The following is a 57,671-nucleotide window of genomic DNA, read 5'->3' on the forward strand; positions in this document are numbered from 1 at the left end:
TCGCTACAGCGAACGTCTGGCCGAAGCGGGCATCGAGCCTTCGGTCGGCAGCCGTGGCGATAGCTATGACAACGCGCTGGCTGAAACGATTAACGGCCTGTACAAGACGGAACTGATTCATCGGCGCGCCCCGTGGAAAACGAAGGAATCCGTCGAACTGGCAACGCTGCAATGGGTGGCCTGGTTCAATCATCATCGACTGATGGAACCGCTCGGCTATATCCCGCCCGCTGAAGCTGAGGCAAACTACTACAGGCAACTCAGAAATACTGCGGATGCGCCTGCTTTAACTTAAACCCAATAGCCTCCACGATTCCCGGCTCGGTTCAGTCGAGCGGCAACGCGCAGAACGTCGCGCTGCGCCTCGCGCGCGTGCTCATGCGCGGACAGGTCGATGTAACCGGAGCCTACGTGCAGCTCGGCAAGCGCTTTGGCGACAGCTTCATCGAGGACATGACGATTCCGGTACAGCACCGCAATAACACGTTTCTTGAGCTGGGCGTGACAAACCGCCATTACTTCGGCGTCTCGCAGTTCGACGGCACGCTTGCCTACCGGCAGGGCATCGGTGGGCTGGGCGCGACGATGGACCCGTGGCCGAACGGTCCGACCTACCGTTTCCATATGGCGGTGCTCGATGCCAATCTGTCGGTGCCGTTCGCGGCAGGCGGCCAGGCGTTCCGGTACGTGACGACTGTTCACGGCCAGTTCACCAACGACGCGTTGTTCTATATCGATGACCTGACCATTGGCAGCCGTTACACCGTGCGCGGGTTTGACGGAGAGACGATGCTGGCGGCGGAGAGGGGCTTTTACTGGCGCAACGAGTTGCAGTGGCCTATCGGCAGCACGGGCCAGGCGCTCTATGCGGGGATCGACTACGGCCACGTCTACGGTCCGGGTACGGCGGTGCTGGCCGGAACCCAGCTCGCGGGAGCGGTGATAGGGCTTCGGGGTGGCATCCCGGCCAGGTACGCCGGGTTCTCGTATGACCTGTTCGTGGGGACGCCGGTCTACAAACCGAAGGCATTCCCCACCGCGAGGTTCACGGTCGGGGTGCAGGCGAGTGCGCAGTTCTAGCAGTGGCCGGGGAACGGCGCGCCGTTCCCTGAGGATGTGTGCGGTGCAACATGGACGGGTACTCTGTCCGGTAACTGACCCAACATCTGATTTTGAAAATTGATTAGTGCACCGGCGTCGTAGTGAATAACGAAATGTACAGCGTATTTTCGAAGGTCATTGGCTTGGAAATTTGGCAGGCGAGGAGTTACCTGACGAAGTTACCTATACAGGCTGTGATCACGTGCCTGCTTGCGGCAGGCGTTTCACAGCGCAACACGCCCGAGTACGAGATCATCAACAAGCACGATAGTCAATAGATCAGGGCGGCACCGCGCCGCGCGCCGAATCCGGGCTCAGCGCCAGCGCCTCCCCGGAGGCGCTGGCGACAGCTTATCGCGCTGCGCAGTCTCCGCTTCATCGAGCCACAGGCGATTATGCAGGCGAGCCGTTAAGCGCTGCCTTGATGTTCAGTACCGACGCTCCCTGCGCCGCGAGTCCGGCACGCGTACCCTTCAACGGCGTGCCGGTACGGACCAAGAGTTTGACCAGCGCATCGACAGACGGCCCCTTGCCAAACTTCTGGCGAAGGACAGCGAATGCTCCGGCCACCTGAGGAGCCGCGAACGATGTGCCCCAAACGTAGAAGGAGCCGGAGTCCGCCCAGGGGGCAAGTACCAGATCACCACTCTTAAAATTACCCGTTCCTACGGGAGCAAACAGGCTGACTCGTTGAGATATGTTCGTATAGTTGGTTGGCGTCGCAGGCGTCACGATACTTGTCGCTCCCACAGGAATGACGTTGCTGCCGCAGTTCCATGTGCCGGTTCCGTTCACGGCATCATTGCCAGCCGCCATCACCACTGCAACGCCCTTTTTCTTGAGCACGGCTGCCGCTGCGTCGATTCTGTCGCCGCCGCCGCCCGTCGCGCACGGCGACGTGCCTGCTATCGAGCTGCCGTTGGCGGAAATACTGACGGCGACAATTTTCGACCCGACATCCGCACGGGGCAGCAGCGCCCTGTTGACATACTCGAGCGCGTCCACGACTGAATTGATCGGCCACCCCTGCGAAACATTGGTACCCCTCCCGCCACCGACCTTGAGCGTGATGACATTCGCCCCCGGTGCCACGCCCGTATAGGTCATCTTGTAACCCCCATCCCATCGCAGGGTAGGTTGGCCGACGACGATTCCCGCCGTGGCGGAGCCGTGGAAGTAATGACAATACTGAGGTTTTGATGGATTGTTCGTGTCGCGGCAGGTGTTGTCGGGCGCGTCCATAGGCTTCGAGGAGCCACTCAGCGAACTGAAGAAATAGCCCGCCGACGGGTTGCCAGGCAAGGGGCGGGGTATCCAGGTCGTGGTCTTGCAAAGGCTCGGAAACGTCGCGTTCAGCGCCTCACCAAAGCAGGCTTCGACAGGAATCTTGCTCTTGCCCTTCGCATCCTTGAATACCGGATTGCGCGTGTCGAATGCTCCGTCGATGACGACGACGATATACCCCGTTCCGTCGTATGTCTTGCCGCTGCTGGCCTTGTACTTGCCATCCAGCGAACCACCGAGGTTATAGGGGATGGTCGCCGTCGAGGGCCATCCAGACGGATAGGCGAGCGCTCCGGTACTCGACATCATGATCGCGACCAGCAGACAGGCGGATTTCGCTGCACTTAATCTGTCGTCGTGCGGAGAATTCACGGGAATTTGCATGACTTTCCTGATTTATTTTTCGATGTTTGAGAGAGGGCGGCACGGGACGTACCGGCGTCAAGCGTAGGGGGGCAGGGGACGCCTTAACCATGAGAAATATCTGAAATCGCGGTAGAGATAACCGTATGCGCAATGATTCAGTGATCAGGCATCCTATGTATCTACACTGTCGGACAGAGCGCTCCTATACTCAGTTTTCCAACTGAAAAATTCCCGTTACCGATGAAACCGCATTTTCAAACCCTGCGCTGTGGCGCATTTACCATTCTCGTGGCCGTGTTCCTCAGTGGCTGCGGCGATGGTGGCGGCGCTCCAACCTCCGTCACCACCAGCGCTTCCACGCAGGCTGCTTCACCAGTTGAGCATGCTGAACCCGACATCAGCGCAAAGAGCGAGGACCGAACTGCCGAGACAGTCGGCGCGAAAGACACCGACGACGAATCGGCGAACACCACGGAACCATCCAGCTCACCCATCGAGCACAACTATGGCCGGGTTACTGCAGACGACGGCGTGCATGCGGAACCGTGACGGTCAGCCCAACCGCCGCTTGCTCACCGGCACCCGCGAGCGGTCGATCACCTCTTCTTCCGGCACCACGTGGGCGACGTGCAGGCACAGTTACTGGAACGCCTCGCACACGTGGTTCGTCGGCCCCTTCATCGGCTCGTTCGCGTAGTTCAGTCCCGTGATCGTCGTCGCGCGCAGCTTGCGGTAGACGTAGCTATGCCCCAGCCCGTCGATGAGCATCGCGCATTTCGGATCGATCACGCTTGAGCATGGTGGTTTTCAGCTTCGCGTAGGTCGCGCGCGATACAGAGCCTGAAGCGCCGCCCCTTCGACGCTCAGGCGGCTGGCGCTTTACGCGCAGCAAGCCGTCCATGTATGCGCTGACCGACTTGCCGTCGCCCGGTGAGCCTGCAATCGCCTTGATGAAGGTAGTGCTGCAAGGGAAGCGCAAAACCGTGGGCGAGGGTATGTCGTCGATGGCAGGGGTATCATTCGCGACTCAATCCAAACAAAACAGGTGATGCACCTTGAGCTATGACCTGATGGTTTTTGAAGCGACGCGCGCGCCAGTAGAGCCGGAAGCATTCATGGCGTGGTATCGCGAACAGACCCAATGGACCGAGGACCATGGCTACAACGATCCTGCCATCAGTTCCGACGCACTGCGAAACTGGATGATGGACATGATCCAGATGTTCCCTGCCATGAATGGACCGCTCGCGCCAGAAGTCGATCCTGAAGACGAAGCACTGCTGACGGACTATTGCGTGGGTCGCGATGTGATCTATGTGGCCTTCGCCTGGAGCAAGGCAGAACTAGCCTACGCGACCATGTTTGATCTTGCGGCGCGCCACGGCGTAGGCTTTTTTAATGTCAGCTCTGGCGTGGACGAAACCTGGCTTCCCGAAGGCGAAGGCAAACTTAAACAGCTCTAAGTGGGGCGGCAATTCAATCACGTTATCCCTACGCCGTGAGGTGGAAGGCAGAATTTTACCCGTCACATGCTGCATGCCTCGTATGCCCTGGGGGATGTTGAAGATCACACGCCCGCCACCCTCGGCGTTGCCTTTCTCCGTGGCGGGATCGAGCAGGGCATAGTGCGCCAGAGACTCGAAGATGCGATGGCGCAACGCTGCATCGGTATTTGTGTCCTTGGCCAGCCCGTACACATTGGGCAGCAAATACTCGGCTAGCTGAGAAACCGGCACAACGCCACACGCACGATCTGCTGCATGGGCCCGTGCGTCGTGCGAGATCGCGCGCAGCTCATCCAGCAGCTCCTGCGGCAGGTACTGGCGGTAGGTGGCATTGCGGTACCGGCCGGCCATCGGGTCTCCCTGTCGTTCTGGCTCGCGCTGCAAGCCACTTGTTCCGCACGCTCAGAGGTCGAGCGCACCGGCGCTCAACAGCCGCGCAAGGCAGATTGCGCCTCAAAACACGCTGTCGTATCGCAGACCGAAGGTTTGGCTATGCGTTGTACGCGAGAACATCAACCCCCAGTGCGTGAGCCACGCGCCTGTGAGCGCGCCGAGCGCGTCCGCGAACAGGTCCTTGTACGAGAATCCGTCGCTGCGGCAGGTGCCGTCGAACGCCTCTTTCAGCAAGCCCGGCACCGTGCCGATCAATGTGCCGTAGATCACCGGATGTCCGGTATCGCGCGCGAGCCAGCCACCGATTGCACCGAATGGCGCGGACAAGCCGAAGTGTTCGAGCTTGTCCGTGCCGGTCCAGCTATCGTGGTTCTGGAAGCGAAAGCCGCCACGCGAGCCGGCGCAATCGATGCCTGCGTACGCCGCGTGACTGACGGCGATGAGCAGCGCGAGCGAGATCGTGTATCGGAAGAAGGCAGTCATGGTCGTCATGCTCGAGGTTGTGGTCCGCGGACGCGACCATGCACGCGATGCGACGATGCACAGCCCACGCCCTTAAACGCTCCGATCAGTCATTATTTTTATCAGCATCACTAATGAATTATTTTGCGATGAGCTGATGTGACGGGGAGTGTAGCAGCCACATCCCAAAAAGAGTCCTGCGATTTTTCTGACAGAAAAACGTGAAAAGCGCCTGTTTCAGGCGCTTTTCAACGAATCATGCGAAACGCGGGGTGCGTATCAGTTGCTCACCGCGGAGGCCGATGCAGCGGCATCGGCGGCCGCTTTCGGAGAAGAAACGGGATTGTCCGACGGCGGGGTGCCCATCGCCTGAAACAGCGCCGCCGTGTCGGACAGACGCGCGCCGCGATAACGAATCTCGTCGAGACGCGCATTGCGCCATTGCTGCTCGCTTTGGCGCACGGCGTAGTAGGGCAGCGCGCCGAGCTTGTAGCGCGCGTTGGTGTCGTCGTAGACGCCTTGGGCGGCCTGCGCCGAGGTGCTCGCCGCATCGAGCGCCTGCGCGTCGTGCTCCAGCGAGGCGAGCCGGTCGGCCACGTCCTGGAACGCCGCCAGCACGGTCTGCCGGTACGACGCGTTGGCCGCATCATAGGTCTGCAGCGCCGCGCGCCGCTGCGCGACCAGCGCGCCGCCGTGAAAGATCGGTTGCGTGAGCGAGGCGCCGATCGCCCACAGCGCGCCTACGCCCGACGTGACCACCGGCCAGCTGAAGCCCGCCTGCCCGAGGCCCGCCGAGAGCGTGATGCTCGGGAACATCTGCGCCGTCGCCGCGCCCACGTCGGCGGAAGCGGCGATCAGCGCCGCGCTCGCGGCCTCGATGTCGGGACGCGTTTTCAGCAGTTCCGACGGCACCACCACCGGCACCTGCTGCGGCAGATGCAGGCTCGCGAGATCGAGATCGGGCGGCGCATTGTCGGGCGTGCGGCCGAGCAGCACGGCGAGCGCGTGGCGCATCGCCGTCCATTGCTGACGCAGTCCCGGCAGGTTGGCCGCCAGCGACGCCGCGCTCTGCTGCGCATTCAGCAAATCGGTGTGCGACACGGCGCCGAGCGCGTAGCGTTTCTGCATTTCGTCGGCTTGCGCGTTGGCGAGCGCGATCAACTGCACGGTCGTGTCGATCTGCGCATGCAGCGTGGCCGCGCCCAGCGCACTCGCGACGATGTTGGCGGCCAGCGCGCGTCGCGCCGACTCGAACTGAAACACCTGCATGTTCACGCGCGAGGCGAGCGCCGCGTTGTTCAGGCGCGTCGCGCCGAACAGGTCGAACGAGTACCGCACTTCGACGAGCCCCGCGAACACGTCGTACTGGAGCTTGTCGATGCCGAGTTGCGGTATGCCGGGCGCGCGCTGGCGCTGCGCGGTGCCGAGTGCATCGACGGTCGGCAGCATCGAACTGCCGATCTGACCGCGCAACTGTTCCTTCGCGGCTTGCAGGCTGTGATCGGCCGCGGTGAGATTCGGGCTGTTCGCGAGGCCTTCCTCGACGAGCGCATCGAGCTGCGGCGAGTCGTAGAGCGTCCACCACTGCGGCACCGGCTGCGCGCCCACATCGAACTGCTGCGCGACGCCTTGCGCGGCGACCGTCTGCGCCGCTTGCGGCTCGGCGCCGTAATGCGCGGGCTGCGGCATCGCGGGCGGCTTGCCGTCCGGTCCCCACGAACAGGCGCTCGCGAGCAGCGCCGCCAGGGCCGCCGCGCTCAGGCGCAGGCGCGAGGCAGCGGCCGTGCGCCGGGCCGCGCGTACGGCCTCGCCCATCTTCGTCGGCGTGGAAATGGTCATGATGCTTTCCCCGCGTTCGCTTGAGGCTGGTCGGTTTCGCTGCTGCGCACGCGGAACGCGGTCGCGTACAACGCGGGCAGGAAGAACAGCGTGAGCACCGTGGCGCTCGTGATGCCGCCCATCAGCGCGGTGGCCATCGGCCCGAAGAAGTTAGAGCGCACGAGCGGAATGAGCGCGAGCACGGCGGCCGCCGCCGTCAGCATGATCGGGCGGAAACGCCGCACGGTCGCGCCCACGATGGCGTCGAAGCGCGGATGCCCCGCGCGGATATCCATCTCGATCTGATCCACGAGAATCACCGAGTTGCGCATGATGATGCCGAACATGGCGATCACGCCGAGCATCGCGACAAAGCCGAACGGCTCGTTGAACAGCAGCAGCGCGACGGCCACGCCGATCAGCCCGAGCGGCGCCGTCAGCACGACCATCATCACGCGCGACAGACTTTGCAACTGGATCATCAGCAGCGTGAGCACGGCGATCACGAGTATCGGCAACTGCGCGTAGATCGACGTCTGGCCTTTCATGCTTTCCTCGACCGAGCCGCCCACTTCGATCCGATAACCCGTCGGCAGCGTGGCCTGGATCGACTTGAGCGTTTTCTGCAACGCATGGGTGACGTCGATCCCTTGCGCGCCCTGGCGCACATCGGACTGCACGGTGATGGTGGGCTGCCGGTCGCGCGACCAGATCACGCCGTATTCGAGCGTGTTCTCGAGATGCCCGAGCGCGCCGAGCGGCACCGGGCCGTTCGGCGTGGGCATGGCGAGCGAGAGCATGTGCGCGGGATCGACGCGCTCGTTGGGCGGCGAGCGCAGATCGACGCTGATGAGCTTGTCGCGCTCGCGATACTGCGTGACGGTGTAGCCGGAGTAGGTCATCTGCAGGAAGTTGGCGACATCCTGCGAACTCACATTGAGCGCGCGCGCCTTCTGCTGATCGATCTCGAAGTGCAGCGAGCGTTCGGCCGGTTCGTCCCAGTCGAAGCTGACGTTTTCGGTGCGCTTGTCGGCGCGCATGGCCGCGGCCACGCGATCGGCGATGCCGCGCACGGTCGCGATGTCGTCGCCGCTCACGCGGAACTGCACCGGATAGCCGACGGGCGGCCCGTTCTCCAGCCGCGAAAGACGCGTGCGCACCGCCGGAAAATCGTTGCGCAGTTTGGTTTCGAGCCATTCGGCCAGCTTCTCGCGATCCTTCACCGACTTCGCCGTGATGACGAACTGCGCGAAATTCGGCTGCTGCAATTGCTGGTCGAGCGGCAGATAGAAACGCGGTGCGCCGGTGCCGACGAAGTCGATCGAATGATCGATTTCCGGACGGCCCTTGAGCGCTTCTTCGAGTCGCTTCGTCTGGCGCAGCGTCGCGTCGAACGATGCGCCTTCGGGCAGCCGCACGTCGACGAGCAGCTCGGGGCGATCGGAACTCGGGAAGAACTGCTGCGGGATCAGCGTGAAGCCCGCGAGCGCCACCACGAACAGCACCAGCGTGAGCCCGAGCACGACGAAGTTGCGCTCGATGCACCAGCCGATCCAGCCGCGCAGCCGATGGTAGAAACGCGTGTCGTAGATGTCGTCTTCGTGATGCTCGTCGTGCGGCGCATTGGCGTCACGCTTGCGCTCGGGCAGCAGGCGGTAGCCGAGCAGCGGAATCAGCACCACGGCCGCGAACCACGACGCGATCAGCGCAATCGCCGACACCTGGAAAATCGAGCGCGTGTATTCGCCCGTGCTCGACTTCGCCAGCACAATCGGCAAAAAGCCCGAGACGGTCACGAGCGTGCCGGTGAGCATCGGGAACGCCGTGCTCGTGTACGCGAAAGCGGCGGCGCGCGTGCGGTTCCAGCCCTGCGCGAGCTTCACGGCCATCATTTCGACGGAGATGATCGCGTCGTCGACGAGCAGGCCGAGCGCGAGCACCAGCGTGCCGAGCGAGACCTTGTGCAGGCCGATGTCGAACAGAAACATCACGAGCGCGGTGACGGCCAGCACGATCGGAATCGTGATGACGACCACCATGCCCGTGCGCACGCCCAGCGAGACGAGGCTCACGACCAGCACGATGCCGACGGCTTCGGCCACGGCTTCGACGAAGTCGTCGACGGAATGCGAGACCGCGTCGGGCATGCTCGACACTTCGGTAAGCTTGAGGCCCGCGGGCAGTTCGGCGCGCAAGGTGTCGATACGGGCGTCAAGCGCTTTGCCGAGCCGGATCACGTCGCCGCCCGGCTGCATTGTGATGCCGATGCCGAGCACGGCCTTGCCGTCGTAGCGCATCTGCGTGGCGAGCGGATCGTCGTAGCCGCGCCGGATCGTGGCGATGTCGCCGAGCCGGAAGTTGTGGCCGTTCACGGTGATGAGCGTGTCGGCGAGCGTCTTGAGGTCGGTGAACTGGCCGCTCGGGCGCACGAACACACGGTCGTCGGCGGTGGTGAGCGTGCCCGAGGCCGCGACGCTGTTCTGCGCGCCGATCACCTGGCCGATCTGCGTAGGCGAAATGCCGAGGCGCGTGAGCTGCGCGTTCGGAATTTCGATGTAGATGCGCTGGTTCGGGTCGCCGAAATAATCGACCTTGCCCACGTCCTTCAAGCGCAGCAGTTCCTCGCGCAGCTTGTCGGCGTAGTCGTGCAGTTGCGCGGGCGAGAAGCCGTCGCCTTCGAGCGTGTAGATGTTGGTGTAGACGTCGCCGAATTCGTCGTTGAAAAACGGGCCTTGCACGCCTTGCGGCAGCATCGGCGCGATGTCGCCGACCTTCTTGCGCACCTGATACCACGTTTCGCGCACCTCGCTGACGGGCGCGGAATCCTTCATCGTGAAGAACACCAGCGACTCGCCCGGACGCGAATAGCTGCGCAGGAAGTCGATATACGGCGTTTCCTGGAGCTTGCGGCCGATGCGGCTCGTGACTTCGTCCTCGACCTGGCGCGCGGTCGCGCCGGGCCAGAAGGTCTGGATCACCATCACGCGGAACGTGAAGGGCGGATCCTCGGACTGCGAAAGACGCGTGTACGAGAGCGCGCCGAAGATCGTCGCGAGCGCGATCACGAAGATCACCAGCGCCTGATGGCGCAGCGCCCAGGCGGAGAGATTAAAGCGGCCTTCCTGATGATCCGCGCCTGGCTCGCGGTCGTGTTCCTGCTCGGGCACCTCGCTCATGACGCGAAGTCCTCGGGATGCAGCGGCGCAATCGGGTGCACTTTTTCGCCGACGGTGACCGTGTGCACGCCTTGCACGACGACGCGCTCGCCGTCCTTGAGGCCGTTCGTCACGGTGATGGTGCGCGCGTCGTAGCGCGAGACGCTCACGCGGCGCAGTTGCAGCACGTTGTCCGCGCCTTGCACGATCCAGAGCGCGGGCGCGTTGCCGTCGTGGAAGAGGGCGGTGGCCGGGACCGTGTATGCGTCCTGGGGCGCGTTGTTCGCGTTGTTTGCCGCCAGCGCGACGTTCGCGGTCATGCCGAGACGCACATCGGCGTCGGGATGTTCGAGCGTGAGCTTGACGCGCCACGTGCGGCTTTGCGGATCGGCGGCGGCCGCGAGTTCGCGCACGTTCGCGGCATAGCGGCGGCCCGGCAGCGCGGGCAGCGTGACCTGGGCCGTATCGCCGGTATGCAGGCCCGCGATGGCGTTTTCCGGCAGATCGCTCACCACGTCGATCTCGCCGGTCCAGGCCAGTTGATAGACGGCTTGCCCCGCCTGCACGTTCTGGCCGGTGTCGGCGTTTTCGGCGGTGATCACGCCCGCGTGGTCGGCAACCAGCTGCGTATAGCGGCGCTGATCCTGCGCGAGCGCGAGCTGCTGTTTGGCCTGGTCGCGTTGCGCGAGCGCCGACGCATACGCGTCCTGGGTCTGCTCGAACTGCGCGCGGGCGATGAGGTTGGCTTGCGACTGGGCGGTGTCGCGATCGAGCTGCTGCTTGGCGAACACGTAGCGATGCGCCGCGGCGTCGTACTGCGCCTGCGCGCTCGCGGCGTTCTTGTCGTAATCGCCCGGATCGAGACGCGCGAGCACCTGGCCGGGCTTCACGCTGTCGCCTAGCCGCACGTTGCGCTCGATGATCTTGCCGTTCACGCGGAACGACAGCGGCGTGGCGTTGCGCGACTGCACGGTACCCGGATAGCTGGCGCTCGCGCCGTGCGCGTCCGGATGCACGGTCATCGACACGACCGGGCGCGGACCGGGCGCGGCGGCCTCGTGCTTGCCGCAAGCCGCGAGGCCCGCGAGCGCGCAGCACGCGGCGACGCCCGCAAGGCGGCGCACGGCCCGGCGCAGAGTGGAAGGGGATTCGACGAAAACGGGGCACTGCCCGCGCATCCTGCTCGATGCGCCACGACCGCAACGATTCACTTGGACCTCGACACGCCTGGAACGCGCGCCGGGCCGGATCGAATGCACCGGACACGCCGCGCCGCCGCTGAGTCTGTCCGCGCGTGGCGCGGGACGCGCCTCGATGTCTCCTCCGCTGCGCGTCAACCGATCTCAGATGATGGTTTGCATTCTAATACAACGTTGTATCTGAATACACGATTGAATCCGAAGAATGATTCAGTGCTAGACTTCGGCGATCGCCTTTCCATCCGGGACGCATCGTTCCGGCGACGTTTTCCATCGAGGTCCCCACCTCGTTTCTCGCATCGTTATCGACACGCCATGGCACGCCAGACCACCGGGCGCAAGCGCCTTACCCGCGAAGAAAGCCGCGACCAGACGCGCGAGCGCCTGCTCGACGCCGCGCAGGCCATGTTCATGAAGAAGGGTTTCGTGGGCGCGAGCGTGGAAGACATCGCGGTCGCGGCCGGCTACACCCGCGGCGCGTTCTACTCGAACTTCGGCAGCAAGGCGGAATTGCTCGTGGTGTTGCTGCGGCGCGATCACGAAGCGATGGAAGGCGAGCTGCGTTCGATCTTCGAAACGCCCGCCTCGCGCGAGGAAATGGAAGCGCGCGTGCTGACTTTCTACAGCCGCTTGCCGCAGGACAACAAGATGTTTCTGCTGTGGGTGGAAGCCAAGCTGCTCGCGGCGCGCGACGCGCGTTTCCGGGCGCGCTTCAACGCCTTCATGAAGGAAAAGCGCGAGCGGCTCGGCGCGTATATCGCGGAGTTTTCGGCGCGCGTCGGCACGCCGGTGACGATCGCGCCCGATCTCATGGCGCTCGGGCTGATGGGCCTGTGCGACGGCGTGCAGTTTCTCGCCACGGCCGATCCGCAGCATGTAACGCCGCCGGTGGTGGAGGAAGTGCTGGGCCGCTTCTTCGCGCGCGTGGTCTTCGGTCGCGACGCCTGACGCGTGCGCGCGGCGTGCCTCAAATGCCGAGGCCAGGGCCGTAGTTGCTGCCGATGAGCGCCGTGACCGCGGCCACGTCGCGGTAATCCTGCTCGGGCATGCCGTCGAGAATCGCCAGCACCTCGTTGCTGGCGCCCGCCGCGCGTGCGGCGTCCACGAGATCGTCCTTGTTGGCGGGCCAGCGCACTTCGCGCAGGACGTCGGTGAACTGGAGGTCGATCGGTTCTTCGGGGAGGCGGGAGGCGGACATGCGTTGAATCCTTGCTGAACGGGCTGAAGTGTCGGAAATCGGTTCAATGGCGGTTTCTGGATACGGCCCGGCCATCCAGCCGGAGCCGATCAGATATGCGTTTCGGTCCACGGGCGTCGCGGCTCAAGCATACACAATCCACGTCGAAACCCGCCGCAGGGTGCGCGGCCGCCCGCCGCCCGTTTCAGCCCACGCGGGCGCGCGGCTCAGGTCTGCAGATGCACGTCGGGCGTGAGCGCGTGATCGAGACGGTGCGATTTGGGCAGGGTCAGATATTCCCAGCGCTGCGTGCTCGTGGCGGCGGGCACGTCGGGCGCGGGTGGCGCGACGGGCACGTCGGCCATCGGAGAGCGTGTGGACGGCTCCATCGCGTGTGCGCTGGCGCGGTCGATCTGGGCATCATGCGTGTGCACCGGCGCGGCAAAACACGACGCGGACAGCAACACAGTGGTCAACAGCGTCGAGGTTTTCATCGCTCGACCTCCTTTCCTCATGCGGCCCGAAGGCCACAGCAAGTGCCGTACCGCGACAGTGCGCCCCTGCGTCCGTGCGATGCGGCGACCGCGTGCCGAAGGCGCGCCGACGATGGCAAACATCACGGCAACCCCAGCAGCGAAGCGGCTCAGCGCGGCGCGTGCGAACGGCGGGCGAGGCGGCCTGTGCGACGAGGGGCCGGCTGGAGAAACCGGCTGTGACCGCCGGCCCGCGCACACGCGCGAGCGACCTGCTCATAATGGCAGCAAAAGCCTGCGCGCGTCGCGAACGCGCGTGCTTTTTTCATCGATCGGTCTGCAAAACGCGAGAGGCGAGGCGCTACAGGCGCGCACCGCCACGCGGCCTCAGCGCTCGGCGTTCAGCCGCTGATACGCATCGAGCAGCGATGTCTTATAGACCACGCCCGCGAGTTTGGGCTGTTGCGCGCTTTCGATCACCGGCAGACGCTCGCCCTGAAACGACATGAAATGCTGCAACGCAACAGCGAGCGGCATGTCGGGCGTCAGCACGTCGAACGAAGCCTTGAGGTAGTCGCAGGCATGTTTGTTCGAGGTATCGCGCTTTTGCAGCAGGTCGTTCGTGATGTCGGCGAGCGCGACTGCGCCGAGGAAGCGGCCGTCGTCGTCGGTCACGTAAAGATACTTGACCGGATATTCGAGGAACACGCGCGTCATTTCCTGCACCGTCGCCCCGGCGCGCACGACCGTGTCGGCGGGGCGCACGAGTTCGCGCATCTGCGTGGCGCGCAGGCGCAGACGCTCGGCTTCCTCGCGATTGCGATGCAGCGTGATTTCGTACATCGACTTCTTGCCGGTCGCGCGCGCGACGAAGTACGCGACCACGCAGGACAGCATCAGCGGCAGCACGACCTGATAGCTGAGCGTCATTTCGAAGATCATCAGGATCGCCATCAGCGGCGCCTGGGTCGCGCCCGCGAGGAACGCGCCCATGCCGACCATCGCATACGCATACGGCGCCGACGTGCCATGCGGCCACAGCGCATGCATGCCCTGGCCGAACAGGCAGCCCACCACCGCGCCCATGAACAGCGTCGGGGTGAACACGCCGCCGACCGCGCCCGAGCCGACTGTCGCCGCCGTCGCCATCAGCTTGAAGACGAGCACCGCCGCGAGCGCGGTCCACGTCCACGGCGAATGCAGGATCGAATTCACCACGCTGTAGCCGTTGCCCCAGACTTCGGGCGTCCACACCGAAATCACGCCGCAGACGAGGCCGCCGAGTGCGAGTTTCGCGGGCAGCGGAATCGCCAGCTTGCCGAAGCCCGCCTTGGCGACGTCGAGCAGCGAGAGAAAACGCGGCGCGAGCACGCCGCACAGCAGCCCGAGCGCGACGAACAGCAGCACCTCGATGCCCGTCACGGGCGGAAACACCGGCATCTCGTACGGCGGCTTGTAGCCCGCGAACTCGCGCATGGTGATGTTGGCGACCACGGAAGAAACCACGATCGGCCCGAAGCTCTCCATCACGATCGAGCCGAGCACGATTTCGGTGACGAAGAACGCGCCCGCGATCGGCGCGTTGTACGCCGAGGTGATACCGGCCGCCGCGCCGCACGCCACCAGCAGACGCAGCCGCTGCGGATCGAAGTGCACCCAGCGGCCGATCAGCGAGGCGGCCAGCGCGGCGAGTTGCACCATCGGGCCTTCGCGGCCGATCGAGCCGCCGCTCGCGATGGTGAACAGCGACGAAACGCTGCGCCAGATGCTTTTGCCGACCGGCATCACGCCGTCGCCGATCGCCACGGCTTCCACGTAGTCGGTGTGGATCGGCTTGCTGCCGCCGCCTGCGGCGTCGCCCGCCGAACTGCGCTTGGCGACGAGCAGCAGACAGCCCGCGATAAAGCCGCCCGCCGCGGGCAGCCAGATGCGCGTGTGCCACGGCAGACGGCGCGCCATCTCGACGAAGCTGCCTTCGCTGCCCGTGAACAGAATCTGCAGATGCGCGATGCCTTCGCGAAACAGCACGGTCGCAAAAGCACCGGCCACGCCGACGATGACCGACCAGATCAGCATCGTGTGGGCGTCGGAGAGGCGAAAGAGATCGCGGGCGCGGGTGCGCAGTTTCAGCAGGAATGACAGCACGGCAGGCAGACGGATTGAACAGGTGAACAGGATCGCACGCGCGCGGGGCGGCGTGCATGCGAAAGCGTCGATAAAGCGAGGATAACGTCGCGGCGGCGCGCGGGCGTCGCGAACGCCGGGGCCGCACAGCGCGCGGCATGCGCTGCGTCAGCCCGATAGCAGGCGGGCGGGCGCCGGCAGCGCCGCCTGGCGTTCAGCGCACGGCGTGGTCGAGTTCCGGGTAGTGCCGGAAAATGCCGGTCTCGTTGAACGGCAAACGCCGCTCCGAAGCCAGATACGCGGCGATGTGCGGGCGCGCCGCCACGGCGTCGTGCAGCGCGACCACGTGCGGATAGTAATCGGCGAAATGTTTCGTGGCCTTCGGAAACGCGTAGCGCAGCCCTTCGACGATCTGGAACATCGAAAGATCGACGTAACTGAGCGCGTTGCCGACCATGTGGCGCGGCCCGTCCGGATTCTGCGCCAGCACGCGCTCGAAATAGCCCATGAATTTCGGAATGCGATGCGCGATGAAATCCTTCGAGCGCGCCTTCGCCTCGTCTTTCTGGTCCTCGTAATAGAGGCCGCCCGCGATCGGATGATGCGTGTCGTGTGCTTCGGTCACCAGATCGGCGATCGTCAATTGCAAGCCGTTCGCAATGATCCGCAGACCCTCGTCGCGCGGCGCGAGCTTGAGCTTCGGCCCAAGGTAGAACAGGATGTTGGCCACGTGCGGCACGATCAGCTCGCCGTCCTTCAGAAACGGCGGCGCGTAGGGCGGATACGGGTCGTCGCTGTCCAGTTCGGCCATCATCGCGCCGATGCCCTGGCCATCGTCCTTCGAGCCGCGCGCCACGTCGATATACGGCGCCTTCGCTTCTTCCAGCGCGAGCCGCACGAATTCGCCCCGGCCTTGCAGGCCGTCCCAGTAATACAGTTCGTATGCCATCGGTCGTCCCCCTGGTCGAGCCGCCGCCTGAACGTCGGGCGGCAGTGGACAGTATGGCTCGCAACCGGCGCGCCTGGATTGCGCGTGCCCCCGGCGCACAAACGCCAAAAGCCCCGCGGCGGGCGGGGCTGACGGCGCTGTTGGCGCTGACGGGAAGGGCGGCGCGGGCGGCTCCCGCTCGGCCGCGGATCATGCGCGGGTCATCCGAACAGACGCTCCACGCCCCAGGTGATCGCGAGGCCGCCGAGCGTCAGCCACACGTAGAGGATGAACCCCGTCGTCAGCGCACGCGGACCGGCCTGGCGGATCTGCGAGACGCGCGTTTCGATGCCGAGCGCGGTCATGGCCATCGTGAGCGCGAAGGTGTCGAGCGTGTTCAGCGTCGAGGTGGCCGCTTCGGGCAGTACGTGCAGCGAATTCACCACCACCAGCGCGAGGAAGCCGAGCGCGAACCAGGGCACCGCGAGCTTGCGGGCGCCGTGGTGCGCTTCGTGCTGCGCACCGTGCGTCTTGCTGGCGACGGCCTGGCGCGCCGAGCGGTTCAGCCACACGCCGAGCACGAGCAGCACCGGCACGAGCAGCATGACGCGCGTCATCTTGACGATGGTGGCGATATGCGTGGCCTCGGGGCTCACGTTGCTCGCCGCGCCCACGACCTGCGCGACTTCGTGGATCGTGCCGCCGAAGAACAGGCCCGCGCCGACCGTGTCGAGATGAAGCCAGCCCGCGCGGTACAGCAGCGGATAGAGGAACATCGAGAGCGTGCCGAACAGCACCACGCTGCCCACGGCCATCGCGCTCTTGTGCGGCTTCGATTGCAGCGTCGACTCGAAGGCGAGCACGGCGGCCGCGCCGCAGATCGCGCTGCCCGCCGCCGTCAGAATGGCGGTGTCGCGATCGAGCTTCATGACTTTCATGCCGACCCACGTGCCGATCACGAGCGTGCTCACGACGATGGCGACCGACTCGACGAGCCCCGGCACGCCCACCTGCGCGATTTCCTGCAGGCTCACGCGCAACCCGAAGAAGGCGACGGCGATGCGCAGCAGCTTGCGCGCCGAGAAGTTGACGCCGGCGGCCCAGCTTTCGGGCATGCCGTCGCGCAAGGCGTTGCCGTAGACGGCGCCCGCGACGATGCCGACGATCAGCGGGCTCAGGCCCAGATTGGCGATGGCGGGCAGCGCGGCGACGCGCGTGACGGCGGCCGCGAACAGGGCGACGAACAAGACGCCGTTCAGTTGGCCGCGTGTAGACGACGGGGAATGCGCAAGCGTGGTCGATGGGGTGGACATGACGGTTATCCAGTTAAGTATCGAGCGAATGCGCTAATCCTAATTTAGATATAACGATATGAATAATCGTCATTTACGAAGTAAAATATAGGTCAACCTTATAGATCTAAGCCATGACCCCGGAGCAACTGATAACGTTCGCCGCCGTCGCGGAGCACCGCAACATCAGCCGTGCCGCGCTGGCGCTGCATCTGTCGCAGCCCGCCGTGTCGGGGCAATTGCGGCTGCTGCAGGAGGAATTCGGCGAGCCGCTGTATCAGCGCGACGGCCGCGGCGTGCGGCTCACGCCTACCGGCGAGCAGCTCGCGGCCTATGCGGCGCGCCTGCGCGACACCTGGCGCGACGCTCAGGCGTTCCGTGACGCGCTGCGCGGGCTCGAACGCGGCACGCTGCGCATCGGCGCGAGCACCACGCCCGCGAGCTACCGGCTGCCGTATCTGGTCGCGGCGTTTCACCGGCGCTATCCCGACGTCAAGCTCGAAACCGCGAGCGGCAACACCTCGGACGTCGTCGCCATGCTCGGCCAGCTCGATATCGCGCTGGTGGAAGGGCCGGTGGGCGAGCAGTTGCCCGCCGATACCGCCGTGCACCCGTGGCACGAGGACGAGATCGTGGCCATCGTGCCGCGCGGGCATCCGCTGATCGCACAACTCGATGAACGCGAAGGCGCGACTGCCACACCGTCACCGACACCGCCGCGCTGCGACTTGAGCGCGTTCGCCGACTGGCCGCTGGTGCTGCGCGAGGACGGCTCGGGCGTGCGTCAGCTCGTCGAGCGCGCGTTCGCGCGCGCCGCCGTGCCCATGCGCGTCGCGCTCGAAATCGCGGGCGTGGAGGGCGTGAAAGAGGCCGTGCGCGCGGGCATGGGCATCGGTTTCGTCTCGGCGATGTCGATGCGCCACGAAGACGGCGCGCTGGGGCAGATCCGCATCGGCCCGGAACCACTGGCGCGGCGCTTTTCGATCCTCGTGCCGCACGCGGGCGCGGCTTCGCGGGTCGCCCAGCGCTTTCTCGAACTCTGTCTGCTCGATACGCCCGATGACGGCAGCGCGGCGGCCAGGTTCCCGCCCTGACTTAGGGGATTTCCACAATGGCGTCGCGCGGCGCGTCGGCGCACTATCCCGCCATCGATCAGGCGCTTCACGCGCCTTTTTTCGGGACTGAATTGGAACCGGTTCCAAAGCAAATATGAAGCAATGAGAAAGGGTGCCGGATCGCGCGAAACGCGCTCCGGCCGGCCCGGAAACAGGAAGACGACGATGGCGGAAGTGGCAATTGTGGCGAGCGCGTTCGGCGCCGGGGCGATCCGGCGAGACGGACACGCGACGTGGCTGAAGGTCGCGAACGCGGGCGGCGCGCACGCTTTCGAGGTGCGGCGCGAATTGATGGACGACGCCGACGCCAGCCTCGACGCGCTGCGCAGCCTCGGCACGGCATTTGCGAACGCGCAGATGTGGTCCGTGTGGTCGACGCCCGATTCGCTCTACGCCGAGGACGGCGCGCTCGACGCATCCGCGCTGCGCGAGGCGGTGGCGTGCGCTCAGGCGCTCGGTGCGCGGTTCGTGAAGCTTCAGCTCGGCGGTTTCGCCGGCGACGCGCACGCGGCGCATCTGGCCGACGTGCTCGCGGAACTGGGCGCGAAGGCCGCAACGAACGTCGTAGCAAGCGAAACGCGTTTGCCGCGCGTGGTCGTCGAAAACGGCCAGCTTGAAATGGGCGGCCGTCTCGCGCAATTCACCGGGCTGTTTCGCGCGCTGCGTGCGAGCGGCCACGACGGGCTGCTTGGCATGACGTTCGATATCGGCAACTGGCAATGGACCGGCGAAGCGCCGCTGATGGCCGCCGTGGCGCTCGCGCCGCACGTCGAGTACATCCACTGCAAGGCCGTGCAGGGCGAGGGCGCGCGGCGCTTCCCCTGCGCGCCCGCCGCCGACGATCCGCTGTGCCGCGCCGCACTCGCGCGCCTGCCGTCGGACGTGCCGCGCGGCATCGAATTTCCGTTCGACGAGACGCGCCTCGCCGACGACGCCGCGCGCTACGTGAGCTGGCTCGGCGCCGCCTGAAGCGCGCCTCAAAGCACACCTCAACGCACACGAACGGCCCGCATTCTCTCCATTCAGGAACGCATTCCATGAACCACTCACTCGATGTCATCACTTACGGCGAGGCGATGGCGATGTTCGTCGCCGCCGAAACCGGTCCGCTGCACGGCGTCGCGCAGTTCACGAAGCGCGCGGCGGGCGCCGAACTCAACGTGGCGACCGGCCTCGCGCGCCTCGGCTTCAAGGTGGGCTGGATGAGCCGCGTCGGCGACGACTCGTTTGGCCGCTTCGTGCGCGCGGTGCTCGAACAGGAAGGCATCGACACGCAATGCGTGGCCACCGACGAGCGCTTTCCCACCGGTTTCCAGCTCAAGTCCCGATGCGACGACGGCAGCGATCCCGCCATCGAATATTTCCGTCGCGGCTCGGCGGCGAGCCATTTGTCGATCGGCGACTTCAAGCGCGGCTACGTGCTCGGCGCGCGCCATCTGCATCTGAGCGGCGTCGCGCCCGCGATCTCCGCCACCTCGCGCGAACTCGCGTTCCTGCTTGCGCGCGAAATGCGTGAAGCGGGCCGCACGATCAGCTTCGACCCGAACCTGCGCCCGACGCTGTGGGGCTCCGAAGCCGAGATGGTCGCGACGCTCAACGAACTCGCGCGGCTCGCCGACTGGGTCTTGCCTGGCGTGAACGAAGGCCGCATTCTCACGGGCTCGGACGATCCCGCGCTGATCGCGCGTTTCTATCTGGAGCGCGGCGCGCGCGGCGTGGTCGTGAAGCTCGGCGCGGAAGGCGCGTACTTCGAGACCGCCGAGGGCGCGTACGGCCACGTGCAGGCGCAGCCGGTGGAGAAGGTGGTCGATACCGTGGGCGCCGGCGACGGTTTCGCCGTGGGCGTGGTCAGCGCGCTGCTCGAAGGCCGCACGCTGCCCGAAGCGGTGGCGCGCGGCAACCGCATCGGCGCGCTCGCGGTGCAGGTGATCGGCGACTCGGAAGGCTTGCCCACGCGCGCGCAGCTCGACGCGCTCGAAGCGCAGGAAGCGCAGGAAGCGCAGGAAACGCCCGCTACTGTCGATCTCACCGATACCGCTCACGCCGCATAAAACACGCCACACCTCGCATCACTACGAAGCAGCCTGAAACGGCAAAAGCCGGGCGCAATTGAACCGCCGCCCGGCAGCCATCCGCCATGCAGGGGGCCGCACGAGGCGCAGCCGCGCCCGATGCGATCAACAGGAGACATCGATGACCTCAACCTCGCTCGCACCGCGCCGCTGGTGGGCGATCATGCCGATCGTGTTCATCACGTACAGCCTCGCGTATCTCGACCGCGCGAATTACGGCTTCGCGTCGGCGGCCGGCATCAATCGCGACCTGGGCATCAGCCCGGCGCTCTCGTCGCTGATCGGCGCGCTGTTCTTTCTCGGCTACTTCTTCTTCCAGATTCCGGGCGCGGTCTACGCCGAACGCCGCAGCGTGCGCAAGCTCGTGTTCGTGAGCCTCGTGTTGTGGGGCGGCTGCGCGGCGCTCACCGGCATCGTCTCCAACATTCCCTCGCTGATGGCGATCCGCTTCGTGCTCGGCGTCGTCGAGGCCGCGGTGATGCCCGCGATGCTCATCTACATCAGCAACTGGTTCACCAAGAGCGAACGCTCGCGCGCGAACACCTTCCTGATCCTCGGCAATCCGGTCACGGTGCTGTGGATGTCGGTGGTCTCGGGCTATCTCGTGCACGCGTTCGGCTGGCGTCATATGTTCATCGCCGAGGGCGTGCCCGCCGTGGTGTGGGCCGTGTGCTGGTGGTGCCTCGTGCGCGACAAACCCGCCCAGGTGACGTGGCTCTCGAACGACGAAAAGCGCGCGCTCGACGCCGCGTTCCGCGCCGAACAGGCCGCCATCAAGCCGGTCAAGAATTACGCCGAAGCGTTTCGCACGCCGGCGGTCATGCTGCTTTCGGCGCAGTACTTCTGCTGGAGCATCGGCGTGTATGGTTTCGTGCTGTGGCTGCCGTCGATCGTGAAGAACGGCTCGGCGCTCGGCATGGTCGAAACGGGCTGGCTCTCGGCATTGCCGTATCTCGCTGCTACCATCGCGATGCTCGCGGCGTCGTGGGCGTCGGACAAGCTCGACAATCGCCGCGCCTTCGTGTGGCCGTTCCTGCTGGTCGGCGCGCTCGCCTTCGCGGGTTCGTACGCGCTCGGCACGACGCACTTCTGGTTTTCGTACGCGCTGCTGATCGTGGCGGGCGCGGCGATGTACGCGCCGTATGGCCCGTTCTTCGCGATCGTGCCGGAGCTGCTGCCGAAGAACGTCTCGGGCGGCGCGATGGCGCTGATCAACAGCATGGGCGCGCTCGGTTCGTTCGTGGGCTCGTACGTGGTCGGCTATCTGAATGGCGCGACCGGCTCGCCTGCGGCATCCTATGCGTTCATGAGCGCGGCGCTGGTGGCCGCGGTGGGTCTCACGCTCGCCGTCAAGCCGCAGCGCGACGACGCGGCTGGCTATGCCGCGCCAGTACATGGAAAATAACGCTTTCAAGAACATCGTCACACCGTCCCGACCGCATTGAAGCATTCGAGAGATAGCGCACCTATGAAGCAGAAAATCGTTGCCTACAAAGCCTTGCCCGACGACGTCACCGCGTATCTGCGCGAGCACGCCGAAGTCGAATTCGTCGATGGCAACAACGCCGAAGCGCTCGCCGCCGCGCTCAAGGACGCCGACGGCGCGATCGGCGCGAGCGTGAAGGTGACGCCCGCGATGCTCGACGGCACGCGCATCAAGGCACTGTCGACCATCTCGGTCGGCTTCGACCAGTTCGACGTCGCCGATCTCACGCGACGCGGCATCGTGCTCGCGCACACGCCCGACGTGCTGACCGAATCGACCGCCGACACCGTGTTCTCGCTGATCCTCGCGAGCGCGCGGCGCGTGGTCGAACTGGCCGACTGGGTGAAGGCGGGCCACTGGAAGGGCAGCATCGGCGCGCCGCAATTCGGCGTGGACGTGCAGGGCAAGACGCTCGGCATCGTCGGGCTCGGACGCATTGGCGGGGCGGTCGCGCGGCGCGCGGCGCTGGGCTTCAACATGAACGTGCTCTACACCAACCGCAGCCCGAACGAGACGGCCGAGCGCGAGTATGGCGCGCGCCGCGTCGAACTCGACACGCTGCTCGCGGAGTCGGATTTCGTCTGCCTCCAGGTGCCGCTGACCGACGCCACGCGTCACATGATCGGCGCGGAGCAGTTCCGCAAGATGAAGAAGAGCGCGATTCTGATCAACGCGTCGCGCGGCGCGACCGTCGACGAACCGGCGCTGATCGCCGCGCTCGAAGCGGGCACGATTCACGGCGCGGGGCTCGACGTGTTCGATCAGGAACCGATCGATCCGGCTTCGCCGCTGCTGCGCTTGCCGAACGTGGTGGCGCTGCCGCACATCGGCTCGGCCACGCACGAAACGCGTCACGCGATGGCGCGCAACGCCGCCGAAAACCTCGTCGGCGCGCTCGCGGGCACGCTGCGCAACAACATCGTCAATCGCGAGGTGCTCGCGCGATGAGCATGGGCGTGGACGGCGGCCATCGAGACACTCAGGCAGACCCGCACGCAGACGCCCCGGCGGCCGCGCCGCGCCGCGCGACGATCAGCGACGTGGCGCGCGAGGCGGGCACCGGCAAGACCAGCATTTCGCGCTATCTGAACGGCGAGTTGTCGGTGCTGTCGCCCGATCTGCGCGCGCGCATCGAAGCCGCCATCGAGCGCCTCGACTACCGGCCCAACCAGATGGCGCGCGGCCTCAAGCGCGGCCGCAACCGTCTGCTCGGGCTGCTGCTCGCCGACCTCGCCAATCCGTATTCGGTCGAAGTGCTGCAAGGCGTGGAGTCGGCGTGCCATGCGCTCGGCTACATGCCGCTGATCTGCCACGCCGCCAACGAAGTCGACATGGAGCGGCGCTATCTGCAACTGCTGACGACGTATCGCGTGGAAGGCGTGATCGTGAATGCGCTCGGCGTGCGCGAGTCGATGCTCAAACCGGTCGGCAGCGGCGGCATTCCGGCCGTGCTGGTGGACCGCACCGTCGATGGCCTCGACGCCGACGTGGTCGGTCTCGACAATGCGGCGGCCGTGCGTCTAGGCGTCGAGCATCTGCTCGAACGCGGCTACGACGACCTCGTCTTCGTGGTGCAGCCGTTCGAGCACGTGAGTTCGCGGCGCGAGCGCGAAGCGGCGTTTCGCCACGCGACGCACGACGCGCAGCACGCCAAAACCGTCGCGCACGCGACCCAGGTACTCGATCTGCGCGAGGAAGACGCGGTCGCGCCCGCGCTCGACGCACTCGACGCGCATCTCGCCCAGGCCGCGAAGCGTGGCGCGCGCTGCGCGCTGTTCGCGGCGAATGCGCCGGTCGCACTGCGCCTCGCGCTGCATCTGAAAGCGCGCTTCGGCGCGCAATGGCCGCAGCAAGTCGGCCTGATCGCCATCGACGATCCCGAATGGGCCGAACTCGCCGGCATCACGACGATCCGCCAGCCGACACGCGAGATCGGCTATCGCGCCGTGGAATTTCTGCACGAGCGCATCGAAGGCGCGGCGCCCGCCGCGCGCGCGGCGGCGTTTCCCGGCGAACTCGTCGTGCGCGCGTCGACGCTCGGCTGAACGCCGCAGCGCCCGGACAAAAAACGCGCGCGACGCGCCATGGGCGCGCAGCCGGGGCTGCGCGAGCCGCCCGATATCTGCGATGATTCGGGCTGCGGCGCGCGCCCGGCGCGCCGGATGTCACAAGGAAACCCATGCACGTAGATCCGGTCACGCTCGTCTGCCTGTCGCTCGCCACGCTGTTCGTCGCCGTTTTGCCCATTACCGTCTATCGCCGGCTGCGCAAGCCGTTCCGATTCGACTGGCGCGACACCATTTCCGGCGTCGCGGTGTTCGCCTTGTTTGCGACCGTGCTCGAACGCGGACTCAACGACTTCGTGCTGCATCAGAATCCGGCCACGGCGCAACTGTTCGAAAATCCGCTCGCCTTCGTGCTCTACGGCGCGCTCGCGGCGGGCGTCTGCGAGGAAGTGGGGCGCTACATCGCGATGCGCATGCTCGCGCGCCGCGGCGGCCGTCTGCCCAACACGCCCGTCGACAGCACGGGCCTCGCCTACGGCATCGGCCACGGCGGCGCGGAGGCTTGGTTCGTCGGCGTGCTCGTGCAGTTGCAGTGGATCTTCTTCGCGGTGCTCGCCAATCGCGGCGAGCTCGATACGCATCTGAGCAATCTCACGATGGATTCGGTGCTGCGCGTGCATCTGGTGCTCGCCACGCTGTCGCCGCTGCAGGCCGGCATTTTCGCGCTCGAACGCACGGCGGCCTTCGTGTTCCAGATCGGGCTGTCGGTGCTGATGTGGCGCGGCGTGCAGGCGGGACGCAAGTCGATCCTGCCGCTCGCGATCGTGCTGCACGCGCTGATCGACGTGCCCGCGGCGATGTTCCAGGCGCGCCTCGTGCCGCTCGTCGCCGTCGATGCGCTCTATGCGGTCGTGGCAGTCGCGGTGGCCGTCGTGCTGTTCCGCCGCTGCGCGCCCGGACGCCCCGCGCGCGCCGTCTGATAGAGTCCTGCACCGCAGCGCTTTTTCACTTTTTTGGTCAGCGATGGAAGACTATCTGTTTGAATGCGCGAGTCCCGATTTCGAGGAGCTCGCGCGCGTGATCGCCGATCTGTTTCCGGAACAGACGCGTTTTAGCGAGCAGCCCGCCGATAACGGCGCGCCGCTCCTCGTCGTGCATTGGGTGGCGATGCGCATGGGCGCCGCCGCGCGCCGCATGACGCTCTCGGTGGCCATCGCGCCCGCCGCGCTCGCGCGTTACCGCGCGCTGCCGCCGCGTTTGCGCGGACGCAGCTTCGCGGTGTTGCGCGCCTACGTGGAAGCGACCATCGGCTCGCTTGAGGAGCAGCATGCGAAGGGCGAGGAAACGCCGCGCGACGTGACGCTCGCGCTGGACGAAGAGTTTGCCTGAGCGCGACGGACGCCCAATGAAGCGACGAGCGACGAGCGCGTCGCTCAGTCCGCCAGCCGGTAGACCTTCGCAAAACGCGCGGCTTTGACGACGCCGTAATCGCCGGGTGCGTATTGCATGACCCAGTCGCCGGCCGCGCCGGTGAGGCGGTCGCCGCCCGCCGAGCGCACGATGGTGAACGGTTCGTCGATCCGTTTGGCGAGCACCACGGACGGGCGGTTGCGATACGCGCCGGGCGCGCCGTGCGCGAGCGCGGCATCGGCGGGCAGGTATTTCGGATCGAAACGGTCGCGCGAGACCACCCAGCGTTCGCCGGTTGCGCCGGTGATGATCGCGTCGCCTTGCGCGTAGCGGTTCGGGCCTTCGAGGCTCATCAGCTCGCCGGGCGCGGCGGCGAATTCGACCGTCACGGTTTCGTCCTTGACGACGCGTTGCGCGGCGGGATCGGTGGCGAGGTCGAGTTGGTTCAGTTCGATCATGGTGGCGGAAGGCGCAGAAAGCAGGGAAGCGGAAAACGACTGCCTGAAATATAGGCCAGAAAAGCGGCCCGCAAATACAGTCCGGAAATACCGTCCGGAAGCGCAGTCCAGAAATACAGAAAGGCCGGGCATGATGCCCGGCCTTCGCAGGTTCCGCAAGGCTTCGCCGCTTCGAGCCGTGGCCCTGCAGCGGCGCAGCCTCCAGCGAGCTTACTCGGCTGCCGGCGCGCTTGCGGCTTCCGCGCCGCTGGCTGCCGCTGCGGGCGCCTTCGACTTCGGCTTGCCCTTGTGCTTGCCGTGAGCCGGACCCTTCGCGCCCGGACCCGGGCCGCGGTGACGGAAGGTGGTGTCGGCGAGCTTCTTCTGTTCCGGCGAGAGGCTGGTGTAGAGCGGCTCGAAAGCCGTCACGAGCTTCTGCATGTCTTCGGCGTGCGCCTGGCTGATCTGCGCGTACTGCTTCATGTCGTCGAGCGCGTTACGCGACGTTTCGCTGTCCGCGCGCTGCTTGTACAGCGTGGCCATCGTCTCGCCGTTGTTGCGCATCGTGTCGGCGAACGCCTTCCATTGCGGCTCCTGCTCGGGCGTGATCTTCAGCGCCGAGTGCAGGTAAGCGATACGCTCTTCCACGCGTTGCTGATGCTGTGCAGCGCGCACGTCGGCACCCGACGCCGCAGCAGCCGCAGGCGTGGACGCGGCGGTTTGCGCGAACGCACCGCTCATGGACAGCGTAGCGGCCAGGATGACGAAAGCTTTCTTCATTGTTGCTCCTTGAATCTTCGTTTCGTAGCGAGTAGGCGCGTTACCCGGCAGCGAGGCCGGTAACAGCCGATATTAGTACCACGTTATCGTGTAAAAGCGGCTGCGATGCCACAACTGCTTACAAACGAAACGCTCCGAAATACCCTGAAATACGCAGTGCGCATCGCATTCCGCCTCGCATGAAGGTGGCGGCGTGCTTTCACTGTCGTGGCCACGCGCGCGATAATGGCGCGAGCTTCTTAACGTTTCTTCACATAGAGAGCCGCTTCCTCGATGAGACCGCCGCGCCTCGACCAACTCGACGACCTCGACCGCAGCCTCGTCGCGCTGCTGCAGGAAAACGCGCGCGAAAGCGTGGCCAATCTCGCGCGTCAGCTCGACGTCGCGCGCACCACGGTGCTCGCGCGCATCGCGCGGCTCGAACGCACGCAGGTGATCGCCGGTTATGGCGTGCGCCTGGGCCAGGACGTGCTCGACGCGAGCCTGCAGGCGTGGGTCGGACTGATCATCGCGCCGCGTCACGGGCCGGACGTGCAGAAGCGGCTCGGCAAGATGCCCGAGGTGCAGTTGCTCTGCGCGGTGAGCGGCGAATACGACTACGTGGCGTGGCTGCGCGCCGATTCGCCCGATCGGCTGAACGATCTGCTCGACCAGATCGGCGGCATGCAGGGCGTGGAGCGCACGACCACGTCGATCGTGCTCGCGCGCAAGATCGACCGCGGTACGGTGATGGGCTGAAACGGATTGGGGTGGATTGAAGCGGATTGAAGCGCACCGACGCGGTTTGCCGCGGCGCGTTTTTACGCTGTTTTTACCCTTTTTCGTCACTCTGACGAAAACCTTCGTCTAAATGACGAAAGTCGACGACAAAGCGCATCATTTTGCGCCTATCAACTGATTTTGCACCTCCCTAGACTGTCTGCGAACGGGCGCCGCAAGCCCATCGATCACAGAACATGAAAAGGAGAGGCGAGATGAAAGTCGCGATTGCAGGCGCCGGCCTGATTGGCCACACCATTGCTCACATGCTGCGCGAAACCGGCGACTACGAAGTGGCCGCGCTCGACCGCGATGCACGCGCGCTCGACGCGCTTTCGGCGCAGGGCATTCCCACCGTGCGCGTCGACTCCGCCGACGCCGCCGCGCTGCGCGGCGCGCTCGAAGGCTACGACGTGCTGATTAACGCGCTGCCGTATTACCTCGCCGTGAATGTCGCGTCAGCGGCCAAGGGTGCGGGCGTGCATTATTTCGATCTGACCGAGGACGTGCGCGCCACGCATGCGATCCGCGCGCTCGCCGAAGGCGCCGATCACGCGTTCATGCCGCAGTGCGGTCTCGCGCCGGGCTTTATCGGCATCGCGGCGCACGCGCTCGCGAGCCGCTTCACCGAGATCCGCGAAGTGAAAATGCGCGTCGGCGCGCTGCCGCAGTTTCCGACCAATGCGCTCAAATACAACCTCACGTGGAGCGTGGACGGTCTCATCAACGAATACTGCCAGCCCTGCGAAGCGATTCGCGACAGCCGCATGCAATGGGTGCAGCCGCTCGAAGGACTCGAACATTTTTCGCTCGACGGCGTCGAGTACGAGGCGTTCAACACCTCGGGCGGACTCGGCACGCTGTGCGAAACGCTGTCAGGCCGCGTGGAGTCGCTCGACTACAAGTCGGTGCGCTATCCGGGGCATCGCGCGCTGATGCAATTCCTGCTCGAGGATCTGCGTCTTTCCGGCGACCGCGACACGCTCAAGAACATCATGCGCCGCGCGATTCCGTCGACCGAGCAGGACGTCGTGCTGATCTTCATGACCGTCACCGGCATGCGCAACGGCCAGCTCGTGCAGGAAGTCTTCACGCGCAAGATCTTCGCGAAGACCGTCTGCGGCATGCCGATGAGCGCGATCCAGATCACCACGGCCGGTTCGATGTGCGCGGTGCTCGATCTGTTCCGCGAGAAGCGTCTGCCGCAAGCGGGCTTCGTGCGTCAGGAGCAGGTGTCGCTGCCGCAATTCCTCGCCAACCGCTTCGGTCAGGTGTACGAGGGCGCGACGCTCGATGCGCGTGCTCCGGCGGCGGTGGTCTAAGTCAGGTGGGAAGCAGAGGCGGCCGCGGCGTTCAGTCGGCGGCCGCCGTCACAACGATTGCAGGCGCTGCAATAGCGCGTCGTAGTCCGCGTCGGTGGGCGAGGTGGTGTCGAACGCGATCAGCGCGTCGAGTGCCGCGCCGACCGGGTCGATGCGGCGCTGCCGGTAATCGTCCCAATGCGCGAGCTTCCAGGCGTCGTCCGGATGGGCGCGCGCCACGATGCGGTGCTGTGCGGTCGCTTCGTCGCAGCGCACCCAGACGGCCGCCACTTTCACATCGGCGTCCACGCCCAGCCACGCACGATCGGTGAGACGCCGCTCACGCGCCTCGCGCGACAGCGGCGCGACCACCAGCACGCTCACGCCGAGTGCGAGATTCTCGCGGGCCGTGTCGAGCAGCCCCTGGTATTCGGGATCGCGCAGATGGTGGAGAAACAGCGGGCTGTCGCGGTCATGCGGGTCCTGACCGAGCGCGCTGAGCGTCGCGGCGCTCGTGCGGCCATAGAGCGTGTCCTTGTCGAGCAGGCAGAACGGTTCGCCCGTCGCGCGCGCCAGCGGGCCGATCAGGCGTTTGGCGAGCGAAGTTTTGCCCGTGCCGGCGTGACCGCACACCATCACGAGTCTCGTCACGAACGGCTTTCCGGTGCTGCCGGCACACGGGCGCGGCCATCGTCGCCGCTGGAGGCCGGGGTGTCGCCGGGCCGCTCGAAGAACTTGCCGTTCGCATCGAGCCACATCACGTTGATGATGCCGAAGCCGAGCGCGACGCCAATGCCGAGTATCCACGTGAAATACCACATCGCTCGCGTCCTCCTGCGGGTGCCCGATGAATTTCGGGACAGCATACTCCATCGCCGCGCGCCTCGTGCCGCCGCGCGTATATCATGGGACCGCACGCGAACATCGCGACATCGGCCTGACCGGCCGGTCGCGCATCACCGGCGAATGACAGAACAAACGAGGGGAGAGCGTCCATGCGAGCGAGCGGAGTGAGCGTGTCGTCGTCGGGGAGCGGGGCGGGAGGCAGGATGCGCAACCGGCGGGCGTCGCTTGCCGCGGTCTCGTGCGCCGCCCTGACAGTGGCGCTGAGTCTGCTCATGTGCCTGACGCTCGGCGGCTGCGCCGAGGAGCGCGCGGCCGCCGCGCCGTTCAAGCCGGTCCCGGCCGCACGCATCCTCAAGCCCGGCTACACCACGCCCGGCGAAGGGCTCGTGGCCGTGGACGTGCGTCGCGAGCGCACCGGCAACGTGATCGTCAAATTCCGCGACGCGCCCGTCTACCTCGACGGCGAGCGCGTCACCGACCTGATGGACGGCGAGCACGTCACGTTCTACCTGAAACCCGGCGTGCACCGCATCGGCGTCTCGACGCAGTTCGATCCGGTCGTCGAACTGCGTTTTCTCGTCGACGCCCGTTATACGAGCTTCGCCAGCGTAACGTTCGACAAGGATCATCGGATCGGCATCCGGCGCGTGCCGCACTGAGGCGCCGCACTGACCCGGGCGCGGAACCTGCTAGCCAGCGGCCTGGTCAATCCAGCGCTTACACTGGGAACCGCTTCAGCGAAACGATTCAACTTCAGGACGAGCGGCTTGCAAAGCTTTCAGTTTCCGCACGCCGCCAGGACGAACACGACATGCTCATCAATTGCGCCGCGTATCAGGGCGGCAAGAAACTGGCCGACATCGATGTCGAGGCCATCAGCGACTATCTGCAGAAACCGGAGTGCTTCGTCTGGGTCGCACTCAAGGATCCCGACGCGGGCGAGATGGCCGCGATGCAGGAGGAATTCGGGCTGCACGTGCTCGCGATCGAAGACGTGATGAACGGCAACCAGCGCCCGAAGATCGAGGAATACGGCGACACGCTGTTCGCGGTGTTCCACACGATCGAACTCGACGCCGACAGCGAACTCGTGACCGGCCAGGTCAACGTGTTCGCGGGCAAGAATTTCGTGCTCTCGGTGCGCCACCGCGCGCAGCAGGGTTTCACCGACGTGCGCGCGCGCTGCGAGCGCGAGCCGGAACTGCTCAGCGAAGGCTCGGGTTTCGTGCTCTACGCGCTGATGGACAGCGTGGTCGATCGCTACATGCCGGTGCTCGAATCGCTCGCGAGCGAAATCGAGGAACTGGAGGACCGCATCTTCGAGAAGCACAATCTCGCGGCCTCGCGCGCCATCATCGAAGATCTCTATTCGCTCAAGCGCCGTTTCGTGATCTTCCAGCATCACGTCACGCCGCTGCTCGACGCCGTCGGCAAGCTGATCGGCGGGCGCATTCCGCAGATCTGCGCGGGCATGCAGGCGTATTATCGCGACGTGTACGACCACCTCGTGCGCCTGTCCAACACGATCGACGCGCGCCGCGAAATGATCGTCACGGCGATCCAGGTGAATCTCGGCATGATTTCGCTCGCCGAGAACGAGGTGACCAAGCGGCTCGGCTCGTTCGCGGCCCTGTTCGCCGTGCCGACCATGATTGCGGGTATCTACGGGATGAACTTCGAACGCATTCCCGAGCTACATTACAAATACGGCTACGAAACCTGTCTGGCCGTGATGGCCGGCATCGACATCGTGCTGTACTTTCTGTTCCGCCGCGGCGGGTGGCTCTGAGTCAAACTCCGGGTCAAACCGCCGCCAGGACGGGTGGCCGCATGGCAGGACTGAAGGCGTAACACGCAGAGAAGAGAAGGACCGGCATCCCGTCCACCGTTTCGGGATGCTTGCAAACGTTTGCGCATAACCAGAAATACGGCCCGCACCGGGCCAGACAAACCGGAGACACAAACGATGAACTTCCGCATCCGCCGTCGCGTGCTGTGCACGGCCGTCGCCCTCGCCACCGTCGCGCTCACGCCGCTCGCCGCTCATGCGCAGGCGGCGGCCCACAAGCCCAAGGTCGCGCTCGTCATGAAGTCGCTCGCCAACGAGTTCTTCCTGACCATGGAAAACGGCGCGAAGGACTACCAGAAGCACAACGCCGGCGCCTTCGACCTCGTCACCAACGGCATCAAGAACGAAACCGATACGGCCGCGCAGATCCAGATCGTCGAGCAGATGATCGTCTCGAAGGTCGACGCCATCGTGCTCGCGCCCGCCGACTCGAAAGCGCTCGTGCCGGTCGTGAAGAAGGCCGTGGACGCGGGCATCATCGTCGTGAACATCGACAACCGGCTCGATCCCGACGTGCTCAAGTCGAAGAACCTGAACGTGCCGTTCGTCGGGCCGGACAACCGCAAGGGCGCGCGCCTCGTCGGCGACTACCTCGCGAAGAAGCTCAAGGCGGGCGACCAGGTGGGCATCGTGGAAGGCGTGTCGACGACCACCAACGCGCAGCAGCGCACGGCCGGCTTCAAGGACGCGATGGACGCGCTCGGCGCGAAGATCGTGTCCACCCAGTCGGGCGAGTGGGAAATCGACAAGGGCAATGCGGTGGCCTCGGCCATGCTCAACGAGTATCCCGACCTGAAGGCGCTGCTCTGCGGTAACGACAACATGGCGATCGGCGCGGTCTCGGCCGTGCGCGCGGCGGGCAAGCAGGGCAAGGTCTACGTGGTGGGCTACGACAACATCGACGCCATCAAGCCGATGCTCAAGGACGGCCGCGTGCTCGCGACCGCCGACCAGTACGCCGCCAAACAGGCCGTGTTCGGCATCGATACCGCCCTCAAGGCCATCAAGGAGCACAAGAAGCAATCCGATCTGTCGGGCGTGGTGGAAACGCCCGTGGTGCTGGTCACGAAGTAAGCGCCGTGCATGGCGCGCGGCGCGCACACGCTATGCATGCCGAATTTTCGGCGTGCATAACGGTGCAACCGACGCGCGGCGATTTCCCGGTGCGGCGGGCGCGCGGCCATTCTTCATACTTTTCGTGCAATAAGCGCTCAAGAAAGCTGCGGCGCCGCCGTTATTTCGTCGGTGATGGGCGCGTGTGCATCCGGGCAGCGAGAAGGCCCGTTTTCCCGCGCCGTCGCCTGACGATGTCCGGGCCAGCCGCCCGGCGTCGCAACCGCGGGATCGTCCGGATGGCAACCGCCCGGACGCGCCGACGGAACCACGAGGCGTGCCCGCGGACCTGGGCGGCGCAGCCCGCGACTACAGGATCGTGATGGATGCAATTGCCCCCGACACCCACCCGGTAGCCACGGCCGACGCCGTGCTGACGGTCAAGGGCGTCGGCAAGACCTACGAGCAGCCCGTACTCGCCGACGTCAGCCTTGCGCTGCACGCCGGCGAGGTGCTTGCGCTCACGGGCGAGAACGGCGCAGGCAAAAGCACGCTTTCGAAGATCGTGGGCGGCCTGACCGCGCCGAGCGCCGGTGCGATGACGCTGGGCGGGCAGACTTACGCGCCCGCGAGCCGCAACGACGCCGAGGCGCTCGGCGTGCGCATGGTGATGCAGGAGCTGAACCTGCTGCCGACGCTGTCGGTCGCGGAGAACCTGTTTCTGAACCGGCTGCCGCGTTCGCGCGGCTTCGGTGCGCTGGGCTGGACGGGATGGATCGATCGCGCGCGCCTGCGCGAGGACGCACGCGCCGCGATGGCCCAGGTCGGACTGGAGGCGATCGACCCGGACACGCTCGTGGGCGAACTCGGGATCGGCCATCAGCAGCTCGTGGAGATCGCGCGCAATCTGATCGTCGACGAAACGCAGGGCGGTGCGCCGCTGCGCGTGCTCATCCTCGACGAACCGACGGCGATGCTCACGGGCCGCGAAGTCGAATTGCTGTTCGAGCAGATCGCGCGGCTCAAGGCGCGCGGCGTGGCGCTCGTCTATATCTCGCACCGGCTCGAAGAGCTGGAGCGCATCGCGCAGCGTGTGGCGGTGTTGCGTGACGGCCGCCTCGTGCGCGTCGACGCGATGGCGAATCTCACGCCCGAGCGCATCGTCGCGCTGATGGTGGGACGCGAGCTGGGCGAGCAGATCGATCTGGGCGAGCGGCGCATCGGCGCGCCCTTGCTCAAGGTGGACGGTTTGAGCCGGGCGAACGCGGTGCGCGACGTCTCGTTCGAGGTGCGCGCCGGTGAGATTTTCGGCGTGTCGGGATTGATCGGCGCGGGCCGCACGGAGTTGATGCGCCTGATCTACGGCGCCGATACGAAAGAGCGCGGCACGGTGGCGCTCGCGGGCAAGGACGGCGGCGCGCCGCAGCCGGTGAAGATCGATTCGCCCGTGGAGGCGGTGCGCCACGGCATCGCGCTCATCACCGAAGATCGCAAGGGCGAAGGGCTGCTGCTGCCGCAATCGGTCGCGGCCAACGTGTCGCTCGGCAACGTGGGCGCGGTGGCGCGGTATGGCGTCGTGGACGCGGCGCGCGAAAACGCGCTGGCGCGCACGCAGATCGAGGCGCTGCGCATCCGCACGGCCGGTCCCGGCCAGCCGGTGGGCGAGCTGTCGGGCGGCAACCAGCAGAAGGTCGTGATCGGCCGCTGGCTCGCGCGGCGCATCAACAGCGACGTGCGCGTGCTGCTGTTCGACGAGCCGACGCGCGGCATCGACGTCGGCGCGAAGTTCGACATCTATGCGCTGATGGGCGCACTGGCGCGCGAAGGCCGCGCGCTCGTGGTGGTGTCGAGCGATCTGCGCGAACTGATGCTGATTTGCGACCGCATCGGCGTGATGTCGGCAGGCAGGATGACGGGGATTTTCGCGCGCGGCGCGTGGAGTCAGGACGCGCTGCTCGGCGCCGCCTTCGCGGGCTATCGCGCCGAGGACGCCATGCTCGCGGCCGATCTGCCGGCCGCCGGCGACGTGCACACAGACGCAGGAGGTAGCGCTTCATGACGAACGGACCGTTGCGCGAACCGGCAACGAATCAGCCCGCGCCGCAAGCCGCGAGCGGCAAGCCCGCGGGCACGCGTTTCGGCTTCTCGAACTACCTCGGGCTGGCGCTCGCGCTGGTCGCGATGATCGTACTGTTCTCGCTGTTGAGTTCGCACTTCCTGACATACGATACGTTCAGTACGATCGCGAACCAGATTCCCGATCTCGTCGTGATGTCGGTGGGCATGACCTTCGTGCTGATCATCGCGGGCATCGATCTGTCCGTGGGCTCGGTGCTTGCGCTGGGCGCGTCGGTCGTGAGCGTCGCGGCGCTCAAATGGGGACTCGGCGCGCTGCCTTCCGCCGTGCTCGGCGTGCTGGCCGCGGCGGCCACGGGCACGCTCACGGGCGCGGTCACGGTGGGCTGGCGGATTCCGTCGTTCATCGTGTCGCTGGGCGTGCTGGAAGCCGCGCGCGGCTTCGCGTACCAGATGACGAATTCGCGCACGGCCTATATCGGCGACGCATTCGATTTTCTCTCGAATCCGATCGCGTTCGGCATCTCGCCCGCGTTCCTGATCGCCGTCGCGGTCATGGTGATCGCGCAGCTGGTGCTCACGCGCACGGTGTTCGGCCGCTATCTGATTGGTATCGGTACCAACGAGGAAGCGGTGCGGCTCGCGGGCGTCGATCCGCGGCCCTACAAGGTGATCGTGTTCGCGCTGATGGGCGCGCTGTCCGGGCTCGCGGCGCTGTTTCAGGTGTCGCGCCTCGAAGCCGCCGATCCGAACGCGGGCGTCGGGCTGGAGCTGCAGGTGATCGCGGCCGTGGTGATCGGCGGCACGAGTCTGATGGGCGGGCGCGGTTCGGTGATCAGCACGTTTTTCGGCGTGTTGATCATCTCCGTGCTGGCGGCGGGGCTTGCGCAGATCGGCGCGAACGAGCCGACCAAACGCATCATCACCGGCGCGGTGATCGTGGTGGCGGTGGTGCTCGATACGTATCGCAGCCGGCGCGGCAAACGCAAGGCTTGATGGGCGTCGGAAGGGAATCGGAAAAGTATCGACTAGCCGTGCAATGCAGCATCGACGGAAAAACCAGCCGGAACCGGCAGCAACAGATGAAGCGATAAAAGCGGTAGACGAACGCTGCGCGCGCAACCAGGCGCGGCGCGACGGCTCGGACCGCGGCAAGAAGAAGACATTCGAGGGCGTGCCCGCGCATTGGACCAGCGCGGGCGACGAGAGCAATCACCGCCGCGTGGCGGCAGCAGTAGCAAACGGCAGCACGAAGCAGGAGCAACATACAAGATGGCGACGATCAAGGATGTAGCCGCAGTGGCGGGGGTGTCTTTTACGACGGTGTCGCATGTGGTGAACAATTCGCGTCCGGTCTCGGCGGACGTGCGGGCCAAGGTCGAGCGCGCGATACGCGAGCTCAACTACGTGCCGTCGGCGGTCGCGCGCTCGCTCAAGGCGCGCTCGACCGCGACGATCGGGCTCGTCGTGCCGAACGGAACGAATCCGTATTTCGCGGAGCTGGCGCGCGGCGTCGAGGACGGCTGTGCGAAGAAAGGCTACTGCGTGTTCTTCTGCAATTCCGACGACGATCCCGTAAAGCAGCGCAACTATCTGCGCGTGCTGCAGGAAAAGCGCATCGACGGGCTGATCGTGGCCTCGGCGGGCGACGACGCGGTGCTTGCGGCGACGCTCGGCGACACCCGCGAGCCGATCGTGGTGGTGGACCGCAACATCGAAGGGCTCAACGCCGATCTGGTGCAGATCGATCACGAGCGCGGCGCGTGGCTCGCGACGCGCCATCTGATCGAACTGGGTCACGCGAACATCGGCTGCATCACCGGGCCGATCACGACGGCGGTCAGCGCGATGCGCATGCACGGTTTCCTGCGCGCGATGGCCGAACGCGGCATCGAGATCGCGCCGGGCGCGATCGTCGAAGCGGATTTTTCGGGTGCGGGCGGTTATCGCGCCGCGGCCCAGCTGTTCGACACGGTGCGCCCGAGCGCGATCTTCGCGGGCAACGACATGATGGGCATCGGCGCGCTGCGGGCGGCGGCGGAACGCGGCTTGCGCGTGCCGGCCGACTGCTCGATCATCGGTTTCGACGACATCGAACTGGGCAATTTCACGTGGCCAGCACTCTCGACGGTCGGGCAGCCCGCCCGCGCGCTCGGCGAAATGGCGGCGCTCACGCTGATCGAGCGCATCGGCGGCGAGCCGCGCGCGCGCGATGGCGTGTCGGTGCTGCGCCGCGTGATCGCGCCGGAACTGATGCCGCGCGAATCGACGGCGCCGTGGTGCGCGCCGGCGTCGGCATCGCTGGCGGCCTGACGCGGAACGTCGCGACGACGTCCTCGCCGCAGGCGCAGCCGCAGCAGCGGCCACTGCACAGGAGGGGACACAGTGACGACTCACGCAAGCCCGAACGCAGCTGACACTGCACACACTGCACCGACGACGACGGCGGGACGCGTCGCCGTGGTCGGCAGCCTGAACATGGATCTGGTCGCGCGTGCGCCGCGTCTGCCGCGCGCGGGCGAGACGCTGGCCGGCAGCGCGTTCGCGCAGGTGGCGGGCGGCAAGGGCGGCAATCAGGCCGTGGCGGCCGCGCGACTGGGTGCGCGCGTGGCGATGGTGGGCTGCGTGGGCGCCGACGCCAACGGCGAACTGCTGCGCGCGGGACTGCTTGCGGAGGGTATCGACTGCGATGCGCTCGATACCTCGCCCGATGCGCCGACCGGCGTCGCGCTGATCGTGGTCGACGAGACGAGCCAGAACGCCATTGTCATCGTCGCGGGCAGCAACGGGCAGGTGACGCCCGCGACGCTCGCCCGTCACGAAGCGGCGCTCGCGGCGGCGGACGTCGTGGTCTGTCAGCTCGAAACGCCCACCGACGCGGTGCATGCCGCGCTCGCGACCGCCCGCCGTCTGGGCAAACTCACTATCCTCAATCCCGCGCCCGCGATCGGTCCGTTACCCGCCGGCTGGCTGCCGCTCGTCGATTACCTCGTCCCCAACGAACTCGAAGCATCCGCGCTCACGGGTCTGACGATCGACACCCCCGAGGACGCCGCACGCGCCGCACAGGCACTGCGCCAGGCGGGCGCGCGCAACGTGCTGGTGACACTCGGCGCGCAGGGCGTGTGCGCACTGCTCGGCGACGCCGCGCCGCAACACTGGCCCGCGCCGCGCGTGGCGGCCGTGGACACGACCGCCGCCGGCGACACCTTTATCGGCGCGCTGGCCGCCCAGCTCGCGGCGGGCGTGACCGCCGAGCCCGCGATCCAGTTCGCCCTGCGCGCGGCCTCGCTGTCCGTCACGCGCGCGGGCGCGCAGCCTTCGATTCCCACCCTCGCGGAAGTCAGTCCCGCAGGCTGAAAATGGGCCTTCCAGGAGGCGTCCTGTGGTTCCGGTTTTGTAAATACGGGGCCAGCGGATTTTCGCCTAATCTTCATACCATATAACTATTTCAAGCTCTTCAAACGTTTGCCGTAAACGAAATTAGTGCAGTTATTCAAATTTCGGGGCGGATCACCCGCCTCACGGCAGCAGGCAAGGAGAGCCATGAACAAGGGCATCAGCATCAAGGCACGCATCGGCATCACGATGGGTTTTCTCGCAGCACTCATCGTTGCGATCAGCGCGGTGGGGATGCTCGGTCTCTCGCGTTCGAACGACGCGTACCGCAACACTTTTAGCAACCAGATGCCGAGCAGCCGCGCGGTGAACATGTCGGAGATCTATGCGGCGCGCGAGCGTCTCGCGCTCGACCGCGCGGCGTTCCAGATCGGCACGCCGGACGCGGCCACCACGATCGAACGCGCACGCGCCATGCGCGGCATCTCGGACGACTTCTGGAAGAAATACCTGAACCTGCCGCGCGACGCAGACGAAGACCGTCTCGCCCAGGACGTGGCCGCGCGCCGCGACGCGCTGCATCAGATCGCCGACAGTTTCGGGGCGATCGTGGCGGCAGGCGACCAGAGCAAGGTGCTCGACGGCGCGAAGGCGCTGCAGGCGGCCTATGACCAGCTTTCGAAGGCGGACTCCGCACTCGACAAGTTCCAGATCCAGCAGGCCCAGCAAGGCTACGACGAGGCGCAGACGGCGTTCAGCGAACTGCGTATTGCGGCCATCGTCGCGCTGCTGGTCGGCATTGGCGCGTCGGTGTTCTCGTTCCTCTCGCTGCGCCGCGCGATTTCCGAGCCGCTCGGCGAAGCGCTGGGCGCGTTTTCGGCGATCGCGGCCGGCGATCTGCGCCGCCCGGTCGTGGTGCGCTCGCGTGACGAAATGGGCGAACTGCTCGGCGGCGTCGCGCAGATGCAGCGCAGCCTGACGGATACGGTGCGCTCGGTGCGCGCCGGCACGGAATCGATCGCCACGGCCACGCGCCAGATCGCGGCGGGCAACATCGACCTCTCGTCGCGCACGGAGGAGCAGGCGTCGGCGCTGCAGGAGACCGCGTCGAGCATGGAGCAACTGACCGGCACGGTGAAGCAGAACGCCGACAACGCCCGCCAGGCGAGCGCGCTGGCCGCGAACGCCTCGGAAATCGCCAACAAGGGCAGCTCGGTCGTGAGCCAGGTCGTGGGCACGATGGGCGACATCAACCAAAGCTCGGCGAAGATCTCCGACATCATCACGATCATCGAAGGCATCGCGTTCCAGACCAACATTCTGGCGCTCAACGCGGCCGTGGAAGCGGCGCGCGCGGGCGAGGAAGGCCGCGGCTTCGCCGTGGTCGCGGGCGAGGTGCGCAGCCTGGCGCAGCGTTCGTCGGCGGCGGCGAAGGAAATCAAGGCGCTGATCGACACCTCGGTCGAGCGCGTGCAGGCGGGTTCGGCGCTCGTCGACGAAGCGGGCCGCACGATGACGGAAATCATCGGCGCGGTGCAGCGCGTGACGGACATCATGGGTGAGATCGCGGCGGCGTCGCAGGAGCAGTCGAGCGGCATCGACCAGGTCGCGCGCGCGGTCACGCAGATGGACGAGGTGACGCAGCAGAACGCGGCGCTCGTCGAGGAAGCGGCGGCGGCGGCGCAATCGCTCGAAGACCAGGCGAGCCGTCTGCGTGCGGCCGTGGCCGTGTTCTCGCTCGACGACAGCGGCAGCCCGGCTGCGTCGATGGGCTCGTTCGGTTCGACGAGCACGAAGGTGACGTCGAAGCCGGTCGTGCGTGCGGCGGCGAAGCCGGCCGCGAAGGCCGCGCCGCGCGCGTCGGCTCCGGCGCCGGCTGCGCGTCCTGCGGCCGCGCCCGCGGCCGCGGCCGCAGCGCCGGTGGCAGCTGGTTCGAACGACGATTGGGAAACCTTCTGATCGCCGCCGGCCGTCATTGCACCGATGGCGCCTCGATAACACACCGATAGCGCGTTGATCACGCGTTGATCGCGTCCCGATGACGTCCGTATCGGCACACAACGATCGCCCGACACGCCGCTGCCTCGCAGCGGCGTTTTTTTCGCCTGTGCGGCCCGCACACGCGCCTCGCGGTCGTGCTTACGGTACATTGTGAGCCGTGTCACGCACGCCGGCAGGGACGCGCGGTACACTGCGCGGCAGCCTCGCAGAAACGGGGCGCAAAGACGGGCGCAACGCGCGGTGTGATGCCAACGGCGCCGCACCACGCGCATGTCGGCACGTCGGCACGAGCCCGGCTGAAACGCATGGCCGGAACCAACGGGGTAGCGCTGCGGTCAGGCAAGAGCGCCAGGGAGGGCGCACCGCGTCGCTGCGCAACACAATCGAGCGGCGCAATGGACGGCATGCGCGCCGCGTCGCACCGCAACCCGGCAGATGACGGAACGCTGCGGCAATGCGCGCCGCGCTTGCCGCAGCGCGAACGGACAAAAAAAGGACCCAGACATGACGCATGACGATCTCGCGCAACGCCTCGTGAACGCGCGCCACCGCCATCAGCTCATCGCGACGCTGGAGCCCGAGCGCCTGCCGCCCGACGCCGCCACGGCCTACGCGATCCAGCAGGCGGTCATCGCCGGTCTCGGCAAGGGCACGGGCGGCTGGAAAATCGGTGCGCGCTCGCCCGGCGCCGCCGCGTCCGGCGCGCCGATTCCGGGCGCGCTCGTGCTGCCGTCGCCCGCGCGCGTCGAGCGCCAGAACTTCTTTCGCGTGCTCGTCGAACTGGAGATCGCGTTCCGTTTCGCGGAGCCGCTCGCGCCGCGCGCCGACGTCTACTCGCGCGACGAAGTGCTCGCGCACGTCGGGCAGATCCTGCCCACCATCGAAATCGTCGACAGCCGCTTCGCCGAATGGCCGAACGTCGCGCCGCTCGCGCAACTCGCCGACTTCCAGAACAACGGCGCGCTGATCACGGGCCACGCGCAGCCCTATGCCACGCTCGCACGCGCGCTCGACTTTGTCGCCCCCGAACTCGAACTGAGTTTCGACGGCGCCTCGCTCGTGCCCGAAGCGCCCGGCAATCCGGCCGGCGATCCGCGCGAACTGCTGGTGTGGTTCGTCAATCATTGCGCGGCGTCGGGCATCACCATCGAGCCCGAGTGGACCATCACCACGGGTTCTTACGTAGGGGCGCACCGCATCGAAGGTCCGGGCCTGCTGCACGGACATATCGATGGTCTCGGCGAGGTCGAAATCGAGTTCGTCTGATCAAGGGACAAGGGGTTTCCCCGAGTCCTCGAAGCCACTCTGACAAAGGGCCGTCGCGCATACTGCGTGACGGCCTTTTTTGTTGCCGCTCGCTTGCACAATGCGCGCACTATGCCCGCTCAAAGCCCGGCACTTTGCACCGCGATTGCGCATGAAAATCACCGGCAAAGCCACTACTGACGATAGGGGCAGTTTGCGCGCGATTTCAGCGCGTTTTCCGTCGTGCGCCAGCGCACTCACGCACGCGCGACAATGCGCGGCAGGTCACTGACGCGGGTGTTTTCGACGCGTAAAACGGGAAAAAATTAGCGATGACGTGTGCGGACAACAGGCTCGTCATAGGGCGTTACAAGGAGTTTGATGCGGCGTGTGCACGCGTTGCGCGCCAAAGCGTTTAAGGAGAAACAGCCTGGCTGCCGTAATGCTGTTTGAGCGTCGAATTCCGGCGCCATGACGTGACGCTGGCACGCTGCCGGCGAGCAGGTGAAATGCGCTTGAGGCGTGAATCTTGCGCGGGTGGGAAGATCATTGTAAGACGCACATCCGCGTAGCACCAAGCACTAAAACGAGCCCTTGAATTGGCGCGATTTTGTGTGAAAAAAAATTCAAAAGGGTTTAGGATGAATTCGAGCGATGTCGTTTCCGATTAGCGCGCCGCGCACGACATCGGTCGCAGATCTCGGCGAGGAGGTAGCATGGATATCTACAGCAGCTTCGCGACCCGCTTCGAAAAAACGCGAGAGGAGGAGTTCTCGCTCGAGGAGTATCTCGCGCTCTGCAAGGAAGATCCCAGTGCGTACGCCACGGCTGGCGAACGCATGCTGACGGCAATCGGCGAACCTGAACAGATCGACACTCGCAACGACCCGCGCATGTCGCGCATCTTTGCGAACAAGGTCATCAAGGTTTATCCGGCTTTCCGCGAGTTCTATGGCATGGAGGACGTGATCGAGCAGGTCGTCGCGTACTTCCGCCATGCGGCGCAAGGACTCGAAGAAAAGAAGCAGATTCTCTATCTGCTCGGTCCGGTGGGCGGCGGTAAATCGTCCATCGCCGAGCGCCTCAAGCAGCTCATGGAACGCGTGCCGTTCTACTCGATCAAGGGTTCGCCCGTGAACGAGTCGCCGCTCGGTCTGTTCGACTACGACGAAGACGGCCCCATTCTCGAAGAGCAATACGGCATTCCGCGCCGCTATCTCAAGAGCATCCTGAGCCCGTGGGCGGTCAAGCGCCTGCACGAGTACAACGGCGATATCCGCAAGTTCCGCGTGGTGCGCCGCTATCCTTCCATCCTGCGGCAGATCGGCATCGCCAAGACCGAGCCGGGCGACGAGAACAATCAGGACATCTCCTCGCTGGTCGGTAAAGTCGACATCCGCAAACTCGAGCAATACGCGCAGGACGACGCAGACGCCTACAGCTATTCCGGCGGTTTGTGCCTCGCGAATCAGGGTTTGCTCGAATTCGTCGAAATGTTCAAGGCGCCGATCAAGGTGCTGCATCCGCTGCTCACGGCCACCCAGGAAGGCAACTTCAAGGGCACCGAAGGATTCGGCGCGATTCCGTTCAACGGCATCATCCTCGCGCACTCGAACGAGTCGGAATGGAAGGCGTTCCGCAACAACCGCAACAACGAAGCACTGCTCGATCGTATCTTCGTGGTGAAGGTGCCGTATTGCCTGCGCTACTCGGAAGAGATGAAGATCTACGAGAAGCTGCTGCGCAACTCGTCGCTCGCCGAGGCGGTCTGCGCGCCCGGCACGCTCAAGATGATGGCGCAGATGTCGGTGCTCACGCGTCTGGCCGAGCCGGAGAACTCCAGCCTCTTTTCGAAGATGCAGGTGTACGACGGCGAGAATCTCAAGGATACCGATCCGAAAGCGAAGTCGTATCAGGAGTATCGCGACTTCGCGGGCGTGGACGAAGGCATGAACGGCGTGTCCACGCGCTTCGCGTTCAAGATTCTCTCGCGCGTGTTCAACTTCGATTCGACCGAAGTGGCGGCGAATCCGGTGCACCTGATGTACGTGCTCGAACAACAGATCGAACGCGAACAGTTCCCGCCGGAAACCGAGCAGAAGTATTTGTCCTTCGTGAAGGACGTGCTGGCCTCGCGTTACGCGGAATTCATCGGCAAGGAGATTCAGACCGCCTATCTGGAATCGTATTCGGAATACGGGCAGAACATCTTCGACCGCTATGTCACGTACGCCGACTTCTGGATTCAGGACCAGGAGTTCCGCGATCACGACACCGGCGAGAGCTTCGACCGCGCGGCCTTGAACGCCGAGCTGGAGAAGATCGAAAAGCCCGCGGGCATCAGCAACCCGAAGGACTTCCGCAACGAGATCGTGAACTTCGTGCTGCGCGCGCGTGCGGCCAATGCCGGTAAAAACCCGGCGTGGATCAGCTACGAGAAGTTGCGCGTGGTGATCGAGAAGAAAATGTTCTCGAATACGGAAGAACTTTTGCCGGTCATCTCGTTCAATGCAAAAGGATCGGCGGAAGAGCAGCGCAAGCATGAAGACTTCGTCAACCGCATGGTCGCGAAGGGCTACACGCCAAAGCAGGTGCGCTTGCTCTGCGACTGGTATCTGCGTGTGCGCAAGTCGTCATGAACGCGCAGGCATCACCTTCCTGCTGCGCCGCCGCATCGCTCATGCGGCGGCGCAAAAAGGAAATCCGGCGGGGCGCAGGCCACGCAGCCGCAAGCGGGTAGCGGCGGCGCCTGGCACGCAGACTGCGCACCTCGCCCATTCGAAACGTGAGCGGGAGACTGGATGTGCTTCATCAAATCATCGACCGCAGGCTGGCCGGCAAGAACAAAAGCATTGCCAATCGCGAGCGCTTTTTGCGCCGTGTGAAAAACTATATTCGTCACGCCGTCTCGGAAGCGGTGCGTGACCGCAGCATCAAGGACATACAAAGCAACCAGAGCATCACCATTCCGCGCAAGGACATCGCGGAGCCTTCGTTCCGGCACGGTCCGGGCGGGCGGCGCGAGATGGTCCATCCCGGCAACGAGGATTACATTCGCGGCGACCGCATTGCGCGTCCGCAAGGCGGCGGCGGTGGTGGCGGCAGTCAGGCGAGCAACGAGGGCGAAGGTCAGGATGACTTCGTGTTCGAGCTCTCCCGCGAAGAATTCATGCAGTACTTCTTCGACGACCTCGAACTGCCGCGTCTCGTCAAAACCCATCTGATGGCCGTCCCCACGTGGAAAAGCATCCGCGCGGGCTGGGCCGCGGAGGGCACGCCCAACAACATCGACGTGGTGCGCTCGCTGCGCAGCGCGCTCGGCCGGCGCATCGCGCTGGGCGCGCCGCTCGTCAACGAACTGCATACGCTTGAGCAGCAGCTCGAAGCGCTGATGGCCGATCCGTCCGACCGGCGCGATGAAATCAAGACGCTCGAAGACGAAATCCACCATCTGCGCGGGCGCATCTGGCGCATCCCGTTCATCGACCCGTTCGATCTGCGTTACGTGAACCGCGTGAAGCAGCCGCAGCCGTCGAGCCAGGCCGTGATGTTCTGTCTGATGGATGTGTCCGGCTCGATGGACGAGCAGCGCAAGGACCTTTCCAAACGTTTCTTCATCCTGCTGTACCTCTTTCTCAAGCGCAACTACGAGAAGATCGAGGTGGTGTTCATCCGGCACCACACGCGCGCCGAGGAAGTGGACGAGGACACCTTCTTCCATTCGACGGAAAGCGGCGGCACGGTCGTGTCGAGCGCGCTGGAGCTCATGAAGAAGGTGATCGAGGAGCGTTATTCGCCGAGCGACTGGAACATCTACGGCGCGCAGGCATCGGACGGCGACAACTGGACCGACGATTCGCCGAAGTGCCGCAAGTTGCTCCAGGATGACATCCTGCCTCAGGTGCGCTATTTTGCGTATATCCAGGTGACGCCGGAGGAGCAGAATCTCTGGCTGGAATATGCGCAACTGGCGCTCACCCAGCCGGCGCTGGCGATGAAGAAGGTCGACACGGCGGCGGATATCTACCCGGTTTTCCGGGAGCTTTTCGAAAAGCAGGTGGAGCACTCATGACGACACGCCACCTGCACAACGAGGCGCGCGGCTACGAGCCGGAGCGCCGCAAGACGGGCGGCCACGGAACAGGACAGCACGGCGATCACGCGGCCGCCACGGAAATGGGGGGACACGTTGCCGATCCCGGGCGCGAAGGCGCGCACGGGCTTCCTCAAGCGGATCTCCCTGAACGCCGGCTCCCGGACACCAGGGAATTGCATATGAACGTAGCCGACAGACGGCCGTTGCCGTGCCCATCCGACTGGACCTTCGAACTGATCGAGGAGTACGACACGCACATCGCGCAGGTTGCCGAGCAATACGAACTGGACACGTATCCTATCCAGCTCGAATTGATCAGCGCCGAGCAGATGATGGATGCGTATGCCTCGGTCGGCATGCCGGTCAATTACCGCCACTGGTCGTTCGGCAAGCACTTTCTCTCCACCGAGAAAAGCTATCGCCGGGGCCAGATGGGTCTCGCGTACGAGATCGTCATCAATTCGAATCCCTGCATCGCGTATCTCATGGAAGAGAACACCATGACGATGCAGGCGCTCGTGATCGCGCACGCGGCCTATGGGCACAACTCGTTTTTCAAGGGCAATTATCTGTTCCGTCTCTGGACGGACGCGCACGCGATCATCGACTACCTCGTCTACGCGAAGAATTACATCGCCGAATGCGAGGAACGTTTCGGGCTCGATCGCGTGGAAGAACTGCTCGATTCGTGCCACGCGCTCATGAATTACGGCGTGGATCGCTATAAGCGTCCGCAGAAATTGTCGCTGCAACGCGAGGCCGCGATGCGGCGCGAACGCGAGGCGTATCTGCAGTCGCAGGTCAACGAACTCTGGCGCACGCTGCCGAAAACGCAGCAGCCGATCGCCGAGGAAACCGACGAGCGCTATCCGCCCGAGCCGCAGGAAAACCTGCTGTATTTCGCGGAGAAGAACGCACCGCTGCTGGAGCCGTGGGAGCGCGAAGTCATTCGCATCGTGCGCAAGGTCGGGCAGTATTTCTACCCGCAGCGCCAGACCCAGGTGATGAACGAAGGCTGGGCCACGTTCTGGCATTACACCTTGCTCAACACGCTCTATGCGCAGGGCAAGCTCGAAGACGGCTTCATGATGGAGTTCCTGCACTCGCACAGCAATGTCGTGTATCAGCCGCCGGTCACCAAGCCGTATTACAGCGGGATCAATCCGTACGCGCTGGGTTTTTCGATGATGAGCGATATTCGCCGCATCTGCGAAAACCCCACGGACGAAGACCGCAAATGGTTCCCGGAACTGGCCGGCAGCCCGTGGCTCAAGGCGCTGCATTACGCGATGCGCAACTTCAAGGACGAGAGCTTCGTCGCGCAATATCTGTCGCCGCATCTGATTCGTGAAATGCGCCTGTTTTCCGTGCTCGACGACGACATGCGCGACGCGCTCGAAGTCTCGGCCATTCACGACGAAAGCGGTTATCAGTACGTGCGTCAGGCGCTCTCGCGGCAGTACGACATGCATCATCGCGAGCCGAACATCCAGGTATGGTCGGTGAATACGCGCGGCGACCGCAGTCTCACGCTGCGTCATTTCATGAGCGACAATCGCCATCTTTCGGGCGACACCGACGAAGTGTTGCGCCACATGGCGCGGCTCTGGCAATTCGACGTCTACCTCGAAAGCGTCGATGAAAACGGCACGGTGAGAAAGCGCTATGAATGCCGTTATGTGCCGCCGGCCATCAAGGTGTAGCGCGGCGTTCGGGTTCGACGTTGTTTGAAAAGGCCAGCTTCCACGCTGGCCTTTTTTCATGTCGATACGTGGCGACTCTTTCAGCGGGGTTTCGGCGGTGCCGGTTGCGCGGAGGAAAAGGGCGCAGCCGCGCTAACATAACGGCACGGAAAACAATCACGTCGAACGCGACGTCGAACGCGGCATCGAAACGCGAGGAGCAACAGACACGCATGCGCAGGTCGAAATCGAACCAACCGCGGCCCCCTCGGCAAACGCGGACGCTTCAGCAACAAGCAGGACGCCGCCATGGCGTTTGAGTTCTTCAAGGGCGTGCGGCCGCTCAACCGCGCAACGGCGTTGCGCGACGCCATCGCGGGCGTGCAGCTCGCGTCGATGAACGTGCCGCAACTGCTCGGCTACGCGCGCATCGCGGGCATGCCGGCCGTCACCGGTCTCTATACGGGCTTCCTGCCGCTGATCGCCTTCGCGCTGTTCGGCGCGTCGCGCCATCTCGTGGTCGCCGCCGACTCGGCCACGGCCACCATCTTCGCGAGCAAGCTCTCGACCATGGCCACGCCGTCGAGCGCCGAATACGTCGCGCTCGCGGGTATGACGGCGCTGCTCACGGCGGTCATGCTGCTGATCGCGCGCGTGTTCAAACTCGGCTTTCTCGCGGATTTTCTCTCGCGCACGGTGCTGGTCGGCTTCCTGACGGGCGTGGGCGTGCAGGTGGGCGTGGCAATGCTCGGCGACATGCTCGGCATCACGGTCAATTCGCGGCGCACGGTCCTGCAGATCAAGCAGATCGTCCTGCAATTGCCGCAGATTCATTGGGGCACGCTCGCGATCTCCGCGCTCGTCGTTGCGGCGATTCTGGTGTTCAAGCGCTTGCGGCCGCGCTGGCCGGTGCCGCTCGTCGCCGTGATCGGCGGCATCGTGGCGAGCGCGCTGTTCGACTTCCAGCGTCATGGCGTGTCCGTGATCGGGCCGGTAGCGGGCGGCTTGCCGCATGTCGCGTTTCCGGCCGTCGGCTGGTTCCAGATGATCGATCTGATGCAGGTGGCGGCGTCGTGCTTCGTCATCATCGTTGCGCAGAGCGCCGCGACGAGCCGCGCATTCGCCGAGAAATACGGCGAGCGCGTGGACGAAGACGCGAACCTGCTCGGCCTCGCCGCCGCCAACGCCGCTGCATCGATGAGCGGCGCGTTCGTGGTGAACGGCAGTCTCACGCAAACCGCGATGGCCGATCAGGCCGGCGCGCGCAGCCAGTTCGCGCAGGTCGTGTTCGCGGGCGTGGTGGTGATCGTGCTGCTGTTCTTGAGCCGCTGGCTGCAGTATCTGCCGCATTGCGTGCTGGCCGCCATCGTGTTCACGATCGCGGTCGGGCTCGTGCATATCGGACAACTGATCGATATCCGCAAGGAAAGCCCGGGCGAATTCGGGCTTGCCGTGACGACCGCGATCGCGGTCGTGGTGATCGGCGTGGAGAACGGCATTCTGATTGCCATCGGGCTTTCGCTGCTGCGCCATGTGCGCCATAGCTATCGTCCGCACACGATGGTGCTGGTGCCGAACGAGGAGGGCCGCTGGATGCCGGTGCCGTCGCACGCGGGGCTTCAGACCGATCCGGGACTGATCGTTTTCCGCTTCGGCGCCGACCTGTTCTATGCGAACGACCACCTGTTCGTCGACGAAGTGCGTCGCCTCGTGGATGGCGCGCCGACGCCCGTGCGCTGGTTCTTGGTCGATGCGGCGGCGATCACCGATCTCGATTACTCGGCGGGTCGTTCGGTTAACGAACTATGCGAGTCGCTGCGCGAGCGCGGCGTCAAGGTGATTTTCGGCCGCGTGAACCGCTATCTGCGCGCCGACATGGACCGACACGGCATCACGCCCGTGGTGGGCGCGGAAAACATCTACAACACCTTGCACGAGGCGCTCGCCGCCGTGCATCCCAACCTCGACGCGCACGCCGAGGCGTGACGCCGCCCACCTCGTCCTGGCGTTCCAGAGAGCCCGGCACGGACTGACTGTCCGCGCCAAATCACGCTGTTTCACGTCACATCGCTCCCGCAAGTAGTCAAAATCCAAAATCCGGTGCGCATACCCTACACAGGAACTACTTAAAACTGTCCTGAAAAACCCTGATTTACCGCAGGAATTCGCGGCTGATATCGTGCGCTTCAAGCGCTGTGGAAGCGCTTCCACCCAATCACCCGCCGGCGTCCGCATCGCCCGGTTCCGACCCTTGCGCAGGAGCTTTCGTGACACACGATTCGCCACACACCGCCTCGGCCATTCTCGAGGACGACGCCTTCACGCCGTCGCCCGATTCCGCGCTCTGGCGCCGCGACTTTCTGCTCGGCGCGGCCACCGCGTCGTATCAGATCGAAGGCGCCGCGACCGAGGATGGCCGTCTGCCGTCGATCTGGGACACCTTCAGCGCCACGCCGGGCAAGGTGCTCGCGGGCGACACCGGCGCCGTGGCCTGCGATCACTACCATCGCTGGCACGGCGACCTCGATCTGCTCGGCGACCTGAACTTCGAGGCCTATCGCTTCTCGATCGCCTGGCCGCGCGTGATGGACGCGTCGGGCCGCCCGAACGCGAAGGGCATCGACTTCTACAAGCGCCTGCTCGGACGCCTGAAAGAGAAGGGCATCCAGACCTACGCGACGCTCTATCACTGGGATCTGCCGCAGCATCTCGAAGATCGCGGCGGCTGGCTCAATCGCGACACGGCGTATCGTTTCGCCGATTACGCGGATCTCATGAGCCGCGAGTTGTCCGGTCTCGTCGACGCGTGGATGACGCTCAACGAGCCGTGGTGCTCGGCGTATCTGGGCTACGGCAATGGCCATCACGCGCCGGGCCTCGCGAGCCCGCGCTATCCGACCCAGGCGATGCATCATCTGCTGCTCGGTCACGGCATGGCGATTCCGGTGCTGCGCGCGAACGATCCGAAGTCGGCGAAAGGCATCGTCGCGAACGTGGGCCGCGGCACGCCGAACTCCGATTCGCCCGCCGACATCACCGCCGCGCGCCGTTTCGAAGTCCAGCACAACGCGTGGATTCTCGATCCGCTGCTCAAGGGCGAATATCCGGCGGAGTTGTTCGAGCTGTGGCCGGGCACCGAGCCGCTCGTGCTCGACGGCGACATGGCGACGATTGCCGCGCCGCTCGACTTCCTCGGCATCAACTACTATTTCCGCACCAACGTGAAGAGCGACGGCGCGCACGGTTTCACCGAGGTGCCGCTGCCCGACGTCGAGCGCACGCAGATGGGCTGGGAAGTGCATCCGGACGGTCTGCGCGATCTGCTGATCGGCTTCGATCGCACGTATGAGAACCTGCCGCCGATCTACATCACCGAAAACGGCATGGCCTCCGACGACGACGTGATCGACGGCGAAGTGGTCGACTCACAGCGCATCGCGTTCCTCAAGCGTCACCTGGCCGCCGTGGACGCGGCGATCAAGGCGGGCGTGGACGTGCGCGGTTATTTCGTGTGGTCGCTGCTCGACAACTTCGAGTGGGCGTTCGGCTATGAGCGGCGCTTCGGCGTCGTGCACGTGGACTACGACACGCAGAAGCGCACGAAAAAACGCAGCGCCGAACTGATCGCGCGCTTCATCGCCGAACGCAAGACGCGCGGCGCCTGACGTCTCGACCGATCGATTCGCTCGACGCAAAGATCGACGCGAAATCGAAAACAAGAACGGTAGTTACCGTAATTGCCGTACCGGCTGCGCGCCGCGAGAATGCGCGACAGGGGAAAGTTGCACCAAAGCACGATCGCGTGCGCGCGGCCACCCGCATCACCGCCAAGTTTGACTTCATCGACCAGCAGAGAAAACCGGATCAACCGGAGGAGACGCAATGAAGCAAAACGCACCCGTCCTGCGCGGCCTCGCCGCCGCGCTGGCATTGGCCGGAGCCGTCGCGGCGCACGCCGCCGACGCGCCGCTCAAGGCCAATGTGATTCACTGGTGGACCTCGGGCGGCGAGTCGGCCGCCATCAAGCAGTTCGCGCAAGCCTACGACCAGGCGGGCGGCCAGTGGGTCGACAACGCGATCGCGGGCGCCGACCAGGCGCGCGCCACGGCGATCAACCGCATCGTCGGCGGCGATCCGCCCACGGCGGCGCAGTTCAACACGTCGAAGCAGTTCCACGACCTGATTGACCAGGGACTCCTGAATAATGTCGATGCGGTCGCGGCGAAGGAAAACTGGAACGGCATCCTGCCCGATTCGATCCTCAACCAGATCAAGGTGAACGGGCACTTCTATGCGGCGCCCGTCGACATCCACATGCAGGACTGGTTCTTCTACTCGAAGCCGGTGTTCGCGAAAGCGGGCATCGCGGCCGAGCCGAAGAGCATGGACGAACTGTTCGCCGATCTCGACAAGCTCAAGAAAGCCGGGGTGATTCCGCTCGCGCTGGGCGGCCAGGCGTGGCAGGAGAAGATCACGTTCGACGCGATTTTCGCGGACATGGACCGCAATCTGTACATGAAGGTCTATCGCGACCGCGACGCGAATGCCGTCAATTCGCCCGCGTTCAAGAACGTGCTCACGACCTTCAAGCGTCTGCATAACTATGTCGATCCGGGCTCGCCGGGCCGCAACTGGAACGACGCGACGGCGCTGGTCATTTCGGGCAAGGCCGGCATGCAGATCATGGGGGACTGGGCCAAGGGCGAATTCTCGAACGCGAAGCAGGTCGCGGGCAAGGACTTCGGCTGCTTCCCGGGTTTCGCGAATTCGCCGTACATGATCGCGGGCGACGCCTTCGTGTTCCCGAAGACCGACAATCCGCAGGCCGTGAAAGCGCAGCAACTGCTCGCCAGCGTAATCACGTCGCCGACGGCGCAGGTCGCGTTCAGCGAGAAGAAGGGTTCGATTCCGATCCGTCTCGATGTCGATACGGCCGGTTTCGACGTGTGCGCGAAGCAGGGCATGGCGATCATGAAGGACAAGGCGCGTCAGTTGCCGAATCCGGAAATGCTGATCCCGCCTGACGTGCAGGGCTCGCTCCAGGACGTCATCACGAACTTCTGGAACAAGGACCAGTCGGCCGAGGACGCGCAGAAAGCGTTCGCGTCGGCGCTCAAGAGCTGAGAGGCTTATGTACGCGCTCAAGCTGGATCAGGCTAAACGGCAGGCGCGTGCAGCGCGCCCCATGCGGCGGCGGCTGTCGCTCGCCGCATGGATCGCGTTGCTGCCCATGGCGCTCACCGTCGTGTTCGCGTATCTCGGCACGATGCTGTGGACCGCGCGCGTTTCGGTGAGCTATTCGCGCTCGTTGCCGACGAACACCTTCGCGGGCTTCACGCAATACGTGCGGCTGTTCGAAACCGAACGCTGGATCGTCTCGTTGCAAAACCTCGCGATTTACGGCGTGTGCTTCGTCGTGGCGTGTCTCGTGATCGGTCTGCTGCTGGCGATCTTCATCGATCAGCGCGTGGCCGCCGAAGGCGCGCTGCGCACGATTTTTCTCTATCCGTATGCGATGTCGTTCGTCGCGACCGGTCTCGTCTGGCAGTGGATCCTGAATCCGGAACTCGGCGTGCAGGCCGTGCTGCGGCACATGGGCTTCACGCACGCGCATTTCGACTGGATCGTCTCGCAGCAGTTCGTGATCTACACGCTCGTGATCGCGACCGTGTGGCAAGCCTCGGGCCTCGTGATGGCGCTGATGCTCTCGGGCCTGCGCAGCATCGACGACGAGATCTGGAAGGCCGCGCGCCTCGACGGCATTCCGCGCTGGCGCGTCTACGCGAGCATCGTCGTGCCGATGCTGAAGACCTCGATGTCGACCGCCTTCGTGCTGCTGTTCGTGATGGTGGTAAAGCTCTACGACGCCGTCGTGGCAATGACGCAAGGCGGTCCCGGCACCGCGAGCGAAGTGCCCGGCAAATTCGTGATGGATTATCTGTTCAACCGCGCCAACATCGGGCTCGCCTCGGCGGCCTCGATCGTGCTGCTCGCCACCGTACTCGCGATCCTCGCGCCGGTGCTCTACGCGAAAAGCCGCGCGGCACGCAAAGGAGAACGAGCATGAGCGCGCCGCTGACCGAACCGTCGGGCGCCATTCGGCCCATTCCGCCCGTTATCCGGCGCACGCCGGGCGCCTCGAAAGGCAAGCCGAAGCGCAGCCGCTTCACGCCCGCGCGGCTGGGCGTCTACGGCTTTCTCATCATCGCCGCGCTGTTTTTCCTGTTGCCGCTCTACGTGATGCTCGTGACCTCGGTGAAGCCGATGGACGAGATCCGCATGGGACATCTGCTCGCGCTGCCGCGTCACCTCACGTTCGCGCCGTGGCAGGACGCGTGGGCGTCGGCCTGCACGGGGCTCGAATGCGCGGGCATCCGCGTGGGCTTCTGGAACTCGGTGCGCATCGTGGTGCCGAGCACGATCATCTCGATCGCCGTGGGCGCCGTGAACGGCTACGCGCTGTCGTTCTGGAAACCGCGCGGTGCGGGCGTGCTGTTCGCCGTGCTGCTCGCGGGCGCGTTCATTCCGGTGCAGGTGATGGTCTATCCGCTCGTGCGCGTGCTGGCCACCGTGCATCTGTTCAGCTCGCTGCCCGGCATCGTGCTGATTCACACGGTCTTCGGCATGCCGGTGATGACGCTGCTGTTCCGCAACTACTACGTGTCGCTGCCGCAGGAACTGTTCAAGGCGGCGCGTATCGACGGCGGCGGCTTCTGGCGCATCTTCGTGCAACTGATGCTGCCGATGTCGGTGCCGATCATCGTGGTCGCGATCATCATGCAAGTGACGGGCATCTGGAACGACTACATTCTCGGCCTCGTGTTCGCGGGCACGAAGAATCTGCCGATGACGGTGCAACTGAACAACATCATCAACACCACCACGGGCGAGCGGCTCTACAACGTCAACATGGCCGCGACGATCCTGACCTCGCTGGTGCCGCTCGCGATCTATTTCGTGTCGGGGCGCTGGTTCGTGCGCGGCATCGCGTCGGGCGCGGTGAAAGGCTAAAAGCGGAGACACACAATGACGAATCTGGCAAACGTCTCAGTGCGCAAGCTGCGCATCGATCTGGGCGCGAACACGGTGATCGACGACCTCGACCTCGACGTGCGCGCCGGCGAATTCGTGGTGCTGCTGGGGCCGTCGGGCTGCGGCAAATCCACCTTGCTGCACAGCATCGCCGGGCTGATCGACGTGAGCGACGGCAGCATCGAGATCGGCGGCGAAGACATGACCTGGGCCGACCCGAAGGATCGCGGCGTGGCGCTGGTGTTCCAGTCCTACGCGCTGTACCCGACCATGAATGTCGAGCGCAACATGTCGTTCGCGCTTCGTATCAACGGCACGCCGAAGCCGGAAATCGAGCGCCGCGTGAAGCGCGCCGCCGACATGCTGCAACTCGGGCCGCTGCTTGCGCGCAAACCCGCTCAACTGTCCGGCGGTCAGCGTCAGCGCGTGGCGATCGGCCGCGCGCTGGTGCGCGAAGCCGACGTGTTCCTGTTCGACGAACCGCTCTCGAATCTCGACGCCAAGCTGCGCACCGAACTGCGTCGCGAGCTCAAGCAACTGCATCAGCAACTGGGCGCGACGATGATCTACGTGACGCACGACCAGGTCGAAGCGATGACGCTCGCCACGCGCATGGCCGTGATGAAGGGCGGCGTGATCCAGCAGTTCGGCACGCCCGCCGAGGTCTACGCGCGGCCCGAGAATCTGTTCGTGGCGACGTTCCTCGGCACGCCGCCGATGAACCTGTTGAAAGGCAAGCTCGAAGCCAATGAAGGCAAGCTCTGGTTTCGCGGCGCGCAGCTCGACGTGGACGTGACGAACTACGCGTTCAAGGGCGCGCCCGATCTCGCGCAACCCTGTGTGCTCGGCGTGCGGCCGGAAGACGTGCACGCCACGCGCCTCGGCGCGCCGGGCAGCGAAGGCGCGCATCAGGGCAGCGTCACGCTGGTCGAACCGATGGGCAATCATCGCGTGCTGTGGCTCGACTATCACGGTGCGCAGATCGCTTCGATCGATCAGGACAAAACGCCGCTCGCGAGCGGCGCGCACGTGCCATTCAGCATCGACGCGGCGCATGTTTCGCTGTTCGACGAAGCGAGCGGCGAGCGCGTTTGAGCGGCCGCGAAAGGTCTGCTATTCCTCCGATCAATGCACCAAAAAAGCACGCTCGGAAGTCAGTAAGAACGTGGTAAAAATTTGGCCGTGCTGATACAGCGCGCGACGTCGTACACAGATCGCGCAACGACAATAAAACCGAGGGACGTACGAGAAGTGGCAACCCTGAAAGACGTGGCAACGCTGGCCGGCGTGGGACTTTCCACCGCCTCGCGGGCGATTTCCGGCAAGGGCCCGGTGTCGGCGGACGCGGCGGCGCGCGTGCAGGCCGCCATCGAACAACTGAACTTCCGGCCGTCGTCGATCGGCCGGGCGATGGCGACGCAGTCGCTCGGCATCATCGGCATTTTCGTGCCGACCTTCTTCGGCTCGTACTACGGCACGATCCTCAAGGAGACCGACACCGAACTGCGCGCGGTGCGCCGTCACGTGGTGGTGGCGACGGGCTGCGGCGAAGCGTCGCCGCGCGAGCAGGCGATCGAGGCCGTGCGCTTTCTGATCGGGCGCGATTGCGACGGCGTGGTGGTCATCAGCCACGATCTGCACGACGAGGATCTGGGCATGCTGCACGCGCTGCATCCGCGCATGGCCTTCCTCAATCGCGCCTTCGCGCACTTTCCCGAAGCCTCGTTCTGCGCGGACCACTTTCACGGCGGCGAACTGGCCGCGCGCACGCTGATCGAGCACGGCCATCGCGAGATTGCGGCGATCGGCGGCACGGCCAGTTCATCGGACAATCAGGCGCGTCTGGACGGCTTCTTCGCCGAACTCGCGCGCCATGGCATCGAACGCGAGCGCGTGCCGCTCATCATGTCCGACTTCTCGCCCGAGGGCGGTTATGCGGCAGCGGGGCGGCTGCTCGAATCGAAGCGCCGCTTCACGGGCCTCTTCTGCGCGAACGACACGATGGCGATGTCGGCGCTCGCGCGCCTGCAGCACGCGGGCATCTCGGTGCCGCGCGACGTCTCCGTGATCGGCTACGACGACGACTATTCCGCGGCTTACATGGCGCCTGCGCTGACGTCGGTGCATATTCCGACCGCCGAGCTGACGCGCAATGCCGTGCGCTGGCTGATCAACCAGTGCTACGGCACGGAGTGGGACATCGAGCGCAGCTTCAACGTAAGCGTGACGATGCGCGCCTCGGTGACGCACGCCAGGTAGGGCGCGCGTCGATATCGCTTCACGGCTGCGCGGCCAGCGCGGGCGAGGGCGTATAAGTGCCGCTGAGCGCGCTCAAAAACGCGACCAGCGCATCGACGTCGGCGTCCGATGGCGCAGTGCCCAACTGGTATTGCGCCATCTGCTTCACTGCCTCGCGCAGATCGCTCACGCTGCCGTCGTGAAAGTACGGCGCGGTGAGCGCCACATTGCGCAGCCCCGGTACCTTGAACGCCTGCACGTCGTGCGGATCGTGCGTGACGTTGGCGCGGCCGTTGTCGGCTTCGGTGAGCGCGCCACCGCGCGCCGCAAACCAGTCGCCCGCGCGGCCCATCCGCTCGAACGACTGGCCGCCCAGATTCGCGCCGACGTGACAGGTCGCGCAGCCCATCGACTTGAATAGCTGATAACCGTGCGCCTCGTCGCTGTTCAAGGCGCGTGCGTCGCCGCGCAGATAGGCGTCGACGCGGCTCGGCGTCAGCAGCGTCTTTTCGAATTCGGCGATCGCGTCGGTGATGGCCGGGCCGCTGATGCCGTCAGGATAGATCTGCGCGAAGGTCTCGACGAGCGCCGGATCGGCCTGCAATTTGCCGACGATCTGCTCCCACGACACCGAAGCCATTTCCACCGGATTCAGCGGCGGTCCGCCCGCCTGTTCCTGCAAGGTCGCGGCGCGGCCGTCCCAGAACTGCGCGTGATTGAGCGCCGCGTTGAACACCGTCGGCGCGTTCACACTGCCCAATTGGCCGCCCACGCCAAGCGAGAGTTTTCTGTTGTCCACGCCGCCGGTCCCGAGCGCATGGCAACTGGCGCAGGAAATCGTGTTGTCGGCGGACAGACGCGGATCGTGAAACAGCCTCATGCCGAGCGCGACCTTGCGCGGATCGGCGCGCAATGTGTGCGGCAGCGGCTGCACCGCGTCGTTCTCGAACGCCGCCGCGACGCCGGGCGTCGCATACCAGCGCTTGCGTTCGTGCGCGATCCAGTCGAGCAGCGTATGCCGGTCGCCAGCGCTCAAGCCGGTTCCCCAGTGCACGGCGCGAAAGCGCGCGGGCGGCATGGTGTCGTTTTGCGCGACGCGTTCGAGTTTGGCGAGATCGGCTTCGCCAGGTTTCGCGCCATCGTGCAACGCGGCATACAACGTATCGAGCCGGAAATAGCGCTGGCCTCTTTCGGTATCGAACTGCGCGATCTGCTTGATGCCGGGCAGCGACGCATAAGGCGGCAGCACCGCTTTTGTCGAATGACAGCTGTAGCAGGCGTTGCGGTCGAGAATATCGCGGATGCGCGCGGCTTCGGGCGAAGCGGCGGGGCGGGCGGCCGCGCCTTCCGCGTAGGTCGTGTCGTGATACCAGGCGAGGGCGCTGAGGCCGAGATAACCGGCCGCGAGCAAACCCGCGACGCTGACGAAAAATTTATTCATGGCGATGTGAGGTGGAGAAACCTGGGAATCCTGAGCGGATATCCGGCTTTCGATGCCCACTCGGCGGCGCTGTCGGAAAGCGGGCCTGCAAGGCGAGTGGGGCGGTGCCGGCCGGATCAGCGTCCGATGC

The 57,671-nt window shown here is 65.4% G+C and carries 49 protein-coding genes and 1 pseudogene; 34 read left to right on the top strand and 16 right to left on the bottom strand.

Annotation, left to right across the window (positions count from 1 at the left end):
• Both BMY06_RS15865 and BMY06_RS15870 read left to right on the top strand, forming a co-directional pair.
• The coding region (locus BMY06_RS15865) for an integrase core domain-containing protein (protein WP_143064422.1) at positions 1 to 295 on the top strand (295 nt) is incomplete at its 5' end.
• 35 nt (positions 296 to 330) lie between these two features.
• A pseudogene (locus BMY06_RS15870) lies at positions 331 to 1,080 on the top strand (ShlB/FhaC/HecB family hemolysin secretion/activation protein); the annotation flags it as partial.
• A 414-nt stretch (positions 1,081 to 1,494) separates the two neighbouring features.
• On the opposite strand, the gene BMY06_RS15875 reads toward BMY06_RS15870, so the two are convergent.
• Positions 1,495 to 2,769 (bottom strand): S8 family serine peptidase, encoded by a 1,275-nt coding sequence (locus tag BMY06_RS15875; protein ID WP_074984083.1) that lies wholly within the window; start codon positions 2,767 to 2,769, stop codon positions 1,495 to 1,497.
• A gap of 222 nt (positions 2,770 to 2,991) precedes the next feature.
• Here BMY06_RS15875 and BMY06_RS38735 point away from each other — a divergent pair, with 222 nt between their 5' ends.
• On the top strand, positions 2,992 to 3,300 hold the full coding sequence (locus BMY06_RS38735) for a hypothetical protein (protein WP_124263259.1): 309 nt from the start codon (positions 2,992 to 2,994) through the stop codon (positions 3,298 to 3,300).
• A 90-nt stretch (positions 3,301 to 3,390) separates the two neighbouring features.
• On the opposite strand, the gene BMY06_RS39615 is transcribed toward BMY06_RS38735, so the two are convergent.
• A complete protein-coding gene (locus BMY06_RS39615; protein WP_161495530.1) occupies positions 3,391 to 3,540 on the bottom strand; it encodes a hypothetical protein in 150 nt (49 codons plus the stop codon).
• A 266-nt stretch (positions 3,541 to 3,806) separates the two neighbouring features.
• Between BMY06_RS39615 and BMY06_RS15880 the strand changes: the two genes are divergently transcribed.
• On the top strand, positions 3,807 to 4,214 hold the full coding sequence (locus tag BMY06_RS15880; RefSeq protein WP_074984084.1) for a hypothetical protein: 408 nt from the start codon (positions 3,807 to 3,809) through the stop codon (positions 4,212 to 4,214).
• Positions 4,215 to 4,709: 495 nt separating this feature from the next.
• On the opposite strand, the gene BMY06_RS15890 is transcribed toward BMY06_RS15880, so the two are convergent.
• The 4 genes from BMY06_RS15890 to BMY06_RS15905 form a co-directional block, all read right to left on the bottom strand.
• The gene (locus BMY06_RS15890) at positions 4,710 to 5,132 is read right to left on the bottom strand and encodes a YfiM family lipoprotein (RefSeq protein WP_124263260.1); all 423 of its coding nucleotides are present in this window, start codon (positions 5,130 to 5,132) and stop codon (positions 4,710 to 4,712) included.
• 258 nt (positions 5,133 to 5,390) lie between these two features.
• Positions 5,391 to 6,926: an efflux transporter outer membrane subunit gene (locus BMY06_RS15895; RefSeq protein WP_124263264.1), complete on the bottom strand. Its 1,536-nt coding sequence runs from the start codon at positions 6,924 to 6,926 to the stop codon at positions 5,391 to 5,393.
• Positions 6,927 to 6,946: 20 nt separating this feature from the next.
• Positions 6,947 to 10,105 carry an efflux RND transporter permease subunit gene (locus BMY06_RS15900; protein WP_074984090.1) on the bottom strand — a complete coding sequence of 1,053 codons (3,159 nt, stop codon included), beginning with the start codon at positions 10,103 to 10,105 and terminating at the stop codon, positions 6,947 to 6,949.
• Complete coding sequence (locus BMY06_RS15905) at positions 10,102 to 11,262, bottom strand: efflux RND transporter periplasmic adaptor subunit (RefSeq protein ID WP_074984091.1); 1,161 nt, start codon at positions 11,260 to 11,262, stop codon at positions 10,102 to 10,104. The genes BMY06_RS15900 and BMY06_RS15905 overlap by 4 nt, the downstream gene beginning before the upstream one ends.
• 336 nt (positions 11,263 to 11,598) lie before the next feature.
• On the opposite strand from BMY06_RS15905, the gene BMY06_RS15910 reads away from it, so the two are divergent.
• Positions 11,599 to 12,231 carry a TetR/AcrR family transcriptional regulator gene (locus tag BMY06_RS15910; protein ID WP_065064693.1) on the top strand — a complete coding sequence of 211 codons (633 nt, stop codon included), beginning with the start codon at positions 11,599 to 11,601 and terminating at the stop codon, positions 12,229 to 12,231.
• Positions 12,232 to 12,250: 19 nt separating this feature from the next.
• Here BMY06_RS15910 and BMY06_RS15915 read toward each other — a convergent pair whose 3' ends face one another.
• From BMY06_RS15915 to BMY06_RS15935, 5 genes are all read right to left on the bottom strand, one after another.
• Positions 12,251 to 12,481, bottom strand: coding sequence for a DUF2795 domain-containing protein (locus tag BMY06_RS15915; RefSeq protein ID WP_065064695.1), 231 nt, complete (start codon positions 12,479 to 12,481; stop codon positions 12,251 to 12,253).
• Between the two features lie 206 nt (positions 12,482 to 12,687).
• Positions 12,688 to 12,954, bottom strand: coding sequence for a hypothetical protein (locus tag BMY06_RS15920; RefSeq protein WP_065064697.1), 267 nt, complete (start codon positions 12,952 to 12,954; stop codon positions 12,688 to 12,690).
• A 366-nt stretch (positions 12,955 to 13,320) separates the two neighbouring features.
• A complete protein-coding gene (locus BMY06_RS15925) occupies positions 13,321 to 15,078 on the bottom strand; it encodes a ClcB-like voltage-gated chloride channel protein (protein ID WP_065064699.1) in 1,758 nt (585 codons plus the stop codon).
• Positions 15,079 to 15,271: 193 nt separating this feature from the next.
• Positions 15,272 to 16,006 (bottom strand): glutathione S-transferase, encoded by a 735-nt coding sequence (locus BMY06_RS15930; RefSeq protein WP_074984093.1) that lies wholly within the window; start codon positions 16,004 to 16,006, stop codon positions 15,272 to 15,274.
• A gap of 200 nt (positions 16,007 to 16,206) precedes the next feature.
• A complete protein-coding gene (locus tag BMY06_RS15935) occupies positions 16,207 to 17,298 on the bottom strand; it encodes a YeiH family protein (RefSeq protein WP_074984095.1) in 1,092 nt (363 codons plus the stop codon).
• A 113-nt stretch (positions 17,299 to 17,411) separates the two neighbouring features.
• Here BMY06_RS15935 and BMY06_RS15940 point away from each other — a divergent pair, with 113 nt between their 5' ends.
• The 8 genes from BMY06_RS15940 (at position 17,412) to BMY06_RS15975 (ending at position 25,345) form a co-directional block, all read left to right on the top strand.
• Positions 17,412 to 18,371 carry a LysR substrate-binding domain-containing protein gene (locus tag BMY06_RS15940; protein ID WP_074984096.1) on the top strand — a complete coding sequence of 320 codons (960 nt, stop codon included), beginning with the start codon at positions 17,412 to 17,414 and terminating at the stop codon, positions 18,369 to 18,371.
• Positions 18,372 to 18,557: 186 nt separating this feature from the next.
• Positions 18,558 to 19,361, top strand: a complete 804-nt coding sequence (locus BMY06_RS15945; RefSeq protein WP_074984098.1) for a sugar phosphate isomerase/epimerase family protein — start codon at positions 18,558 to 18,560, stop codon at positions 19,359 to 19,361.
• Positions 19,362 to 19,429: 68 nt separating this feature from the next.
• Positions 19,430 to 20,443, top strand: coding sequence for a sugar kinase (locus tag BMY06_RS15950; RefSeq protein WP_074984099.1), 1,014 nt, complete (start codon positions 19,430 to 19,432; stop codon positions 20,441 to 20,443).
• A gap of 142 nt (positions 20,444 to 20,585) precedes the next feature.
• On the top strand, positions 20,586 to 21,869 hold the full coding sequence (locus BMY06_RS15955; RefSeq protein WP_074984101.1) for an MFS transporter: 1,284 nt from the start codon (positions 20,586 to 20,588) through the stop codon (positions 21,867 to 21,869).
• A 63-nt stretch (positions 21,870 to 21,932) separates the two neighbouring features.
• A complete protein-coding gene (locus BMY06_RS15960; protein ID WP_074984103.1) occupies positions 21,933 to 22,898 on the top strand; it encodes an NAD(P)-dependent oxidoreductase in 966 nt (321 codons plus the stop codon).
• 2 nt (positions 22,899 to 22,900) lie between these two features.
• The gene (locus BMY06_RS15965; RefSeq protein ID WP_074984104.1) at positions 22,901 to 23,995 is read left to right on the top strand and encodes a LacI family DNA-binding transcriptional regulator; all 1,095 of its coding nucleotides are present in this window, start codon (positions 22,901 to 22,903) and stop codon (positions 23,993 to 23,995) included.
• A 134-nt stretch (positions 23,996 to 24,129) separates the two neighbouring features.
• Positions 24,130 to 24,936: a YhfC family intramembrane metalloprotease gene (locus BMY06_RS15970; RefSeq protein WP_065064716.1), complete on the top strand. Its 807-nt coding sequence runs from the start codon at positions 24,130 to 24,132 to the stop codon at positions 24,934 to 24,936.
• Positions 24,937 to 24,979: 43 nt separating this feature from the next.
• Positions 24,980 to 25,345 (top strand): DUF3022 domain-containing protein, encoded by a 366-nt coding sequence (locus BMY06_RS15975; protein WP_065064718.1) that lies wholly within the window; start codon positions 24,980 to 24,982, stop codon positions 25,343 to 25,345.
• A 44-nt stretch (positions 25,346 to 25,389) separates the two neighbouring features.
• Here BMY06_RS15975 and BMY06_RS15980 read toward each other — a convergent pair whose 3' ends face one another.
• Entirely contained in the window at positions 25,390 to 25,824 is a 435-nt protein-coding gene (locus BMY06_RS15980) for a PGDYG domain-containing protein (RefSeq protein ID WP_065064720.1), read from the bottom strand.
• A gap of 210 nt (positions 25,825 to 26,034) precedes the next feature.
• Entirely contained in the window at positions 26,035 to 26,583 is a 549-nt protein-coding gene (locus tag BMY06_RS15985; protein WP_074984106.1) for a Spy/CpxP family protein refolding chaperone, read from the bottom strand.
• A gap of 273 nt (positions 26,584 to 26,856) precedes the next feature.
• On the opposite strand from BMY06_RS15985, the gene BMY06_RS15990 reads away from it, so the two are divergent.
• Positions 26,857 to 27,321 (top strand): Lrp/AsnC family transcriptional regulator, encoded by a 465-nt coding sequence (locus BMY06_RS15990; RefSeq protein ID WP_065064724.1) that lies wholly within the window; start codon positions 26,857 to 26,859, stop codon positions 27,319 to 27,321.
• 236 nt (positions 27,322 to 27,557) lie between these two features.
• The gene (locus BMY06_RS15995) at positions 27,558 to 28,664 is read left to right on the top strand and encodes a saccharopine dehydrogenase family protein (RefSeq protein ID WP_065064726.1); all 1,107 of its coding nucleotides are present in this window, start codon (positions 27,558 to 27,560) and stop codon (positions 28,662 to 28,664) included.
• Between the two features lie 48 nt (positions 28,665 to 28,712).
• On the opposite strand, the gene BMY06_RS16000 is transcribed toward BMY06_RS15995, so the two are convergent.
• On the bottom strand, positions 28,713 to 29,294 hold the full coding sequence (locus BMY06_RS16000; RefSeq protein WP_074984108.1) for a P-loop nucleotide/nucleoside kinase family protein: 582 nt from the start codon (positions 29,292 to 29,294) through the stop codon (positions 28,713 to 28,715).
• Positions 29,291 to 29,464, bottom strand: a complete 174-nt coding sequence (cydX, locus tag BMY06_RS40175; RefSeq protein ID WP_074984110.1) for a cytochrome bd-I oxidase subunit CydX — start codon at positions 29,462 to 29,464, stop codon at positions 29,291 to 29,293. The genes BMY06_RS16000 and cydX overlap by 4 nt, the downstream gene beginning before the upstream one ends.
• A gap of 297 nt (positions 29,465 to 29,761) precedes the next feature.
• Between cydX and BMY06_RS16010 the strand changes: the two genes are divergently transcribed.
• From BMY06_RS16010 to BMY06_RS16100, 19 genes are all read left to right on the top strand, one after another.
• Positions 29,762 to 30,148: a hypothetical protein gene (locus tag BMY06_RS16010; RefSeq protein WP_231957737.1), complete on the top strand. Its 387-nt coding sequence runs from the start codon at positions 29,762 to 29,764 to the stop codon at positions 30,146 to 30,148.
• Positions 30,149 to 30,300: 152 nt separating this feature from the next.
• Positions 30,301 to 31,278, top strand: coding sequence for a magnesium/cobalt transporter CorA (corA, locus tag BMY06_RS16015; protein ID WP_065064734.1), 978 nt, complete (start codon positions 30,301 to 30,303; stop codon positions 31,276 to 31,278).
• 177 nt (positions 31,279 to 31,455) lie between these two features.
• Positions 31,456 to 32,412: a sugar ABC transporter substrate-binding protein gene (locus BMY06_RS16020; RefSeq protein ID WP_074984113.1), complete on the top strand. Its 957-nt coding sequence runs from the start codon at positions 31,456 to 31,458 to the stop codon at positions 32,410 to 32,412.
• A gap of 361 nt (positions 32,413 to 32,773) precedes the next feature.
• Complete coding sequence (locus tag BMY06_RS16025) at positions 32,774 to 34,450, top strand: sugar ABC transporter ATP-binding protein (protein WP_074984115.1); 1,677 nt, start codon at positions 32,774 to 32,776, stop codon at positions 34,448 to 34,450.
• On the top strand, positions 34,447 to 35,463 hold the full coding sequence (locus BMY06_RS16030) for an ABC transporter permease (RefSeq protein WP_065064740.1): 1,017 nt from the start codon (positions 34,447 to 34,449) through the stop codon (positions 35,461 to 35,463). The genes BMY06_RS16025 and BMY06_RS16030 overlap by 4 nt, the downstream gene beginning before the upstream one ends.
• Before the next feature lie 276 nt (positions 35,464 to 35,739).
• Positions 35,740 to 36,780 (top strand): LacI family DNA-binding transcriptional regulator, encoded by a 1,041-nt coding sequence (locus BMY06_RS16035; protein WP_065064742.1) that lies wholly within the window; start codon positions 35,740 to 35,742, stop codon positions 36,778 to 36,780.
• 147 nt (positions 36,781 to 36,927) lie between these two features.
• Positions 36,928 to 37,827 (top strand): ribokinase, encoded by a 900-nt coding sequence (rbsK, locus tag BMY06_RS16040; protein ID WP_260400195.1) that lies wholly within the window; start codon positions 36,928 to 36,930, stop codon positions 37,825 to 37,827.
• A 186-nt stretch (positions 37,828 to 38,013) separates the two neighbouring features.
• The gene (locus BMY06_RS16045) at positions 38,014 to 39,765 is read left to right on the top strand and encodes a methyl-accepting chemotaxis protein (RefSeq protein WP_074984118.1); all 1,752 of its coding nucleotides are present in this window, start codon (positions 38,014 to 38,016) and stop codon (positions 39,763 to 39,765) included.
• A 546-nt stretch (positions 39,766 to 40,311) separates the two neighbouring features.
• A complete protein-coding gene (locus BMY06_RS16050; protein WP_074984120.1) occupies positions 40,312 to 41,073 on the top strand; it encodes a 2-keto-4-pentenoate hydratase in 762 nt (253 codons plus the stop codon).
• Between the two features lie 695 nt (positions 41,074 to 41,768).
• The gene (locus tag BMY06_RS16055) at positions 41,769 to 43,691 is read left to right on the top strand and encodes a PrkA family serine protein kinase (protein WP_065057456.1); all 1,923 of its coding nucleotides are present in this window, start codon (positions 41,769 to 41,771) and stop codon (positions 43,689 to 43,691) included.
• A gap of 164 nt (positions 43,692 to 43,855) precedes the next feature.
• Complete coding sequence (locus BMY06_RS16060) at positions 43,856 to 45,124, top strand: YeaH/YhbH family protein (RefSeq protein WP_065057457.1); 1,269 nt, start codon at positions 43,856 to 43,858, stop codon at positions 45,122 to 45,124.
• Positions 45,121 to 46,851, top strand: a complete 1,731-nt coding sequence (locus BMY06_RS16065) for a SpoVR family protein (protein WP_065057458.1) — start codon at positions 45,121 to 45,123, stop codon at positions 46,849 to 46,851. Before BMY06_RS16060 ends, BMY06_RS16065 begins: the two co-directional genes overlap by 4 nt.
• A gap of 288 nt (positions 46,852 to 47,139) precedes the next feature.
• On the top strand, positions 47,140 to 48,816 hold the full coding sequence (locus BMY06_RS16070) for a SulP family inorganic anion transporter (protein ID WP_074984121.1): 1,677 nt from the start codon (positions 47,140 to 47,142) through the stop codon (positions 48,814 to 48,816).
• A gap of 281 nt (positions 48,817 to 49,097) precedes the next feature.
• Positions 49,098 to 50,495 (top strand): GH1 family beta-glucosidase, encoded by a 1,398-nt coding sequence (locus BMY06_RS16075; protein WP_074984123.1) that lies wholly within the window; start codon positions 49,098 to 49,100, stop codon positions 50,493 to 50,495.
• Between the two features lie 217 nt (positions 50,496 to 50,712).
• Complete coding sequence (locus BMY06_RS16080; protein ID WP_065057461.1) at positions 50,713 to 51,954, top strand: ABC transporter substrate-binding protein; 1,242 nt, start codon at positions 50,713 to 50,715, stop codon at positions 51,952 to 51,954.
• Between the two features lie 7 nt (positions 51,955 to 51,961).
• Positions 51,962 to 52,897 carry a carbohydrate ABC transporter permease gene (locus BMY06_RS16085; protein ID WP_065057462.1) on the top strand — a complete coding sequence of 312 codons (936 nt, stop codon included), beginning with the start codon at positions 51,962 to 51,964 and terminating at the stop codon, positions 52,895 to 52,897.
• Positions 52,894 to 53,841, top strand: coding sequence for a carbohydrate ABC transporter permease (locus BMY06_RS16090; RefSeq protein ID WP_080180155.1), 948 nt, complete (start codon positions 52,894 to 52,896; stop codon positions 53,839 to 53,841). Before BMY06_RS16085 ends, BMY06_RS16090 begins: the two co-directional genes overlap by 4 nt.
• Before the next feature lie 15 nt (positions 53,842 to 53,856).
• Positions 53,857 to 54,957 carry an ABC transporter ATP-binding protein gene (locus BMY06_RS16095; protein WP_074984125.1) on the top strand — a complete coding sequence of 367 codons (1,101 nt, stop codon included), beginning with the start codon at positions 53,857 to 53,859 and terminating at the stop codon, positions 54,955 to 54,957.
• A gap of 156 nt (positions 54,958 to 55,113) precedes the next feature.
• On the top strand, positions 55,114 to 56,121 hold the full coding sequence (locus tag BMY06_RS16100) for a LacI family DNA-binding transcriptional regulator (RefSeq protein WP_065057464.1): 1,008 nt from the start codon (positions 55,114 to 55,116) through the stop codon (positions 56,119 to 56,121).
• Between the two features lie 19 nt (positions 56,122 to 56,140).
• Here the strand turns inward: BMY06_RS16100 and BMY06_RS16105 are convergent, their stop codons facing one another.
• Entirely contained in the window at positions 56,141 to 57,541 is a 1,401-nt protein-coding gene (locus BMY06_RS16105; protein ID WP_074984126.1) for a cytochrome c peroxidase, read from the bottom strand.
• Between the last annotated feature and the right edge of the window lie 130 nt (positions 57,542 to 57,671).

This window comes from Paraburkholderia tropica, from assembly GCF_900109265.1.
GTDB classification, from domain to species: domain Bacteria; phylum Pseudomonadota; class Gammaproteobacteria; order Burkholderiales; family Burkholderiaceae; genus Paraburkholderia; species Paraburkholderia tropica.

Excerpts from the sequence above, each read along its gene's own strand:
- BMY06_RS15875 (WP_074984083.1), bottom strand. The coding sequence starts at position 2,769 with ATGCAAATTCCCGTGAATTCTCCGCACGACGACAGATTAAGTGCAGCG.
- BMY06_RS38735 (WP_124263259.1), top strand. The coding sequence starts at position 2,992 with ATGAAACCGCATTTTCAAACCCTGCGCTGTGGCGCATTTACCATTCTC.
- BMY06_RS15890 (WP_124263260.1), bottom strand. The coding sequence starts at position 5,132 with ATGACTGCCTTCTTCCGATACACGATCTCGCTCGCGCTGCTCATCGCC.
- BMY06_RS15895 (WP_124263264.1), bottom strand. The coding sequence starts at position 6,926 with ATGGGCGAGGCCGTACGCGCGGCCCGGCGCACGGCCGCTGCCTCGCGC.
- BMY06_RS15900 (WP_074984090.1), bottom strand. The coding sequence starts at position 10,105 with ATGAGCGAGGTGCCCGAGCAGGAACACGACCGCGAGCCAGGCGCGGAT.
- BMY06_RS15905 (WP_074984091.1), bottom strand. The coding sequence starts at position 11,262 with ATGCGCGGGCAGTGCCCCGTTTTCGTCGAATCCCCTTCCACTCTGCGC.
- BMY06_RS15910 (WP_065064693.1), top strand. The coding sequence starts at position 11,599 with ATGGCACGCCAGACCACCGGGCGCAAGCGCCTTACCCGCGAAGAAAGC.
- BMY06_RS15915 (WP_065064695.1), bottom strand. The coding sequence starts at position 12,481 with ATGTCCGCCTCCCGCCTCCCCGAAGAACCGATCGACCTCCAGTTCACC.
- BMY06_RS15920 (WP_065064697.1), bottom strand. The coding sequence starts at position 12,954 with ATGAAAACCTCGACGCTGTTGACCACTGTGTTGCTGTCCGCGTCGTGT.
- BMY06_RS15930 (WP_074984093.1), bottom strand. The coding sequence starts at position 16,006 with ATGGCATACGAACTGTATTACTGGGACGGCCTGCAAGGCCGGGGCGAA.
- BMY06_RS15935 (WP_074984095.1), bottom strand. The coding sequence starts at position 17,298 with ATGTCCACCCCATCGACCACGCTTGCGCATTCCCCGTCGTCTACACGC.
- BMY06_RS15940 (WP_074984096.1), top strand. The coding sequence starts at position 17,412 with ATGACCCCGGAGCAACTGATAACGTTCGCCGCCGTCGCGGAGCACCGC.
- BMY06_RS15945 (WP_074984098.1), top strand. The coding sequence starts at position 18,558 with ATGGCGGAAGTGGCAATTGTGGCGAGCGCGTTCGGCGCCGGGGCGATC.
- BMY06_RS15950 (WP_074984099.1), top strand. The coding sequence starts at position 19,430 with ATGAACCACTCACTCGATGTCATCACTTACGGCGAGGCGATGGCGATG.
- BMY06_RS15955 (WP_074984101.1), top strand. The coding sequence starts at position 20,586 with ATGACCTCAACCTCGCTCGCACCGCGCCGCTGGTGGGCGATCATGCCG.
- BMY06_RS15960 (WP_074984103.1), top strand. The coding sequence starts at position 21,933 with ATGAAGCAGAAAATCGTTGCCTACAAAGCCTTGCCCGACGACGTCACC.
- BMY06_RS15965 (WP_074984104.1), top strand. The coding sequence starts at position 22,901 with ATGGGCGTGGACGGCGGCCATCGAGACACTCAGGCAGACCCGCACGCA.
- BMY06_RS15970 (WP_065064716.1), top strand. The coding sequence starts at position 24,130 with ATGCACGTAGATCCGGTCACGCTCGTCTGCCTGTCGCTCGCCACGCTG.
- BMY06_RS15975 (WP_065064718.1), top strand. The coding sequence starts at position 24,980 with ATGGAAGACTATCTGTTTGAATGCGCGAGTCCCGATTTCGAGGAGCTC.
- BMY06_RS15980 (WP_065064720.1), bottom strand. The coding sequence starts at position 25,824 with ATGATCGAACTGAACCAACTCGACCTCGCCACCGATCCCGCCGCGCAA.
- BMY06_RS15985 (WP_074984106.1), bottom strand. The coding sequence starts at position 26,583 with ATGAAGAAAGCTTTCGTCATCCTGGCCGCTACGCTGTCCATGAGCGGT.
- BMY06_RS15990 (WP_065064724.1), top strand. The coding sequence starts at position 26,857 with ATGAGACCGCCGCGCCTCGACCAACTCGACGACCTCGACCGCAGCCTC.
- BMY06_RS15995 (WP_065064726.1), top strand. The coding sequence starts at position 27,558 with ATGAAAGTCGCGATTGCAGGCGCCGGCCTGATTGGCCACACCATTGCT.
- cydX (WP_074984110.1), bottom strand. The coding sequence starts at position 29,464 with ATGTGGTATTTCACGTGGATACTCGGCATTGGCGTCGCGCTCGGCTTC.
- BMY06_RS16010 (WP_231957737.1), top strand. The coding sequence starts at position 29,762 with ATGTGCCTGACGCTCGGCGGCTGCGCCGAGGAGCGCGCGGCCGCCGCG.
- corA (WP_065064734.1), top strand. The coding sequence starts at position 30,301 with ATGCTCATCAATTGCGCCGCGTATCAGGGCGGCAAGAAACTGGCCGAC.
- BMY06_RS16020 (WP_074984113.1), top strand. The coding sequence starts at position 31,456 with ATGAACTTCCGCATCCGCCGTCGCGTGCTGTGCACGGCCGTCGCCCTC.
- BMY06_RS16025 (WP_074984115.1), top strand. The coding sequence starts at position 32,774 with ATGGATGCAATTGCCCCCGACACCCACCCGGTAGCCACGGCCGACGCC.
- BMY06_RS16030 (WP_065064740.1), top strand. The coding sequence starts at position 34,447 with ATGACGAACGGACCGTTGCGCGAACCGGCAACGAATCAGCCCGCGCCG.
- BMY06_RS16035 (WP_065064742.1), top strand. The coding sequence starts at position 35,740 with ATGGCGACGATCAAGGATGTAGCCGCAGTGGCGGGGGTGTCTTTTACG.
- BMY06_RS16045 (WP_074984118.1), top strand. The coding sequence starts at position 38,014 with ATGAACAAGGGCATCAGCATCAAGGCACGCATCGGCATCACGATGGGT.
- BMY06_RS16050 (WP_074984120.1), top strand. The coding sequence starts at position 40,312 with ATGACGCATGACGATCTCGCGCAACGCCTCGTGAACGCGCGCCACCGC.
- BMY06_RS16055 (WP_065057456.1), top strand. The coding sequence starts at position 41,769 with ATGGATATCTACAGCAGCTTCGCGACCCGCTTCGAAAAAACGCGAGAG.
- BMY06_RS16065 (WP_065057458.1), top strand. The coding sequence starts at position 45,121 with ATGACGACACGCCACCTGCACAACGAGGCGCGCGGCTACGAGCCGGAG.
- BMY06_RS16070 (WP_074984121.1), top strand. The coding sequence starts at position 47,140 with ATGGCGTTTGAGTTCTTCAAGGGCGTGCGGCCGCTCAACCGCGCAACG.
- BMY06_RS16080 (WP_065057461.1), top strand. The coding sequence starts at position 50,713 with ATGAAGCAAAACGCACCCGTCCTGCGCGGCCTCGCCGCCGCGCTGGCA.
- BMY06_RS16085 (WP_065057462.1), top strand. The coding sequence starts at position 51,962 with ATGTACGCGCTCAAGCTGGATCAGGCTAAACGGCAGGCGCGTGCAGCG.
- BMY06_RS16090 (WP_080180155.1), top strand. The coding sequence starts at position 52,894 with ATGAGCGCGCCGCTGACCGAACCGTCGGGCGCCATTCGGCCCATTCCG.
- BMY06_RS16095 (WP_074984125.1), top strand. The coding sequence starts at position 53,857 with ATGACGAATCTGGCAAACGTCTCAGTGCGCAAGCTGCGCATCGATCTG.
- BMY06_RS16105 (WP_074984126.1), bottom strand. The coding sequence starts at position 57,541 with ATGAATAAATTTTTCGTCAGCGTCGCGGGTTTGCTCGCGGCCGGTTAT.